Source organism: Actinoallomurus iriomotensis, assembly GCF_030269445.1.
Taxonomy (GTDB): Bacteria; Actinomycetota; Actinomycetes; order Streptosporangiales; family Streptosporangiaceae; genus Actinoallomurus; species Actinoallomurus iriomotensis.
Map to the genome: position 1 here is coordinate 285033 of NZ_BSTJ01000014.1, position 53032 is coordinate 338064.

The following is a 53032-nucleotide window of genomic DNA, read 5'->3' on the forward strand; positions in this document are numbered from 1 at the left end:
GACCGGGTGGCCGAATCGGCTGCGCTGGTCGTTCTTGGACGGGTGCCAGGACATCAACGTGTGCGCGGTCAGATCCGGAACGCTGGCCCAGACGAGCGGTTTCGAGATCGCGGGAAGCGGAGCCACCAGGACCGCGGGTGTGGTCACCATCCTCCGCTGTCTGTTGCACGCCGGCGCGATCGGCGGGCTCACCATTCGTGACGTGGTGCGCTGGGTCCACGAGGCCAACAGCGATGAGGCGCTGGACATCCTGCGCCGGGGCGAGAGCGAGGGCAGGGCGACTCCCGGGTGTGCGGCACAGCTGGAGTTCGCCGGCCAGGACAAGAATTTCTGGTCCGGTGCGATTCAGGTCATGAGCTGCTTCTCGATTCCACAGATTCTGGATGACCTCTCGCCGTCACCCGATGAGGCGTTCGACTACAAGGAGTTCCTCAAGGGCCGCAACACCTTGTACTTCGTCAGCAAACAGCAGAGCGACTACGGCGGGATCGCGCCGATCGTCACCACGATCGTCGAACAGTTCTTCCGCTCGGCCCGTGGCGCGGCGATGAGGCAGCCGACCGGTCGCCTCGAACCGCCGCTGACCTTCGAGCTCAACCAGGTGACCGACATCTGCCCGATGCCCGGCCTGCCGACGTACATGGGCGAGTCCGGTGGGTACGGCATCAGCGTCCACGCCTATCTGACGTCGTTGGCGGACGCGCGTAAGAAGTGGGGATCGGACGGAGCCGCGCGCCTGTGGGACAACGCCACGTTCCGCGTCATCTCGGGCGGCACCGGTACGGCCAAGGACCTCGCCGAACTCTCCGAACTCGTGGGCAAGCACGACGGGAGGCCGGCGCTGCAGCCTGAGGAGATCAGGACCATGCCGTTCGGCCGCGCCGCCGTCGTCGCGGGCACGGCCCGTCCTGTCGAGATGTGGCTCACTCCCTGGTGGAAGCGCAAGGACCAGGAGGAGATCGCCCGAGGCAAGCAGGCGGTCGAAGCGATGATCCAGGACTACAACGCGTCCTAGGGCCGCGTCGCTCTCGTCGTCGAGTGGATCCAGCGCTTGTTGGTGTCGTTGACGTCCGCCTCGACGGCGGTGAGCTCGACCTTGAACGGGATGCCGGGGCGGCCGCCCACTTTGACGAGGAACTTGCCGCGGCCCGGGGGTTCGTTGTCCTGGTTGAGAGTGGGATCCCAGGAGGGAGGTGTCGACCAGTCGACGATCATGCGCTGTTCGATGGAGGACATCCGTACCACTTCGTTCACCATGGGCATCTCCGCCTGCGGCAGCCCGCCGCAGATCACCATGCCCGCGCGTTCGGCGAAGCCCTTGGCCTTGAGCCGGTCGGCGTGGTCGGCCAGGGCCAGCAGGTCGGCCATGGTGTGTGTGATCATCACCTGTCCCAGGCCGCGCTGCCGGTTGAGGCGGGTGAGGGCGTCAACGCGGTCCACCAGGCCGCGTCCGGACCGCAGGACCCGCCAGAGCTCGTCCAGGACGACGAAGAAGTGCCGTTGAGGCGCCATGCCCTCGTCGGCCAGCGCGTGCATGGCCTCCACCGCGCCGAACCCGTCCGACCAGCACGCCAGCAGGACGGCGGCCTGGAGTTCGGCGTCGGCGTCGTCGATCCCGCTGATGTCGATGCAGACGCCACCGGGGTTGTCCAGCTGGAGCGGGGTGGTGGTCTGGTGCGCGAACGTCTCCCCCATCGGGCCGTCGAGCAGCCCGAGCAGCGATGCGTGCAGCGGATCGGAGGCCCGGCGGTAGCGATCCTCGTTCCCCCGGGACAGGGTGACCGCGCGGACGCGTTCCGGTCCTTCGTCGATCACCCTGATCAGGTCGGGCAGGACGGGTACTCCCTGGTGGCGTTCGTCCAGCACCCGCAGGGCGGCGTTGAGGATGGTGCGTTCGGTGTCCGCGATCGGGGTCCCGCGCACGATCGTGACCAGCGCGGAGACGATGTTCAGCCGCCGGCCGTGCGCCTCGGCGGTCAGCCTGGCCCGGGCCGGCTCGGGAAGCCGGGCCGCCACGGAAGCAGTCGCGCCGGGGTCGAGGACGTTCAGTGATCCCAGTCCTCGGCCGAGCCTGATGACCTGCCCGCCCATCGCCCGGATCAGGTCGGCGTAGTCGGGTTTGAGGTCGCCGAGCACCATCGGGAACACCCCGTACCCGGCCAGGCCCACCACCATCCGGCGGACCAGGGTCGACTTGCCCAGCCCGGGCTTGCCCAGCACCAGGGCGGACGGGTTGTGGATCAGGTTGGCGCGCTGGAACCACGAGATCGGATCGCAGCACAGGGCGGTACCGGTGATCAGTTGCCGGCCGAGCGGCACGCCCACCATCGGCGTCCCCGAGCCGGCGCCGAACGGCCACAGCCCGCACACCTGAACGGTGGTCCCGCGCCACTCCGGAGGCATCTCCACGAAGGAGGCGCGCCCGCCGCCCCGGCCGGTGAACCCCCGGTATCCGGGCTTGCGCTCGGTGTTCGCGGGCTTCCGCTTCTTCTTGTCCTTCTTCTTGCCCCCGACGTCGGCGTCGCGAACGGTCGTCTCTCCGTCCGCGGCGTCGAGGAGGTGCTCCAAGGAATCGCTCACAGAGACTCCCTCACGACGGCGGGCACCTGAAGATGATCGGGAAGAACGACGCCCACAGGCAGGGCCGCCGCGAACGCGGACGCCTGCGATCCGTACATCCGGCGCAGCCGCAGACGCGCGGGGGGCGCGAGGGTGTCGACGGCGGCGGCCGCGAGCGGAAGTTCGTCGGCCGAGCGTACGGTGGCGGTGACGAGGATGGTGAACCGGGCCAGTCCCGCGCCCCGGGCCTCCTCAAGGGCCGCCTGGTCGCTGCTGACGACGGCGACCTCGTCTCTGGCGGCGCCGTTGAGGCGGAAACGCGTGTCCTTGCGGTCCCGCTCCACGATGGTGGCGGCGGTGGCCGGATCGTAGGGCCGGTAGAGGAAGGTGACGCGCTTACGCGCGATGTCGTGGTGCGGTGACACCAGCCCCGTCATCACGCTGGACAGCACCTCACCGCGAGGCGCCTCCGACATGCCCCAGGTGATGGAATGGCCGCTGTCGTGGACGTAGTGATCCCAGAGTTCCTGCGTCGCGACCGGCCCGGCGTCCTCCCAGCGCGTTTCCTGGCCTTCCGCGCTCTCCAGATCCGACTGCGAGTCCGGGTCGTAGGCCATCCGTACGAGCCGGGTGAGGTGGTCGGCGGTCACCGGGCGAGCGGTTCCGGCGCCGGTCATCTCCAGCGTGGAGGTCAGCCCGGGGAGACGCATCCCGATCTCCCGCGCCATCTCGTCCTGGTCACGGCGCTTTCCTCCGGGACGTGCCGTGGCCGCGTAGGTGACCGCGATCCAGGTGGAGACCCGTGCGCTGCCCCTCGGGTAGTTCCAGACGATCTCTTCCAGGGCCGCCCTCGCCAGCTCCGGTGCGTTCGGGTCGATGTTGGCGCTGACCTCGTTCCGCAGGCGGGTCCCGAGGTCCGGGACCGTCTCGATGGTCACGCTCGCGCCGACCAGTCCCGGCTCGAAGCCCAGCGCGGCGAGCCAGTGCCCCCAGTAGGCGACCCAGGAGTCGATCTGCTCCTGATCGACCAGCGCCGCGCCGTCGGCGCTGCATTCGAACACCGCGGTGTAGTGCCCGGTGGACGGCACTACGACCATGGCGAACGGACGCCCGTAGGAATCACGCGCCTCCACCAGCCGAGACTGGGCGAGCAGCCCGGGAAGCCGGTGCGAGCCGGAGGCGACGATGCTCAGCGGCCCCGAGCGGTAGAGGTGCCAGCCGCGGGAGCGGCCCGACCACCAGGCCACCCGGGCCGTCATCTTCTGGAGGGCGGTCCGGCCGTGCTGATCCTGGATCACCAGCGGCAGCATGACCAACCCCAGCACCACGGTACTGATCAGCGCGGGCACGATGGACACCATCGCGATCAGCGTGACCGTGACCATTCCGCCCATGAGGATCATGGTGCCGATCAGCCCGAGGCGCCCGATCCCCGGCGAGACCGGCTTCCGCCAGTTTCCGTACGTGGGTTCACGGTAGTCCGTTGGCACTTGGCAACCTCAATTCCTATACGACGCTGCTGCCGGAAGGACCGCGCGGAGGGGCCGGCCGAGGGTTCACAGGCCTGGAGGTGGTGGCGCCGCTGGGCGTGCCGGCGCGGTTGGCGGAAGGCGACGGCGGAACCGGCGACGAGGGCGTGCTCGGGGGCGGTGGGGGGTCTGTAGATGGTGGCGCGCTGGGAGCCGCGTTCGAAGGAGCACCCGTAGGGGTCACTGGAGAAGGGGCTGACGGGGTGCCCGCAGGGGAACCTGGTGCACCACCTGGGGGATTCTGGCCGCCTTGCGGTCCCTTGGGGGTCGGGGAGCCCGTAGGCCCGTTGGGACCCGAAGGGCCGGTAGGGCCATTGGGACCTGGAGGGCTCGGCGGGCTCGGAGGGTTGCCGTTGGTCTGACTGGGGCCGGGACGGTTGCCCGGAGGTGGTGAGCCACCCCCGGGCCGGGCACCACCGCTGCCCGCGGCAAGCCCGGCGGGCCGGAGAATACTGGCGCCTCTGCCGACGTTGAGCGCGGTGCTCCCGAATACCAAGTGACCGATTCTGCGCATGGCGGATGCGGTGCCGTCACCGATGTTGTTGACCTGCGTGACCCGAGAATCGACGGCCCGCATCGTCGCGGGCAGCGCCACCACCGCGCCGATACAGAGGAACATACCCGTCAACTGGTCCACAAAATATGAGGACATCAGCATGCGCAGGGCTCCGGCGTAGATCGTCGCTGCCTCGGGCTTGAACAACTCGAACGCTATCAACCAGACCATGAGCCTTCGGTAGGCATTATCTCCGTACGCACTGAACCTGGTGGCCGCCGCCACCGGGAGTGCTCCGGCGATGAGCACCAAGCCCGCGTTCCTGAAGAACATCAGCCCGAACTGGATGAGGGACGCGATGATCGACGCGGTGCCGGTGAAGAGTATGAGGAGCCAGGCGCCGGTGCCTCCGAAGTCGATATTCGAGGTGCCGTCCGCCCAGTTGTTCCACCAGCTGTCCGGCTTGCTGTGCACCGCCTCGTTCAGGATCCACGTGGAGTATGCATCTCCCGCCAGAGAGAACAGGTTGATTCCAGCGGCAAGCGTGAACACGATGATGACCAGAACGAAAAGCTGGGAAAACGCCTCCCGAAAGGCCTCGCCCTTACGTTGGATCGCCACTCTGCCGGTCGCGACGATAAGTCCGACGATGGCCGAGGTCGCGGTCAGCCATCCAGTGCTGTCCCGCAGGAAGACGAGCACGCTGCCTTTCTGGTCGCTGAGCCCAGGGGTCGGCACGTCGATCCACCACGCCAAAAGGTAACGCAAGAAGGTGACCGAGGCCGCCGCGACCTGCTCTGTGAGCCAGCGGGCGAGAAGGGTGAAAAGTTTGATGGTTTGATCGAGGACCATAATCAGTCAGCTTCTTTACCGGGAAAGGCGAGCCGGCGATCGGCTGCTACAGAGCGGCGCGGACGATGGATGGTGCGACGGCCAGCATGACGCAGCAGAGGAACAGCAGGCCCGCCACCCGCAGATGGCCGCCCCCCTCGCCCGTTCGATAGGTGACCGCCATGCGCAGGCCGAGCCAGATGATCGAACCGACGACCAGGGCATAGACGAACCAGGACACCCAGCTGACGACCGTCAGTACCGGACTGGCGATCGTCGAGGGGGGCTGCTGTTCCGACGGACGGGGCATGTTCGTCGGTATCGGATCGGCGGGTGGCGGGGTGATGGGCGGGGAGGGGACGTGCTCGCCTTTCGGGTCCGGAGCCGACTTCTTGTCATCGTCCGGGCAAAGACCAGACAGAATCCCGGGCACGATGTCCTTGCACCAGCTAGTTTTCTTCTTTGTTGCCACAGTCGACACGGTTGAGGAACAGGAGTCGATGAACGGGTTCTTTTCACGGCATGGACTGTCGGTTTCCACGGCGGCGGCAAGCGTCATATCTCGAACGGGCGTCCGGGATTCTTCCGGGGAGTAACGCTGCGCGGAGAAAGTGACGCCGATCGCCCCTATTGCGGTGGCCAGGACGAAAAACCTGACCGATCGGCACGCGCGCCGCATCGTCCTCATTATTTGAGGCCGGCGATGGTGGAGACGAATGCCGTTGAGGATCCGATGAAGATGACCCCCAGGAAGACCCAGCCCATCCCTGTGAGGTGGCGCCCCCCTTCACTCCGGCGGTGATGAATCGCCATGTTGACGCCAAGTCCTATGAATGCTCCCACGCATGTCAGATATCCGACCCATTTCATCCACCTCAATCCCGTGAGGATCTTGGTGGATCCCGGCGGCGTTTCCGGCGAGCCGGGGTCGGGGATGTTCCCGTCGGCCAGGATGTGGTGCGCGGCCTCGGTGAAGGGCACATGCGTGGCGACTCGAGCGTGGTGTGGCGCGCTCAGCAAGATGTCACTCGCCCACGGAACCATCACATTAAACATGTGCATCCTCGGAAACTATGTGGTGTAGGTCGTTGGCCAGTCGTGAGTAGGCGGATGGCAGCCGGGCCTGGTCCGGAGGGTCGCCGATGCGCAACGCCTCCACCCACGGCAGTTCCCAGAGCCGAGGCACGCCTCCGGAGATCAGCCGCACCAGATCGCTGAGTGGTTTAGGGCGTTTTCCGGGGGCGTCGGCGACCACGACCAGCCCGAGCAGCCGCACGTTCGGCAGCACACCCGCGGCCCACTGCCGGGCGGCGGCCTGAGCCGCGCAGAGCCCGGCGGCATGGCTACGCGCGACGAGAAGCACCCGGGCCGACACCGGGGGCTCGGGCATCGGCCAGTATCGTCCAGCGCTCATGCTGCGGGGGATGAGGGCCGTCAACGTGGAGACGCCGGCTCCCCCATGGCACGACGAGAACCAGAGGTCCGGACCGGCGCCACGGTAACCGGCCAGCCCCAGCGGACTCGTGGGCGGTGGTGCCAGACGTGCCGGTACGACCGCCTGCGCCTGGAACGGTCCGCCGGCATACCCTCCGTGCTGAGGGGAGTGCGCCGCCACAGCCGGCGCGGCTTCCGCACCAGATGCCCGGTGCGGCCGGGCGACGTCCGCAGCTTGCATCACTACACCCTTCTCTGTAAGGGCAAAAGAGCAGGTCAGTGTTATGGTGTGGACCGTCCGAGAGTCGCTGCGATCGTCAACTACGCGGCGCGAAGAAAAGCGACCGGCGGGCTCTCGGCTACCTCGGCTTCAGGGGAAGCAACTTCTTCCAGCGGCTCGTCAACGGCATGATCGACCGGTCCCCCGCCGGCATGGCGAACGCGGGGTCATCGCTGATGGCGGCCAGGATTCCCCGGAGCGTCCTCTCAAGGTCCGGTCCCGGGCGCACGCTCGCCGGCTGGGGCGTGTTCACCGCCCGCATCCATCCCTCGTCCTCGGGGATCAGGCCGGCGAAACGCCAGCCGCCCAGTTGGTCCATGACCTCCTTCGGTCCGCACTCCACGTCGGGCCTCGCCCGGTTGAGGATCACGAAGACCTTCTCGGGAGGAACCCCGCCGCCCCCCTGCTGCTGCGGCGTGACGAGGGCCGACAGCCAGGCGCCGATGGCCTCCAGCGCCACCCTGTCGGGCTCGACCGGCACCAGGATGACGTCGGCCTCGGGGAGGACCAGGTCGAGGAACGTCCGGTGGTTCGTTTCGGCGACCGGCGTGTCGATGAAGACGAAGTCGAACGTCTGGCGCAGCACGGGGAGGATCCGGCGGTACAGCGAGTCGATCCTGGAGCGATCGACGCTGACGACGTCCTGCGGGGCGAGCAGCGCGTAGAGGCCGATCTCGGAGATGCTCGTGAGGCTCTGGCGCACCGTGTCCGCCGCAGGCGACCAGGGCGCCTGGAGCAGGTCCAGGACCGTCGGCGATTTGAGGTTGAGGAAACGCGCCACATCGGCCCGCTCCAGGTTGACGTCGACCAGCACGGCGGACCCCGCGCGGCCCGCGCTCTGAAGCAGCCTCGCCGCGTGCATCGCGAGGTTCACGGTCGTGCTCGTCTTGCCGGCCCCGCCCTTCGCCGAGGTGATCGCGATGACCGTGCCCTGTCTGCGAGGTGCCGCGGGAACCGGTGCGGGGATCGCCTGGGCGGGTGGCGCTCCGGGAACCGTCCATGGCTCCGGCGGCGGCTCGGGCTGGAGCTCCAGCTGAGGCTCCGGCTCGGCGCCACCGAGTGCCACCAGCAGCTCCGCCACGTTCAGCCGCTTCGCGACCAGGACCACCTTCGGGTCGAAGACGTCGCCGCGTTCGGTGAAGGACACGTGGACAAGGACGGTGTGCCCGTTGCGGACCAGGCCGTTGGCCAGTACGGCGACCTCCGCGCCAGGGACGTCCTCGGCGAACCCCGGCGCGAACACGAACGTGACCGGAGAACCCACCCTGCCGCTCCCGGAGAGCTCCCGGAGCTCCGAGGCGGAGGCGACATCGAACACGAACGGGAACCGTCCGGTGTTCCGGAGCCTGCTCGCGACACCCGGGTGTCCCGCTACGACGAGGGCCGGCGCAATAGCCATCACGAATTCCTCAGTGCTCTGGTTGTCGACCGGACGAGCCCGGCCGGTGCTCCTGTAACGGACAGTGCGGGCAAACGGCACTGCCGCCAGCACCGGCCGCCCGCTGCCGACACCGGCGCGACTCGCGACCCGTACGCTGTGGGCCGGCACCCTCCGCCACAGGATGAAATAGGTTCCCGCGAAGAATGTCACACGACTGATGGACTTGAAGGCGGTCGAAGGTCTAGGACTATTCGAGCCGGTCACGGCCCTTTTCAAGAAGACAAAGCAACTCGTCCACGAGCTCCCACAAGAGCCCAAACGAATCTTCAGGCGCTTAACGCACGGGCCGGAGCACGCACTCACCGAGTCCGAGCGGAGCCGCTTTTTCGACCTGGCCGAACGAGCTCGCGATGACGGAATAAGGTCACTACCGAAGAAGAAGGAACGACTCGCCGTGATCGGCGGTGTCAACGTCCGAACCGGCCGGACGGCGTTCGGGAGAAGCTCGAATCCGGTAGGGTGCGCCGAGGATGACGTAGTGCGCCAACTGGGCGGCGATCCGAATGAGGCCCTCTTCTCGAAGGCCACTCGCCGGCGCCTCGCGCGGCTGAATTCACAGATCGCGATATGCCGTCACTGCCAGGCCAAGTACCGTCCAAGTCAGTTCCCTCCCGGGACGAAGTTCAAAGGGGCCTTCGAAAGCGGAGGTTCCGGAGTTTTCGACATGTGAGCCCGAGCGCGAGGAGAGACTGGTGAACAACGAAGAAGAGTGGGACTGGTTCGAAGAAGTAGAAGACCGCGAGCCGATAGATCCGATGCTTTCCGCCGTTCTACGTGCCGTTCGGCAGGCCGGCGACGAATGGTCGTCACTCGGGATACCTCCCGAGGCCACCATTGCCCGGTTGGACGACAACGGATTGCGCGTCTTCATCGACGTCCTGGACAAGGACGACGATGTCCTGGCGACTCTGCGTGTCGACGTCAAGCGGGACGGGACGTCCGTCATGGCGTGGTCGGACGGAGAGCTGGCCGAGGTGGAGGAGCGGATGGAAGATACCGATCCGCTCGATATCGCCCGATTCTCTTCGCCCATTCCCGAAGAGCTCGCCTCGCACGTCGTCGCATGGCTGGACGGGCAGCTGAGGCGGGTCGTCGTGCGCTACGAGTGGAGCGTCCGAGGCAGGATTCGCGCCACCTGTGAAGCGTTCCAGGACACCGGGACGGTGCTCGCGAGCAGCGGCGCCAAGCCTCATGGCGGCCTCGACACGGCCGATCGAAAGACCCAGATCCGCCCGTAGGAACCTCACCGCGGCCAGTGCTCGCCCGCACGAATGATGTCCTATTAAGTCGGTAGGGATGGTTGACTACCCTGCGACACGCGTGTTCTCATCCTGATATGCGCGCCCGGCCCGCTCTCATTCGCCGGCGGCACGTCGACCTCGTCCGGGTCACCGCCGCCCGCTGTCGCGTCTGACGTCGACCCCACGCCCCCTTCTCTTCCGCCCCGCGGGCCGTACGCCCGTTCTAGGAGCGCAGTTCGCCATGCTCAAAAAGTCCCTCTTCGCCGGAGCCGCCGCGCTGGTCGCCGCGGCCGGCGCCGCCGGATGCGGAGCCTCCGCCGCCTCCCGCGGGTCCGCACTCAAGATCGGTTACTTCCAGGGCGCGGTCGCCGGACCCGAGGCCGTGGTCGCCGCCGACCCCGACCTCGCCTCTCATGTCAAGGCGCCGATCCAGCTGCGCCCCATCGACAGTGGCGTCGCCGGGATGGCCCAGCTCCGCGCCGGCGCGTTCCCGGTGGTGTCCGGCGTCGGCAACCCGCCGTTCGTCGGCGCGTTCACCTCCGGCACCGACGTCGAGGTCGTGTTCGTCGAGAGCATCGACGAGTCCGGGCTCGCCGTGAACGACAAGATCAAGTCACCCGCCGACCTGAAGAAGGTCGGCGTGCTCGTCGGCTCCACGCTCGACTTCCAGCTCCGCGGCTGGCTCACCGCGCAGAGGCTGACCGGCAGGGTGCAGGTCGCCAGCTTCGCAAGCGAGGCCGCCGAGGCCGCCGCCTGGAAGTCCGGGAAGATCGACGCGGTCTACATCAGCCAGGCCTACCTGATCGACCTGAAGAAGCACGACGCCCGTGTCCTGACGACCGCGGCCGACGTCGCCCGCCTCGGGTACGCGGCGGTCAACATGCTCGCCGTCGACAAGGCGTACGCGAAACGGGACCCGGCCGTCGTGCAGCAACTCGTCTGCCAGGTGTCCAGGGCGCAGACGCTGGTCAAGGGCCCACAGGCCGCCAAGTACGTCACCGCCGCCACCCGGTTCCTCGGTGTGAGGCCGGCCGACGCGATCGCGGCCACCAGCGACTACCCGTACGTGCCGCAGAGCGAGGAGACCGGCTGGCTCCAGGGCGCGGACGGCCACGCCGCCTCCGGCAGGCTCGCCAAGAACTTCCAGCTCACCGCGCAGTTCCTGGTCACCCAGGGCCGGGCGAAGACGGTGCCGCCGATCGATCAGATCGCCGCGCACATCGACCCCTCCTTCTGGGCGAAGGCGCAGTCGGGCGGGTGCACATGAGTGAGCGAAGCGAGCGAATCGACCAACACGGTCCGCCCGGTCTCCTCCCGACGAAGGAGGGCTCATGACCGAGAGAAGTGCCCAGGTCGTCGAGGAACCGGTCGCCGACAAGCCCGCGGCGGTGCGGCTCCGCGACGTCGGCAAGACCTTCCGCAAGCGGCGGCGCGAGACGACCGCGCTGGAGGGAGTGAGCCTGGACATCGCCGCCGGGGAGTTCCTGTGCCTGGTCGGCCCCTCCGGCTGCGGCAAGTCGACACTGCTGAGCATCCTGGCCGGCTTCACCGAGGCCGACACCGGCGAGGTACTCGTCGACGGCCGTCCGGTCACGGGCCCCGGCCCGGATCGCGGTGTGCTGTTCCAGACGCCGACGCTCTTCCCGTGGCTGACCACCCGGCAGAACGTCCTGTACGGCCCGCGCGCCCGCCGCGCCCTCACCCCGGACGTGCGCGAGGAGGCCGCCGAACTGCTGGAGACGGTCGGGCTGGCCGAGTTCGCCGACGCGTACCCGCACGAGCTGTCCGGCGGGATGCGGCACCGCGCGGCGTTCGCCCGGGTACTGATCAACCATCCACGCGTACTGCTCATGGACGAGCCGTTCGGCGCGCTCGACGCGATCACCCGAGCCGGCATGCAACGGTTCCTGCTCGAACTCTGGCAACGGCGGCGCACCACGATCGTCTTCGTCACCCACGACGTCGAGGAGGCGACGCTGCTCGGCGACCGGGTGTCGGTGCTGTCCGGCCGCCCGGGGCGTACCAAGGCGGTCGTCGACATCGACCTGCCCCGGCCGCGTACCTACGACGACACCGAGACGCTCGCGTTCGTCACGGCCAAGCGCCGGATCCGGGAGGTGTTGGAGCGGTGAGCCTCGACACGGCCCCGAGCCGTACGGTCACCGCCGTACGCAGGCGGGAGCGGCGGCAGCGGTCCTGGCGACGGCTGTTCGTCGGCACGGCGGCGCTCGCGGCGGCACTCGCGGTGTGGGAGGTCGCGGCCTACGCCGTGCACGACGCGGTCACCCTGCCCACCGTGCAGGAGACGGTCCGCCAGCTGGTGCACTACCTGGCGGCGCCGTACCCGCAGGTGCAGGGCAAGACGCTGGTGACGGACGCGCTGATCAGCACGGGCCGGATCCTGGCCGGCTTCGCGCTCGGCACGGTGACGGGCCTGGTCCTCGGCGCGGCGATGGCGGGCGTCCGCGTCATCCGCGAACTCGCCGACCCGATCGTCGGGGTCATGCGGCCGCTGCCGCCGATCGCGTTCATCCCGTTGCTGGTCGTGTGGTTCGGCATCGGCGAGGCGTCGAAGATCGCCCTCATCTTCTTCGGCGTACTGCCGGTCGTCACGATCGCGACGCTCGGCGCGCTCGACGCCGTACCCGACGAGTTCACCCACGCCAGCCGCAGCCTCGGCGCGTCCTCCTTCCACACGATGCTGCACGTACGGCTCCGCGCGGCCGTGCCGGGGGTCGTCACCGGCATGCGCATCGCGATGGGCGGGGCGTGGACCAGCATCGTCGCCGCCGAGATGATCGCCGCGACCGGCGGGGTGGGCTTCCTCATCCTGCAGGCCGGCAACTACCTCCAGACACCGCTGATCTTCAGCGGGATCGCCGTCATCGCCGTACTCGGCTTCACCTTCGACGGACTGCTGCGCCTGCTGTTGCGCGCGGTCGACCCCACGGCACGCCGTTAGAAGCACGGTCAGAGAAAGGGAACGCCCATGTCCAGTCTCGACGTCCACCGGATCGGCGGGCGGATCGGCGCGGAGGTCGTCGGCGCCGACCCGCGGGACCCGTCCGTCTTCGAGGCCGTCAACGCCGCGCTGCTGGAGCACAAGGCGCTGGTCTTCCGCGGCGCCGACCTCGACGACGAGGAACAGATCGACTTCGCGTCGCGGTTCGGCGCGCTCACCACCGCCCATCCGACCGTGCCGTCGGTGGAAGGGCAGCCGAACATCCTCCCCGTCGACGGCGAGGAGGGCATCCGCTCCAACCAGTGGCACACCGACGTGACGTTCGTACGGACGCCGCCGAAGGTGAGCACGCTGCGCGCCCTCGTCGTCCCCCCGTACGGCGGGAACACCCTGATCGCCAACTCCGCGGCGGCCTACCGGGACCTGCCCGCGGAGCTGCGGGAGTTCGCCGACCGGCTGTGGGCGGTGCACACCAACGACTACGACTACGCGCTGCCGCGCGTGAACCCCGAGAAGGCGGCGGAGTACCGCCAGGTGTTCGTCTCGACGCGCTACCGGACCGGCCACCCCGTCGTCCGCGTGCACCCGGAGACGGGCGAGCGCGGCCTGTTCATCGGCGGGTTCGCGCAGCGCGTCGTCGGGTTGAACGGCAGCGAGTCACGCGACATCCTGCGCATCCTCCAGGCGTACGTCACCCGCCCGGAGAACATCCTGCGCGTCGTGTGGAACCCCGGCGACCTGGTCGTCTTCGACAACCGCATCACCCAGCACTACGCACCGGACGACTACGGCGACCAGCCGCGCCGCCTGCACCGCGTCACCGTCGCCGGCAACACCCCGGTCGGCGTGGACGGCAAGGAGAGCTACGTCATCGAGGGCGACGAGGCACGCCACTACACCCCGGCGGCCGCCTAGGAGCCCGCGAGGCGGGGCCCGATCGTCTCGGCGAACGCGGCGACGTCCTTCTCGGGCAGGTCGTAGCCGGACGCGAACGTGTGGGCCGGGAAGAAGAAGACGTGGAGGTCATCGCCGCGTCCGATCTCCTCCCGGGCCCGCAGCAGCCGCTCGGCGCAGTACTCGGCCGGTCCGAAGAGGCCGAACGCGTCGCAGATCTCCGTCGCGAGCTCCGGCGGGATGTCGCCCGGCCGGTGGTCGTCGGCCAGGTCGATGCCCGCCTCCCGCAGCCAGCGCAGGTTCGCCTTGCTCGGGTAGGTGAGGAACGACTGCCCCTCGCGGAACTCGCGGCGCGGCCACTCGCGTACCTCCTCGAACGGGCCGACCGCCGTCGTCACGATGAAGATCTCCTTGATCGACGCCGGGTCGCGGCCGGCGCGGCGCGCGCCCGTCGCGACGTGCTCCCGGGCGACGCGGACCGCGTCCGGGTGCAGCCCGACGAACATCATCACGCCGTCGGCGACCTCACCCGCGAGTTCCAGCATGCGCGGCCCGGCGGCCAGCACGAACACCTCCGGCGGCGGCGTGACCGGGTGGGTGAGGACGGTCTCGCGGGCGCCCAGCGGCGTGCTCTCGCCGCGGAGCAGGGACCGTACGGTGCGCACGGTCTCGCGGAGATGCGCGCGCCGCGCCTGCGGTTCGCCGGCCCGCTCGACCGACAGGAAGCCGGGCGCGAGGGAGAGCAGGAACCGGCCCGGGGCGAGCTCGGCGACCGAGTTGCTCAGCGCGGCGAGCACGAGCGGGTGCCGGGTGACGGCGTTGGAGGTCGCCGGGTACAGCGTGAGGCGGCTCGTCCGCTCCGCGGCCAGGGCGAGGGCCACGTACACGTCCCGTCCGGTGTGGTGGTGGTCGTGCACGCCCACGCCGTTGAACCCGGCGTCCTCACAGCGTGCGATGAAGTCGGCGACCTCACGCAGGGGACGGCCGACGGGTACGCGAATGTCCACCTTCACGGTCATGAATCCTCCTTCGTCGGGGAGAGTGACCACCGGGCCGCGCTTCCGACTCCCTCGCTTCGCTCGGTCATGGACGGGGCCTTTCGTCTTTCATTGGTCGAGATAGCCGCGGATCACGCTGAAGCTCAGGTAGTCGTCGTTGACGTAGGCGACGGTGACCGCGAGCGGGCTTTCGTCGGCGTGCACGTGGAGGTGGCGCAGGAACAGCAGCGGGTGGTCCGCCTCGATCTCCAGCGCGGCACGGACGTGCGGCGGGGGCAGTAACGGCCGTACCCGCGCGACCGAGTAGCAGACCGGCCGGCCGACGTGCGTCTCGATGAAGCTGAACGTCGAGTCCATCGCCTCCGGGGTGGAGGACGGGTAGCGCAGCAGCCGGGCCGGCACGTGGTCGACGCTGTAGACGGCGGGCCGCCCGTCGGCGGTGAAGACGCGCTCGACCTCCCAGGCCGGCTCGCCGGCCGGCAGTTCCAGCGTGGTGGCGACGTCCTCGGACAGCTCGGTCGCGCGCCCGGAGACGCGCTGGCCCGCCTCGTACCCGGCGTCCGCCAGCAGATCGACGAACGCGCCGGCCTCGGCGAGGTTCGCGGTGACGCCGAGGACGTGCCGGTTGATGAAGGTGCCGGCGCCGTGGAGGCGGCGGATCCGGCCCTCCTTCTGGAGGGACTGCAGCGCCGAGCGTACGGTCGCGCGGCTCACGCCGAGCGAGGCGGCCAGCCGCTCCTCGGCGGGCAGCCGGAGGGTGCCCGCCGCGCCGAGCCGGGCGATGAGCTCCCGCAGTCGCGCCTTGACCTGCCGGTAGCTGTCGGCCGTGATGCGCTCGACCGGGAGGTTCATGCGTCCTTCCCGGCGTCGCGGCGGCCGATCGGACCGTCGTAGCGGCGCAGCCACTCGATCAGCTCGACGAGGCGGGAGACGATGTGGTCGTGGTAACGCTGCCCCTTCTCCTCGGCGACGCCCAGCGAGGAGCTGAAGGAGCCGGTCGGGGTGAAGGCGCGCTGCTCGTCGCCGGACCAGACGATCTCGACGCCGTCGGGCGCCTTGCCGAACAGGTCGTCGCCGACGAACCCGCCGAAGACCTCGTCGAAGTCCACGTGCGCGTCGGTCAGCCGGTCCATGCGGATCTTGCCGGGGTAGCGGTAGTGGACGTGCGACAGCTCCAGCTCGCCGGCGTGGTGCTCGTTGGTGTCCTTGATCTCCGGCGCGGCCGACCGGGCCAGGTGCAGCGGGTCGGCGATGACGAAGAGCACCTGGGGCAGCTCCTCGTCGTGGAGGACGCGGGCGGCGGTGTGCAGCGCGGCGAGGTTCGAGCCCTTGTGCCCGTTGAGCAGGATGATCCGGTCGAAGCCGTGCCGGGCGAGGCTGCGCGCGACGTCGCGGACCAGCAGCGTGAGCGTCTCGGGCCGTACCGAGATCGTGCCGGGGAAGCCGGCGTGATGGACCGAGTCGCCGAACCAGATCGGCGGCGTCACGACGACGCGCGCCCGCTGCGCCGCGTCCTCGGCCAGGGTGATCGCCACGTACGAGTCGACGCCGAGGACACCGGCGGGACCGTGCTCCTCGGTCGCGCCGATCGGCACGATCGCGATCCGGTCGCGCTCCAGATAGGAGGCGACCTCTTCCCACGTCAGGTCCTGTATCCAGACCGAGGGCAGATCCGTCGCCATGGCAGTCCTCCTCACCGCAGGGTTCGCCAGAAAAGGTCTGACGTCTAACGACAGCTACCCTATTGACTTAGTATGGTTTTTGCCAGTGACCCGTAATCTTCCGGCTGATGCGCACAGGGGGTACCCGCGTTGACGACCCGATCCACGCCGCCCGCCGACCCGGCCGAGGCACGCCGGCTGTTCCGCGAGGGGCTGGTCACTCCCACCGCGGGCTGGGCGCCCGGCTTCACGCAGGCGAACACGATCATCGTACCGAGCGAGTACGCCTACGAGGTGCTGCTGTTCTCCCAGCGCAACCCGCGGCCCTGCCCGGTGCTCGACGTCTCCGACGCCGGCAGCCCCCGCACCGTCCTGGCGCCCGACGCGGACCTGCGCACCGACTTCCCCGCCTACCGGATCTGGCGCGACGGCGAACTGGCCGAGGAGACCGCCGACATCCGCGACCACTGGCGCGACGACCTGGTGACCTTCCTCATCGGCTGCAGCTTCACCTTCGAGACGCCGCTGCTCGCGGCCGGCATCGAGGTCCGGCACATCACCGCGGGCACCAACGTGCCGATGTACCGGACCAGCGTCGAGTGCCGTCCGGCGGGCCGCATCCACGGGCCGCTGGTCGTCTCCATGCGGCCGATCCCGGCCGACCGGGTGGCCGAGGCGGTACGGATCTCGGGCCGGTTCCCGTCCGTGCACGGCGCGCCGGTGCACATCGGCGACCCGGCCGGCCTGGGCATCACCGACCTCGGCACGCCGGACTTCGGCGACCCGGTCGAGATCCGGCCGGGCGAGGTGCCGGTCTTCTGGGCGTGCGGGGTCACTCCACAGGCCGCCATCATGGCGTCCCGCCCGCCGTTCGCCATCACGCACGCGCCCGGCCACATGTTCATCACCGATGTCCCGGACGCCCGCTACGCCGTGTGAATTTCGGGTTGTTCATCCCAGCAGGTCGAGGAGACGACCGGCCTGGCGCTCCAGGGTGCCGGGCGGGTTCCGGTCGCGGGCGGGACCGCCGGGGCCGAGCATGAGCATCCAGGAGTAGGCGAACACTCGACGGAACTCGCGGACCCGGCGGGCGACGGCCCCCGGAAGGTCGAATTCTCCGAGCAGCGCGGTGGCGTCGAACGTGCCGGGGGTCCGGGCGGAGATGTGTTCGGCGACTTCGGCGAGTTCGAAGGCGCGGTCGCTGCGGCCGGAGTCCTCGAAGTCGACCAGCCGTACCCGCTCGCCGTCCCACAGGTAGTTCGCCAGGTTGCCGTCGGCGAGCCCGAGCACGGGTGTGTCGATGCCCAGGAGACGGCCGGTGTCGAGGCCGTCGAGCCACTTCGCCCCCGCCGCGTACGCTCCGGCGACCGTGGGATCCGCACCGAGGTCCGGTCGGCTCTCCCGCAGGGCCTGGGCCTTGGCCACGGCCGCCGCCGGGTTCCACGAGGCCGGCGGCAGACCGGCCACGACCGATCGCGGGACCGCCTCGTGCAGCGCTCCGATCGCGCGCGCCATCGCGGCCGTGTGCCGGCGCGTGGTGGTCATGCCGCGCAGCGGAGTTCCCGCCAGGCGCGACATCACCACGTACGGGGGCCGCGCGGCGAGGTCGGCGTCGATCGGCCGGGGCGCCAGGCCGGGCGAGTGTTCGGCCAGCAGCCGCAGCGCGCGCCACTCGCGTTCGGCCTCACCGCGACCGGCGGAGACGAAGCGCTTGGTCACCCGGTCGCCGCGCGTCTCGATCTGATGGGTGCTCGCTCGGCCGACCACGCGCCGAGGCTACCGAACCTGCCGCCGGCCGCTCCTACGAGTCGTCATCGTCGTCCAGGGCACGGGTGTCGCGCAGCTCGACGTACGGCTCCTCCGTCTTCGGCAGGCCCCCGGCGATCGCGCGGCCGCGTTCGAGCTCGGCGTTGAGTTCGGCGCCGAGCAGGATGGCGATGTTCGACATCCAGATCCAGACCAGGAAGATGATCAGACCGGCGAGGCTTCCGTACGTCTTGTTGTACGACCCGAAGTTCGCGACGTAGAACGCGAAACCGGCCGAGACGACCAGCCAGATGACGACGGCGAAGAGGCCGCCGGGGGTGACCCAGCGGAACCCCTGCTTGGCGTTCGGCCCCGCCCAGTACAGCAGGGCGAACAGCATCCCGGCGACGAGCAGCAGCGCCGGCCATTTCACGATGCCGAAGATCGTGATGGCCGCCGGCCCGGCGCCGACCATCGCGCCGACGCGCTGGGCGACCGGCCCGGACACCACCACCGCGACGGCGCACGCCGACAGCAGGACCAGCGTCGTGAGCGTGATGACGACGCGGAGCGGCAGCGTCTTGTAGATCGGACGTCCCTCTTCGACGTCGTAGATAGCGTTGGCGGCGCGCATGAACGCCGCGACGTACCCGGAGGCGGACCAGATCGCCGCCGCCAGGCTCACGACCGCGACGATCCCGGCGCCGCCGGGTCCCCGCTGCAACTCGGTGATGGCGTTCACGAGGATCTGCCGGACCTGCCCGGGCGCGAGCTGGCCGACGTTGGTGATCAGCGACTGCGACACCGATTTCCCGGCCAGGCCGACGATGGAGACGACCACGAGCATCGCCGGGAAGATGGACAGCACGCTGTAGTAGGTGAGGGCGGCGGCCCAGTCGGTGACGTTGTCTCGCCGGAACTCCCCCACCGACCGCCGGACCGCGGCCCACCACGAGCGGCCGGGCAGGTCGGTCGGGCTCCGTGGCGCGTCCGTGGCGTCCGTGCTCATGAGCCCTCCTTCGTCGGAAGGGCGATCCCGTCGCGCGTGTTTTTGATTCGCTCGCTTCGCTCGCTCATGGGCCCTCCTTCGTCGGAGGAGAGACCATGCGCGCGTATTCTTCGATTCGCTCGCCGCGCTCGCTCATTCGGCGTCGTCGTCGTTCTGGCTGTGCAGGAGGTAACCGCGGTTCAGCGCGGCCTTGACCGCTCCGCTGATCGCGCCCTGCAGGGTCGCGGCGATGAGCACCTCGGCCCAGCTTCGCTCCAGGTCACCCGCGTCGGGGGTGTCATCGTCGCGGGCGATCAGCCGCCAGGTCTGCTTGAAGATCACACCGGCGATCAGGCCGCCGGCGATGCCGAGCGCCGCCGAAGCCGACCGCGACATCGAGTTCCCCTTGCTCATGAGACCTCCTTCGTCGGAGGGGTGGCCAGGAATACGTGCTTGTCGGTTCGCTCGCTCCGCTCGCTCATGAGACCTCCTTCGCCGGAGCAGTGGCCAGGAATACGTGCTTGTCGGTTCGCTCGCTCCGCTCGCTCATGACCGCTTCCTCCTGCTCAGCGCCAGCAGGGCGGCCGCGGCGCAGAGGCCGGCCGCGCCGTACACCAGGGCGGGCCGTCTTCCCGCGGCGTCCGCCGCCTGGCGCGCGGGCTCGGGGATGTTCTCTTCGGCCCGGCCGAGCGAAGCGGTGACCTTCTCCCGTGCGCGCTCGCGCATCCGCGCGGCGCTGCCCCGTACGCGTTTGGGCACGTCCACCTTCGCGGCCAGCGCCTGCACGGTCTTGGCCAGCTCCTGGCGGTTCTGTTCGATCCCGGCGACGAGCTGCTCGCGTTCGCCGGCGCCGCCCGTCCGGGTGGTCTCGTGGCTCATCGTTGACGCCCTTCGAGGTTCGCGTTCGCTGATGCCGCCCACACGTACCCGGACAGCGCGCACTAATGCGGCGTCAACCGATGTTCGCCGGGCCGGGCGAACACGTCCTCAGATTTTTTTCGCGGTGATGTCGAATGGCGTCGACTCCGTTCGTAGCCAGGGTGAGAGGCCGGCAAGGAGCCGGTCGCGACACACCGGAGGCTCACGATGTCCGTCACCACCACCACTGTTCCCGTTTCCGCGAAGTCGCTGATCGCCGGGGGTCTGACCGCGGCGGCCCTCGCCGCCGTGGCGACCTCGGCCATCGCGGCGGCGGGTAAGGCCGCCGGGATCAGCCTGGCCGTCGGCGGCGCGCCGATCCCGGTGTCCGGGTTCGCCGTGCTGACCGCGATCTTCTCCGTGGTGGGCCTGGTGCTGGCCCTGGTCCTGGCCCGCATGGCCCGCCGTCCGCGCACGGTGTTCGTCCGCACCACGCTCGTGCTCACCGCGTTGTCGCTGGTGCCGGACGTGCTCGCGGACGCGTCCGCGGCCACGAAGGCGCTGCTGATGCTGACGCACCTGGCCGCCGCCGCGATCGTGATCCCGGCCATCGCCCGCCGCCTCGCCGCCTGATCTCTCGAACGAGACCTGAGATGACAAGGAGCGTGCCCACCGTGAACCAGGAGAGCGTGAACGCCACCCTGACCTTCGCCGTGCCCGCCGCGAGAGTGTTCGCGGTGCTGGCGGACCCGACGACCCATGCCGCGATCGATGGCACCGGCTGGGTCCAGGAACCCGCCGACCGGGCGCCGCTGACCGAGGTCGGGCAGATCTTCCGGATGGACATGTATCACTCCGACCACCCCGACGGCGACTACCAGGTGGTCAACAGGGTCGAGATGATCGACCCGCCGCGCACCATCGGCTGGGTGACGGGGACGGACAAGGGTGACGGTCAGCTGGAGTTCGGCGGCTGGATCTGGCGGTACGACCTGACGCCGACCGGTCCGTCCGAGACCGAGGTCACGCTCACGTACGACTGGTCGGCGGTGCCGCAGTACATCCGGGATCGCGGCATCCGGTTCCCGCCGTTCGGCCCCGAGCACCTCATCAACTCTCTGCACCACCTGGCCGAGCTCGCCGCACCGGCATCCCACGTCTGAACGCCCACCTGCGACATAAAGGAGAACTCCCATGACCACCGACATCACCAGCGCCCGCTCGCAGACGCCCGACGGCTGGGCCGCGGGCACCTGGACCATCGACCCCGCCCACACCGTGGTGAGCTTTTCGGCGCGCCACCTGATGAGCCGGGTACGCGGAACATTCGCCGAGGTCAGCGGGCAGATCGTCACCGACCCCGACCCCGCCCGCTCGACCGTCACGGCCGTGATCGGGACCGCCTCGGTCAACACCGGCAACCAGATGCGCGACGACCACGTGCGATCGGCCGATTTCTTCGACGTCGAGCGGTACCCGCAAATGAGGTTCGTCAGCCGCGCACTGCGCCAGGTGTCGGGCGCCTGGGTGCTGTCGGGTGAGCTGACGATTCGCGATGTCACGCGGGCGGTGGATCTCGAGGTCGAGTTCCTCGGCTCCGACCCGACCGGGCTCCAGGGCGAGCCGCGGATCGGCTTCTCGGCTCAGGCGACCATCAGCCGCCGCGACTTCGGCATCACCTTCGGTCTGGTCGCCGACGGCACCAAGATCGTCGTCGCAGACAAGATCGACATCGTCCTGGACGTCCAGGCGTTCCCGGCAGCCTGAGGGGCCGAACGATGACTACTTCGAATCGGGCCCGCTGGCTGGCGCTGGCGGTGGTGTGCGCGGGATCGCTGATGAACGTGCTGGACACCACGATCGTGGGTGTCGCCCTGCCCGCGATCCAGCATGATCTGGGGTTCAGCCAGGCGTCGCTGGCGTGGGTGGTGAACGCCTACCTGCTCACCTACGGCGGGTTCCTGGTGCTGGGCGGGCGGCTGGGCGACCTGTTCGGTCACCGGCGGCTGTTCGCCGCGGCCGTCGGCGTCTTCACCCTGGCCTCACTCGCCTGCGGCCTGGCACCCGGACAGGGATTCCTGCTGGCCGCGCGTGCGGTGCAGGGGCTGGCCGGAGCGATCGCCTCCGCCGTTGCCCTGTCGCTGGTCGTCTCCCTGTTCCCCGAACCACGCGAACGAGCCAAGGCGATGGGCCTGTTCGGGCTGATCAACGCCGGTGGCGGCAGCATCGGAGTGCTGGCCGGCGGTGTCCTCACCGGCCTGCTGTCCTGGCAATGGATCTTCTGGGTCAACGTCCCGATCGGCGCCGCGGTCCTCCTCGCCTCACTGCGCGTGTTGCCCACCGGCCCGGCCCGGCAACGCGGCCGGCTGGACGTGGTCGGCGCGGCCCTGGTGACCGCCGGGATGCTACTGGCCGTCTACGCCATCAACGGCGCCGGCCAGACCGGCTGGACCTCGAGTCGCACCATCGGCCTGCTGGCCGCCGTCGCGGTGCTGCTCGCGGCGTTCGTCGCAGTCGAGTCCCGCACCGCCGCCCCACTGGTGCCGCTGCGGCTGCTCCGGCAGCGCAACCTGACCGCCGCCGGCGTCATCGGCCTGCTGTGGACCGCCGCCATGTTCGCCAACTTCTTCCTCACCACGTTGTACCTGCAGCAGGTCCTCGGCTACAGCGCACTCCAGACCGGGCTGGCGTTCCTGCCCTCGAACCTGCTCATGGCCGGCGTGTCCGCCGGCGCCTCGGCCCGGCTGGTCGCCCGCTTCGGCACCAGGCCCCCGCTGGTGGCCGGGTTCCTGCTCGTCGCCGCCGGCCTGGCCCTGCTGGGCCACGCGCCCGTCGCGGGCCACTTCGCCGTGGACGTGCTGCCCGGCGGCATCCTGCTCGGCGCCGGCGCCGGAACGGCCATGTCCCCGCTCCTGCTGGCCGCCATCGGCGACCTGTCACCGGATGAGTCCGGTCTGGCATCCGGCATCGTCAACACCTCGATCATGCTCGGCGGCGCGCTCGGCCTCGCCGTCCTGGCCAACGTCGCCACCGGACGCACCGACCGGCTGACCGCCGCCGGGCACCCCCACCTGGACGCGCTCACCAGCGGCTACCATGCCGCCTATCTCACCGCCGCCGCCTGCGCCGCCCTCGCCGCCCTGCTCGCCGCCCGCTGGCTCCGCCCCGGCGCCACGCCCGGGAACCCCGCACCCACCCCGACCGCGCGACCCGCACTCGCCACCACAAGTCGAAGGAGTTCACCATGAAGCAGTACCTGCTCGCCGTCCAGCTCGACGAGAGCGCGCCGGCGCCGTCCGACCGGGAGTTCAAGGAGCAGATGGCCCGGACGGGCAAGGTCAACGACGAGATGCGGTCCGCCGGTGCCTGGGTGTTCGCCGGTGGCCTGGTGTCCTCGCACGCCACCACGGTCGTCCGCCCCGGCAACGGCACGACCACGATGACCGACGGCCCGTTCGCCGAAACGAAGGAACAGCTCGCCGGATTCTGGGTGATCCGCGTCGAGGACCTGGACCAGGCGCTGGCCTGGGCCGACAAGTGCGCACTCGCCTGCGAGGCCCCGATCGAGGTGCGCCCGTTCGACGAGTACTCGCAGGCCTGAGCACGAATGGATCTGGAGACCCTCTACCGGACGGAGTACGGCCGGTGCGTGGCCACTCTGACGCGCGTCCTCGGTGACATCGGGCTCGCCGAGGAGGCCGTCCAGGACGCGTTCGCGGTGGCCCTGCAGAAGTGGGACCAGCCGCCGCCCAATCCCGGCGCGTGGATCGTGACCACCGCCCGCAACCGGGCGATCGACCGCCTGCGCCGCGAGTCCACTCGCCAGGCCCGTCACGCTCAAGCGCTGCTGCTGCACCAACCCGACGAACCACAGGAGGTGGGACCGGTGCGCGACGACCAGCTCCGCATGATCTTCACCTGTTGCCACCCGGCCCTGTCCCCGCTCGCCCAGACCGCGCTCACACTGCGCCTGCTGGGCGGGCTGGAGGTGGGGGAGATCGCACGGGCCTACCTGGTGCCGGAGGCGACCATCTCCCAGCGGATCGTCCGCGCGAAGAAGAAGATCCGCGACGCCGCCATCCCCTACCGCGTGCCCGAGGGCGCCGAACTCCCCGATCGGCTCGCGCCCGTACTCACCGTGCTCTACCTGGTCTTCAACGAGGGATACGCGTCCACGTCGGGGGAGCTGCTGCGGACGGACCTGTGCCTGGAGGCCATTCGCCTGGCGAGGGCGCTCGCCGAGCTGATGCCCGACGAGCCGGAGGTGATCGGGCTGCTGGCGCTGCTCCTGCTCACCGAAGCCCGGCGCCCGGCGCGGGTGGGGCCCGCGGGCGAGCTGGTGGTGCTCGCCGAGCAGGACCGGTCGCTGTGGAACCGGGAGCTGATCGCCGAGGGGCATGAGCTGGTACGGCGGTGCCTGCGCCGTGGGCAACCGGGGGCGTACCAGTTGCAGGCCGCCATCAACGCCGTGCACACCGACGGGCCGGCGACCGACTGGACGCAGGTGCTGGCGCTGTACGACCAGCTGGTACAGCACGTCCCGACCCCGATCGTCGCGCTCAACCGCGCGGTCGCCGTCGCCGAAGTGCACGGACCCGCGCCGGCGCTGGCCATCATCGATGAACTGGACCTGCCGGGCTACCACCTGCTGCCCGCGGCCCGCGCGGACCTGCTCACCCGCCTCGGCCGCACCGCCGACGCCCTCGCCGCCTACGACGAGGCGATCAGCCTGGCGACCAACGACACCGAACGAGCCTTCCTGCAGACCCGGCGGGCACGCCTGGCCTAGACGTCCTCCTCGGCGTCGGCGTCGGCGCGGCGGCGGCGCGGGAGCTCGGCGGCGGTCTCGGCGGACGGGGCCGGCTCCAGCAGTGCCTCCGGCGACGAGTCCTCCCGCAGCTCACCGATCGGCAGCTCACCGATCGGGATCTCGTCGAGCCGTACCGCGCCGACCTGGGCGGACTCCTCCTGGGACCGGGCTCCGCCCGGCGGGTCGACGGCGATCAGGCCGTCCTTGAGCAGGATGGCCAGATCCGAGAGCACGGAGTAGAGCCCGCGGCCGAGGGTGAAGGCGATGTCGCGCGCGCTGGCCCGCCCGTCGGCGGTGGCGAGGATCGCGGCGCGGCCCGGCGCGAGCACCGGGTTCCGCCGGGTCTCCGCGGGGGCCGGCCGCGTGTGGATCGTCAGGCCGAACGGCCGCCAGCCGGCGACCACCTCCAGCCGGCGGTGGGTCTCCCGTACGATCCGCCCGGTGTCCAGGCCGGGTTCGGCGGGCAGCAGAGGCGGCAGGTCGCCGGGCCGCGCGGGCCGGGCGGTGCAGGAGCTGACGCCGCCCAGGGCGATCGCGAAGATCGCGTCGAAGACGGCGGTCTGCGTCAGCACCTCGACCGCCGCCGTGCCCAGCAGCCCGCGCTCGACCAGTTCCTCCGCCAGCCGGCCGTACGGGGCCGCGGCGGTGAACACCTCGCTCCAGTCGGCCTCGGAGATCCGGCCGGAGCGCAGGAGCAGCGACTCGATCCCCGGCGCGACCGGAGTGGAGGCCGCGAGGACCGCGCCGTCCCGCATGACCACCTCGCCGCCCTGGCCGCCGTCGAGCCGGAGGGTGCCGGAGAAGCGTTCTCGTCCTCTTCGTGTGAGAGCCGTGGTGAGAATGCCCGACCTGGGGAAGGACGCCGCGGCTCCGCTCGGCGGCTCGGTTCGCGAAACGGGTTCTGTCACGTCGGCCATCCATCGGAACGGGAGTTCAGGGACGTTATGGGGTATTTCGGCTAAGTCATCATGCCAGGTGTGCGACCGAAATCCGGCACATCCTCGCCGTAACTTCGGTCAACCGAATGGCACCTCTTCAGGAACCTCCGGTCAGGTCGCATGTCAAACGGCCCTCGTCGCGGCGAATGCCCGACATATCGCCATCCCGCCCGGTACCTTTCTCCTCAGATACATCACGCCTGCCGACCGGTGTCACAAAAGGTGTTTCGGTCACGGGGAAGCTCGGTCAGGCGGCTCACGGGGTGGGAGGCTCGATGAATATCGAAACCGCGCTCAAGGAAGCCATGGCGATCGACGGGGCCCTCGGCGCCGCACTGGTCGACTATGAGAGCGGCATGACGCTCGGCGTCAGCGGCGGCGGCCGCGAACTCGACCTGGAGGTGGCCGCCGCGGGCAACACCGAGGTCGTCCGCGCCAAGGCCCGTACGCTCGAGTCCCTGGGCATCACGGAGTCGATCGAGGACATCCTGATCACGCTCGACCAGCAGTACCACGTGATCAGGCTGCTCAACCGCGGCGGCAGCCAGCTGTTCTTCTACCTCGCCCTCGACCGCTCCCGCGCCAACCTGGCGCTCGCCCGGCACAGCCTGCGCCGCATCGAGAGCGAAGTCGACCTCTAGGCTCGGCGAAAGCAGGACAGGGGATGAACAAGGAAGCGGTGCTCGCCGAGCTGCACGCCCTGCGCGAGCAGGTCGTCGGGGTGCGAGACAGCGCGGTCGCGTCGGTCGACGGCATGCTCGTCGTGTCCGACACGGACAAGGTGCGCCCGGACGCGCTGGCCGCCCTCGCGGCGGCGGCCCTCGGGCTGGGCAAGAGCACCAGCAACGAGGTCGGCATGGGCGAACTCCGCGAGGTCGTCACCCGCTGCCAGAGCGGCCACATCGTCGTCTACGCGATCCAGGACCACAGCCTCCTCGTCGTCCTCGGCGACGAGGGGCTCGACATCGCCCGTCTCCACCTGCGGTCCCGCCCGGCCATCAGCCGGCTGGCCGAGATCCTCGGCTGAGGGTCAGGTCGACCGCTGGGCGCGGTGGCGTTCGTCGCCTCCGTCGAAGTCGGTATAGGTGTAGGGGTTCGGGACGCGCTCGGCGGCGGGCAGCTCCGGGGTGAGGCTGTCCTGCCATGCCTGCTCGCCCATGGTGGACCGGGCGTACTCCACGGTGCGGCCGACGGCCGCCCTGGCGCCGGCCAGGTCGGCGCCGACGAGACGGTGCTCGTGCTTGACCACGCGCCCGTTGACCAGCACGGTGTGCACGTCGCCGCGGCTCGCCTGGTAGACGACGGTGCCGTACGGGTGGAGCAGCGGGTACAGGGCCGGGGCGTCGTCGTTCTTGATCAGGACGAGGTCCGCCTTCTTGCCCGGCGTCACGCTGCCGATCACCGAGTCGAGCCCGAGCGCGCGGGCGCCGCCGATGGTGGCCCATCGCACGACCTCCTCGGCACGCAACGAGTTGTGCACGACGGTGTCGCCGCGGGCGTGCGCCTCCAGGTGCTCCCGCGAACGGTCGGCGGACAGCGTGGCCCGCATCGCGGAGAACAGGTCGGCACTCCACCACACGCTGGTGTCCATCGACAGCGAGACCGGGATACCGTGCCGCCGCAGCTGCCAGCTCGGCGGGTACCCCTGACCGGCGCTCTGCTCGCTCTCGGTCGACACCGACACGGACCCGCCGCTGGCGGCGATGCGCTGGTAGGAGTCCTGGCTGAGGGTGGCGGCGTGGACGTAGGTGGTGCCGGGCGTCATGAAGCCGCCCTCCCACATGAGCCGGATGCCGTCGTCGTTGGTCGCGCCCCAGACACCGGCGTGCGTGGTGACCCGCAGGCCCAGGTCCCGTGCGGCCTCGAACGCCCCCCGCTCCGGGAACTTCGGGTCGCCGGTGACGTCGAAGGCGAGCTGCAGGCCGAGCATGTCGTCCGGCGCGCCGAACCGCTCGACGAAGCCGCGGAACTCCGGGCTGTTCGTCCACTCCCACGGGGCGCCGAGCAGGTTCCCGTACGCGAGGACGAACCGGCCGGGCGCCGCCCGCAGCGCGTCGGCGGCGGCCTCGCCGTGCTCCACCGTCCGCAGCCCGTGCGACCAGTCCACCGTGGTCGTGACGCCCGCGTCCACCGCCTCGATCGCGGACAGCGTGTCGCCGGCGTGGATGTCCTCGGGGCGGAAGATCTTGCCCCAGTTGAGGTAGTAGAAGACGAAGTACTGCGTCAGGGTCCAGTCGGCGCCCAGCCCGCGCAGCGCGGTCTGCCACATGTGCCGGTGGGTGTCGACCATGCCGGGCATCAGGATGCCGCCGGAGGCGTCGATCTCGGCGGTGCCGCCGGGCACCGCGAGGTCGCGGCCGACCTCGGCGATCGTCTCGCCGGTGACGAGCACGTCGCCCTCGATGACGCCGGCGTCGTCCATGGTGAGGACGGTCGCGTCGCGAAAGACGATCGGGCGGCCGTCGAACTGGTCGGGGTTCATGAGTCCTCCTTCGTCGGCTGGAGTGACCTCTGGGGCGCGCCTTCGATTCCCTCGCTCCGCTCGGTCATGGCGTCACCTGCTCAGGTGGAGATGTCCGGGTACGGCAGGGCGAAGTGGGACAGCTTGGCGGCGTAGTCGAGCTGCATCCCCAGCGGCTCGGTGAAGTCGCGCTCGAACATGGCGATCCACAGCGTCAGGGTGAGGAAGTTGTGCGCGCCCATCGCGAACAGCGCGACGTGGTCGTGCGTCCTGAGTGCCTGGCGCTCCTCGTCCGTGAAGGACAGCCAGGTGGTGCGCTCGCCGCTCGGCAGGTTGAGGATCTCCCCCGCCTTCTCGGCCTCCCACCACGCGACGGTGCCCTCGGGATCCTCGCGGTACCGCTCGACGAGCTCGGGGTCCCGGTCGATCGTGTAAAGAAACTTGTTCACCAGGTACTTGCTCATGCTCCCACTCCGTTCGGATACCAGGTGAAGTAGGCCTCCATGGTGTGGAAGAGGTCCAGGTTGTCGGCGTAGTCGGCCTTGCGGCCGTCGGCGAGGCCCATCATCAGCATGAAGTCCATGAAGCCGTGGGTGGCGTTGCCCGGGGCGTGCAGGCTGTCGAGGGTGACTTCCGAAAGGCACCCCTCGAGGTCGCCGTTCGCGATCCACTCGACCGCCTTCGCGTCGAACTCCGGGTCGGGCCCGTGGGCGCCGAACTGGCGCGGGCCGCCCAGTTCGAGCGACAGGTGCCCGGTGCCGATCACCGCGACGCGCAGGTCGCTCGGCCACGCGTCGACCAGCTCGCGGATCGTCCGGCCGAGCCGCACGAACCGCTCCGGGCGCGGCAGGGGCGGGGCGAAGATGTTGGTGTAGATCGGCACGATCGGCAGGTCGTTCTGCGGCCGTACGGTGAAGATCGGGCACGTGATGGAGTGGTCGACGCGCAGTTCGTTGCTGAACGCCAGGTCGAAGTCCCGGTCGATGCCCTCGCGCAGGATGTACGCCGACAGCTCCTCATGCCCCTTGAGGAGCAACTTCGGCAGGCCGAACTCCCGCTCCTCGTTGTAGTAGTTCGCGTCGTAGAACGGGGCCTTGCCGACCAGGAACTGCGGCATGTTGTCCAGCCAGAGCTGGTGGAAGTGGTCCGAGCCGACCATGACCAGCACGTCGGGGCGGGCTCGCGTCAGCGTCTCGCGGTAGGCCTCGACCTTCCGGACCCACGCGGCGGCGAAGGGCGGCGCCTCCTCGGCGGGAAGCCGGCTGGTCCGGTAGTAGAACGGATGGTGCGTCGTGGCCAGAATCGCGACGAGATTCGCCATCGTGACGGTCCTTCCTCGTTAACAACCGCCTACCGGACACTCGTCCGATGAGCGGCGTTAGGGGAAAGATGGCGCGGGAGCCGAGTGGTGTCAAGGGGCCCGTGCGCCGGACGGCCGGCGGGTTCACGGCTCCTCGGCCGCTGTGCGACCATGCTCACGGTGTCACCGTCCGGTGACGCCGGTCGACCAGGGGGGAGATCATGGCCGGACGCGGCTCCGATCCCGACTTCGTCGAGGCGCTCGCCCGCGGGCTCGACATCCTGTCGTGCTTCGGCGAGCGGCGTCCGCGCATGACGCTGACGGAGGTCGCCGCCGCGACCGGACTGGCCCGCCCGACCGCGCGCCGGCTGCTGCTGACGCTGCGCGAGCTCGGCTACGTCCGGGCGGACGACGGCGCGTTCGCCCTGACGCCGCAGGTGCTGCGCCTGGGCATGTCGTACGTTGGCGCGCTCGGGCTGTGGGACATCGCCCGCCCGCACCTGGAGGGCCTGGTCGCCCAGACCGGCGAGTCGTCGTCGATGTCGCAGCTCGACGGGCCCGACATCGTCTACGTCGCCCGCGTCTCGGTGCCGAAGATCATCACCTTGCGGGTCGAGATCGGCACCCGCTTCCCGGCCGCCCGCACCTCCCAGGGCAAGGTGCTGCTCGCCGCCCTGCCCCCGGACACGCTCCACGAGACGCTGAGCCGCCCGAGCCGCGCGGGCCTGCCGCCGTTCCTGCCGCGTGACCCGGCCGAGCTGGAGGAGGAGCTGCTCACCGTACGCGCACGGGGCTGGGCGCTGGCGGATGAGGAACTCGCACCGGGCATCCGGTCGGTCGCGGCGCCGGTCCGCGACGGCACGGGCCAGGTCCGCGCCGCGATGAACGTGACCGTACACGCGGCCGAGACGAGCGTGGACGTCCTGGTCGGCGAGCACCTCCCCCTGCTGCTGCGAACGGCCGGCGACGTCTCCGCCGAGTGGGCCCTCTGGCAGTCCCGCCCGCACACCGAGGTGAGCGCCGACCCGGTCACACCCATACGTAGTTCTCGTCAGTGACGGCGGGCAGAGCCGCATCGGTCACCGCGGCGAGTGGGTCGGGAAGCGCGGCCAGTGCCGGCCCGATGGGTGGGAAGATCGGCAGCTCGGCGGTCGTGCGGTAGTCGATCCAGTCGATGAGGCCGACCTCATGCCCGCCGGGAACCTCGTCGTACTCCTCGGTGGCCAGTGCCTCGCGGACATCGGGGGTGATGTGGAGTCGGTAGATGAGGTGCAGCTTTCGCGGCGGCGGAGTAGCCCCGGGGCGGGAGACCATCTGGTCGATCACCCACAGCAACTCCGGCGCGTCGGCCTGGGAGTGGGCGAGGTCGAGTTCCTCGGCCAGCTCACGCCGCAACGCGGTCAGCAGGTCTTCGCCGTGCTCGACATTGCCGCCGGGCGGAGTGAAGTGGGTCGACCCTGGCCGGTCCCGCCGTATCAAGGCCACGTCGTTGCCACAGAAGACGAGCGCGCCGACGCGGATCTTGATACGGGAGAAATCCGGTGCCATGACCTCACGTGAGTTCGACGTCATGGTGGCCAGTATCCCGGCCATGTGATCGGTACTCCCTGATTGAGCGATTGGCCATGACAGTCGGAACGGGCTCCACTTGTTGACGGGTTCGGGGACCAGTTGGTGATCATCTAGACGGAAGATGTTGGTGAGTTTGGGCACCACTGCGCCTGCGTTCGAGCGTCCCCGGCTGGTAGGTCTCCCCGTCTCAGTTCAGGTGGCACTATCTCAGTCACGTTCGCGAGATCACGACACCTGAGTTTGGGATTGCACTCATCGAGGAGTACCGATGCGTAGCCGTGATGCGCAGCACGCCGCGCGCTTGGCCGCATATGGGGCCGTCTCAACGCGTCTGTCCCTGATGGGTGATCGTCAGCTCAAGCAGGCCGTGGTGGCGGCAACTCCGCTCGGGTCCGGCATCGGTGGCCGGTCAGGAGAACTGGACGTCGCTGGGGTTCGGGTCTTCGTAAAGCGTGTCCCGTTGACGGATGTCGAGTTGCGGCCGGAGAACACGAGGTCGACTGCGAACCTGTTTGGCCTGCCGACGTTCTACCACTATGGAGTGGGCTCGGCCGGTTTCGGAGCCTGGCGTGAGCTTGCCGTGCATGTCATGACCACCAACTGGGTCCTCACGCGCGAATACGAGGGCTTTCCGCTCATGTACCACTGGAGGGTTCTGCCCGACTCGCCTCCTGAGGGATTTGCTGAGCAGTTCGGAGGCGTTGACGGGGCGGTCGCGTACTGGGAAGGTTCGCCCGCCGTGCGCGAGCGGCTGGAGGCCGTCGGCCGGTCATCGTCCAGCCTGGTGCTCTTCCTGGAACACGTGCCGCAGACGCTGGCAGAGTGGCTGGAAGACGAGCGAGATGAGGCGACGAGCGGTCGAAGCGAGTCGCCCTACCCATGGGTGGATGACGCCCTGCTCCGGGGGACCACCTTCATGAGTTCTCGCGGGCTCGTCCACTTCGACGCCCACTTCCACAACATCTTGACCGACGGCCGCCTGCTCTACTTCGCAGACTTCGGACTCGCCCTCAGCTCCGGTTTCGAACTGTCGGCCGCCGAAGCCGAGTTCCTCGCGGACCATCACGCCTACGACCGCTGCTTCACCGCCGGCCATCTGCTCCGGCACCATCTGCCGAACGGCGTAGTTGGCAATACCGAACATGCGGCGTTCTTGCGCGAGTGGATCGCAGGCCGAAAGCCCGACCGGATCCCGCCCGAGATCACCATGGTCATTGACCGGCACTGCCAGATTGCCGTAGTCCTGGATGAGTTCCACCGCCGTCTGCTGACGGAGAGCAAGAAAACGGCGTATCCGACCGCCGAGCTCGAGCTGGCCCTGCGCATGTCAGTGACGGGCGCCCGCTAGCGTGCGCTCCTGTGGGACGAACCACGTTCGTCCTTTCGACGACTTGTGGCAGATCGCCGTCATGCTCCCACCGTCACCATCACGGTGGTGCCCAAACTCACCAACACAACCTCCCGGCCCCCAGCGGGTGCGGTCAGTCTGACACGTTCCAGGGCTGGCTGGGGTGATGGTTGGCGTTATCTCGGGAAGGTGACGAGTTCGGCGAGCGCTTGGTCGAGATCGTCGGCGATGCCTTGTTGAAGAAGTCGCTGGAACACGGGGTCTCCGGCGGCGGCCAGTTCTCGGATCCCGTCGGCGTGGGCCTTGACGCGTTCCCGCACCGCTTCGAGGAAGTCTGCTGCAGTGCCCGACCAGCCGTAGGTGTCAAGGAATCGCTGAAGCCGACGGGGACGGGCGTCAAAATCTGTGAACCCTTCGGCGGCGGCGACATGCCGGGCGTGCAGCGGCACCCAACTGAAGACAGTGAAGGCCAGGTCCCATTCGGGTCTGACGGGCCCGGCGAGGTCCCAGTCGAAGAATCCGGCCAGTCGGCCGTTGTGCCAGGCGGCGTTGTAGGGGGCTGCGTCGTTGTGACCGATGATCAGGCCTGGCGACCAGCGGTTTCCGCCTTTCCAGACAGCGTCAGGTGGCGGGAGGAAGTCGGCGACTGCGTGGTGGTAGGCGTGCATCCAGTGCGCCACTTGGTCGAGTGTGTCGTCGGCGTGGACCCACCCTGGCCAGGGTTTGTTACTTCCGACGGTTCGACCTTCGAGGAAGGTGAGGATCTCCCGGCCCTGCTCGTCGAAGCCGAGTGGGCGTGGGGCGGCGGTGAACTGCTTGGTCGCCAGATGAGTGAGCAGCGCGTGCACTGCGGCCGTCCATGGTCCGGCGGCGCGGCGGACGGTATCGCCGATCCGAATAGCACCGCCGATGTTCCCGCCATCGAGTCGTTCAGCCGAGTCCACGACGATCACTCCTCCGGCAGTCGATGACCGCATCGATCAGCCCTGTGGTGCAGGTCAGGCCATAGGTAGCGGCGAACAACTCCAACCGGCCACCTTGACCCAGCCCTCCGGACCGGACTCTCCATCCAGGTAGGTGAGGACCTCGCGACCCTCCTCGTCGGTCCCCAGCAGCCGTGGCGAGTAAGGGAACCGACCTGCTCCAGATGCCCGAGCAACGCATGGACGGCCGGTGTCCACGGGTGGGTGGGCCTGCGGACGGTGTCTCCCAGACGTACCACCCTGCGGTGCGGTGCGTCCTGCAGCACGTCCTCGTCTGCCATGAGTTCCGAGATTACCTTCGCCGCACTTGCGGTCTCCTCCCGGTCGGTCACAACGTGGAACAGCGGGGAACCAGTCATCATCGTCTCGGTCGCCTCGCTGTGGGCGGCCGCGCACAGAGGAGGGCCGTCGGCGCGTTGAAGGCATCAGATGTCCCGCGAGGGGTGGCCGCTGCCGTTGCCGCGGCCGACGCGCTCGGCCTGTGGGTCGATGACGCGGTCGTTCTTCACGACTCGAACCGGATCGCCGTACGCCTGCGGCCCTGTGACGTTCTCGCGCGGATCGCGTATGTCGCGCACCGGGCCGCCGCCGAGTTCGAAGTCGAGGTCGCTCGGCGGCTCGCCGGACCGGACGGTCCGGTGGCCGCGCTCGAGCCTCGTGTCGAGCCCCGCGTGTACGTGCGTGACGGCTTCGTGGTCACGCTGTGGAGGTACTACGAGCCTGTGCCTTCACCCGAGCTCACGCCTGCCGAGTACGCGCGGGCGCTCGTGCGGCTGCATGCCGGCATGCGGCAGGTCGACGTCTCCGCGCCGCACTTCACCGATCGCGTCGCGCAGGCGCGGTCGCTGGTCGGCGACCGCGCCCGCACCCCGGAGCTCGGTGAGGCGGAGCGCGGACTGCTCGGCGACGCGCTGACGCGCCTGAGCCGTGCGATCGGCGACCGCGGTGCCGATGAGCAGTTGCTGCATGGTGAGCCGCATCCCGGCAATGTGCTCAGGACGAGGAGCGGACAGCTGTTCATCGATCTGGAGACGTGCTGCCGCGGACCGGTCGAGTTCGACATCGCCCATGCGCCCGAGCAGGTCGGCGAGCACTATCCGGCGGCCGATCCGGACCTGCTTCGCCAGTGCCGGATCCTCACCCTGGCGATAGCCACAACGTGGCGCTGGGATCGAGACGACCAACTGCCGAACGGACGCCGGCTGGGCGAACAGTGGCTCGACCAGATCCGGGCGGCACTCGGTCACTAGTCGGAGTGGGGGTGGGGGCCGCGGGTCGTACGAGCCCGGTCTCGGAAGATCCACCCCCCACCGCTTGACGAACCATCAGAGCATCCCGTTGACAGATGGCGCTCGGCGCGACGAGAGTTACGGACAGCTGTCCGTATCGCGGTTGGAGCGCCTCATGTCACCAGCAACCTCCGGCCCGCTGTCGGGCATCGTGGTGGCCGACTTCTCCCGGGTGCTCGCGGGCCCGTACTGCACGATGCTGCTCGCCGACCTGGGCGCCGACGTGATCAAGGTGGAGGGCCCGGCCGGCGACGACACCCGGCACTGGGTGCCGCCCGTACGCGACGGTGTGGGCACCTACTTCCTGGCGGTCAACCGCAACAAGCGGTCCATCGTGCTCGACCTCGCCGACGCGGGAGACGCCGAGGTCGCGCACGCCCTGTCCGCGCGAGCGGACGTGTTCATCCACAACTTCAAGCCCGGCGGTCTGGCGAAGTTCGGGCTCGACTACGACGCCGTGGCCGCGCGCAACGCCGACGTCATCTACTGCGAGATCAGCGGCTTCGGCTCGGCGGAGGGCGCGTCGCTGCCCGGGTACGACCTGCTCGTCCAGGCCATGTCCGGGCTGATGAGCCTGACCGGAGACCCCGCCGGCCCGCCGTACCGCTCCGGCATCTCCGTCTTCGACATCATGACCGGCCTGCACTCGGCGATCGGCATCCTCGCCGCGCTGCACCACCGCGACCTCACCGGTGAGGGCCAGCGCGTCGAGACCAACCTGCTGTCCACCGCGCTCAGCACCATGGTCAACCAGGTGTCGGCGTACATCGCGGGCGGCGTGGTCCCCCACCGGATGGGCAACGCGCACCTGAGCCTGTTCCCGTACGAACCGCTCGCCACCGGCGACGGGGAGCTGATCGTGGCCGCCGGCAACGACGGGCAGTTCCGCCGCCTCTGCGCCGCGCTCGGCGCGCCCGAGCTGGCCGGCGACGAGCGCTTCACGACCGTGGGGCGCCGCAACGAGAACCGCGAGGAGCTGCGGCCCCTGCTCCTCGACCGCCTCGCCACCCGGTCGGCGCGGGAGTGGTTCGACGTGCTCACCGAGGCGGGTGTCCCCTGCGGGCCGATCAACGACGTGCGCGGCGGGGTCGAGCTGGCCGGCGAGCTGGGCCTGGAGCCGGTCGTCTCGCCCGAGGGCGTGCCGAGCGTACGCAACCCGGTGCGCCTGTCGGCCACGCCCACGCGCTACGACCTCGCGCCGCCCGCCCTGGACGCCCACGGCGACGAGGTACGCGCCTGGCTCGGCCTGCCCGCCCCACACCGTACGGAAGGACCCCACACGTGACGCGACCCGTACCCGAGTTCCCCACCTCGCTCGGCACATCCGACCCCACGACCATCACGCTGCTCGGGCAGGATCTCGCGCGGGACCTGATGGGCAAGGTGAGCTTCGGTGAGCTCGCGTACTGGCTGCTCACCCTCGAACGGCCGACCCCGCGGCAGTCGCGGCTGTTCGAGGCCGTGCTGCTCGGCCTCGCCGACCACGGGTTCACCCCGACCGCGATCGCCGCGCGGCTGACCTACCTCAGCGCGCCGGACGCGATCCAGGGCGCGCTCGCCGCGGGACTGCTCGGCGGCGGCTCGCGGTTCCTCGGCGTCACCGAGGACACCGGCCGCTTCCTCGCCGGCGTGCTCGCCGAAGCCGGCGAACACCCTTCCGACGAGGCGGGCTGGGACGCGCTGGCCGAACGCGCGATCGCCGCGCGCAAGGCCGCCGGCCTGCTGGTCCCCGGCCTGGGCCACCCGGTGCACAAAGAAGGTGACCCGCGCACGCCGGTCATCATCCGCATCGCCCACGAGGAGGACCTGTACGGGCCGCACCTGGCGCTGTTCGAGGCCGTCGGCCGCGTCCATCCGCGCATCCTCGGCCGTACGCTGCCGCTCAACGGTGCCGGGGTGAGCGGCGCGGCCCTCGCCGACCTCGGCCTGCCACTCGAACTGCTCCGCGGCACCGTGCTCCTCGCCCGATGCGCCGGCCTGCTCGGGCACATCGCCGAGGAACTGCGCCGCCCGGTGGCGAACGACGTCTACCTGACGGTCGACCGCAATGCGACGTACGTGGACCCCGATTAGGCTGCGCTCGTGCAGAACAGGACGTTCCGGATCGTGGACGGCGAACGGATCGAAGGAACCTGGCGGCATGTCTTCATCCACAACTGGACCTACCACCTGACCGATCTGCTGATCTACGCGGACGGGGCGATCTGGTGCTGGGAGTGGGTCGACCTCGACGGATTGCGCACCAAGCTGGCCCAGGGCTGGATCGCCACCGAGATTCCGCCGGGAGCGCGAGCGTCGGCGCACGACCTGGCCTCGTGGGTCTTCGACGAGCCGCGTGTCTGGATCGATCCGGACGACTTCGTCGTCCAGGTCGCCGACGAGATCGATCGGTTGAACGGTCGCCCGGACTCCACCGACCGCTGCCTGCGGGTTCTGGATCGGTACCTGGCCGGCCGTTCCGACGAGGACAGGCGAGCGCTCGCCACCGCGTACCTGGCCATTCCGGCGATGGACCGGCGCTATGCCCTGGGCGACATGGACGCCAAGGACTGGCCGCTGCGCGTCCTGTGCACCCCGGTGGGCGACGAGGCGGTCGGCGCGCCTGAATCCCCGGACCGGTTCGGCATCGTCACCGAGGACATGCGCCGGTGGGCCTTCGACTACTTCGCCGAGCAGGATCGCAGCCGCGCCGAGTACGCCGATCGGCGGGAGCCCGACGACCCGCCCGGGCCCTCGGCGGGCCCGGTGAACCTGGAGGCGGTCGTCTACCCGAAGGGCTGGCCGGATGATCCGGGCGTACTGGTCCTGCGGAACGAGTACCCGGCCGAGATCGAGTTCGGTGGCGTCCGCCATCCGACGGTCACGCACGCCTACTGGTCGCTGTCCACCGGTGATCCTGACGCGGCCGAGCGCATCCGCACCGCGGAGCGGCCGTACGAGGCCCGAAAGATCGCCGAGAAGGCCGTGCGTCGTCCGGAATGGTCCGACATGCGGCTCGGGGTCATGTCCGCGCTGCTGCGAGCCAAGTTCGCCCAGCACCACGATCTCGCCGGCATCCTGATCGCCACCGGTGACGCGCCCATCCACTATTCCGACCCGGGTTCGGTCTACTGGCACGCGCGCGGGGAGCGAGGCCGTAACTGGGTCGGGCGGCTGCTGGAACTGGTCCGCGGCGAGCTCGTCGCCGAGCGGGCCGGACTGGCGCTGCGCTGAGCCCCCGGTAGGTGGCGATGTGGGGCCGGCGCGGGATGATGGGTTGATGCCGGACGAGACGGATCTCACGACACAGCGGGTCCGAAACCCCTGGGGGCAGGGCGACCGGCTGCGTACGGAGATCCTCGACGCGGCCGTACGGCTGCTGTCGGAGCTGGGCGGCGCCGAGGCGCTGACGATCCGCGGCGTCGCGCGGGCGGCCGGCATCGCCCCGGCGAGCATCTACCAGCACTTCGCCGACAAGGCCGCGCTCGTCCGCGGGGTCGTCGAGTACGACTACGAGCGCCTCTCGGCCGTCATGCGGGAGGCCGACGAGAGCGCCGACACCGACGACGTGGTCGGCCGGGTCCGGGCCCAGATGCACGCCTACTGCCGGTTCGCGATCGCCAATCCAGGCCACTACCGGCTGATGCTGGGCAACCGCCGCGTCGCACGCGAGCCGGACGGCCGGCCGCGCGGCCCGCTGGTGCCGGTGGTGGAGTCGGTCGCCGCCGCGTTCGAACGCTGCGAGCGCGCGGGTGCGCGGCTGCGCCTGCCGAGCGACCGCGCGGCCGTGATGGTGTTCGTCGGAACCCACGGCCGCGTCGCGCTGTTCCACTCGGGCCGGGCCGACGAGGACGCCGACCGCATCCTGCAGTTCGTCGACGAGCTCATCTCCCTCGTCGTCGAGTAGGAACCCCGCCCTGCCGGACGGCCGTCAGACGTTCGAACCGCAGGTAGAGGCCTTGTAGGCCAGGACCTGGTAGCTGGTGTGCGCTCCGATGAAGTTGTTCACCGCCGCCGGCTTCGCGGCCGATGCCGGTGCGGCCACCGCGCCGGGCCGGGTTCGGAAACCTGCAGGACAAACCGCTCTTTAGCAGGCGAAACGTGATTTAGAACTCATTTCAGCACTCTCCTCAGGCACTGCCGTACGGCATATGCTGAGGCAATCGCCGAACAATCGTTCGGCAACTGTCCGTGTAGGAGGCCTCGATGCCGGACACCCGTGTGCCCGCCTACCCGATGAAGCGCGACTGCCCGTTCGACCCACCGCCCGAACTCGGCCGGATCCGCGCCGAGGACCCCGTCACCAGAGTGCGGCTCTGGGACGGCAGCCGCCCCTGGCTGATCACCGGTTACGACGACCAGCGCGCGGTCCTGCGGGACCGCCGGTTCAGCGCCGACGTGCGGAGACCCGGATACCCCCACGTCACCGCGGGCTCACGGGCGAGACGCCGCCGGTCGCGGACGTTCATCTCGATGGACGAGCCCGAACACGGCAGGTACCGCCGGATGCTGACCAGCACCTTCATGATCAAGCGTGTGGAGGCTCTGCGCCCGCGGATCCAGGGGATCGTGGACGAGCTCATCGACACGATGCTGGCCGGAACGCCGCCGGTGGACCTGGTCTCGGCCTTCGCGCTGCCCGTGCCCTCGCTGGTGATCTGCGAGCTGCTCGGCGTCCCGTACGCCGACCACGACTTCTTCCAGCGATGCAGCCGCGCCATGGTCAGCAGCCGATCCACGCCCGAAGAGGCGGTCACCGCCGGCGACGAGCTGAAGGAGTACCTGATCCGCCTGCTCGACCGCAAGGCCGACGAGCCCGCCGACGACCTGCTCAGCCGGCTGGTCGTCGAACAGGCCGAGACGATGACGCGCTCCGAGCTCGCCGACATGGGCATGCTGCTGCTCGTCGCCGGCCACGAGACCACCGCGAACATGATCGCGCTCGGCACGCTGACCCTGCTCCAGCACCCCGACCAGCTCGCCGAGCTGCGCGAGGGCGATCCCGTGCTGATCAAGAGCGCGGTCGAGGAACTGCTGCGCTACCTCAACATCGTGCACAGCGGCCGGCGCCGCGTGGCCACCGAGGACGTCGAGGTCGGCGGGCGGCTGATCCGGGCCGGTGAGGGCGTCATCGTGGCGACCGACGCGGGCAACCGCGACGAGAAGGCCTTCCCCGACCCGGACGTACTGGACCTCCACCGGGAGGCGCGCCACCACGTGGCCTTCGGGTACGGCGTCCACCAGTGCCTCGGCCAGCCGCTCGCGCGGGTCGAACTGCAGGTGGTCTACGGCACGCTCTACCGCCGCGTCCCGACGCTGCGGCTCGCGGTGCCGCTGGAGGAGATCCGGTTCAAACACGACATGCTCGTGTACGGCGTCCACGAGCTGCCCGTCTCCTGGTGAGGAGGGATTCGGCATGAAGGTCAGCGTCGATCAGGAAAAGTGCATCGGATCGGGCCAGTGCGTCATGCTCGCCGCCGCCGTGTTCGACCAGCGCGACGAGGACGGCATCGTCGTACTCCGCGACGCGAACCCGCCGTCGGACCTGGACGACGACGTGAGCGAGGCCGCCCAGGTCTGCCCCGGCCTGGCGATCAGCGTCGAGGACTGACCACCTCGTACGGCGTCTCAGGCGCTGGGCCGGAGCAGGATGCCGGCGGCCATCGTGCAGGTTCCGGCCAGCGCCGTGACGGCGGCCAGCAGGACGGCGGCCGGGATGCCGACGGCGCCCGCGACCGCGCCGAAGGCGAACGGGGTGATCGCCGCACCCGAGAACAGGCCGGCCTGCACCCACGCGCCCGCGCGGGCGCCTTGCCCGTCCAGCAGGCGCATCACGGAGGCGAGCAGCAGGCCCGTCCAGCCCCAGCCGCCGGCCACGGCCAGGACGGCGCCGACGATGAACGCCACGGGCGTGCCGAACGCGGTGAGCGCCAGGCCCAGGGCGCCGCTGAGCATCATCGCCGCGACCACGGCCGGGTTGTGCCGGGGCTCCCGGTCAGCGACGCCGCCCGCGGTCAACCGCACGGCGATGGCGAGGACGCCGGCGAGCGACTGCATCAGTCCCGCGGTGGCCGTCGACAGGCCGGAGTGCGTGCCGATCTGGATGAAGTAGGAGGCGGCCGAGTTGGAACCCACGGTGGCGAGTCCGGCCGCCAGCGTCCACAGCAGGAGCACCCGGCGATCCGCCGCCTGCGGAGCGGTCTCGTCGTCCTTGCCGGTGGCGGATTCCTCCTCCTGACGAGCCGGGCCGGTCCGGCCGAGCGGAGCGACGCAGAGCGCGAGGACGGGGAAGGCGGCCGCCGTCACGAGCGCGGTCCGCCAGCCGTAGGGCCCGGCGACCAGTCCGGCGAGCAGGCCGGGCAGCAGCGGGGCCGCGCCGAGCGCCGCCCCCACCAGGCCGGTGGCGAATGACAGCCGGTGTCCCGGCACACGCGCGGCGACGTATCGCCCGGCCGCCGGCTGGGGCAGCGTGTTGGCCGCGCCGCCGATCAGCAGCGCGCCGATGAGCCCGGCCGGGCCGTTCGCCACGGCCGCCAGCAGCAGTGCGGCGGCGGCCAGCAGATCGATCACCAAGAGCACCGCCGGGAGCGGCAGGCGCGCCGCGACGCGGCGGGCGACGCCGGATCCGAGCGCGGTGACCGCGAAGAATCCACTCAGCGCCAGCCCGACGGCGGTCCCGGAGATCTCCGTACCGCGCTCGATCGGGGCGGCGAGCGCGGCCACGCCGAACACGGGTGTCATGGCGGCGACGGCCGCGGCGACGACCGCTCCCATGCCGCGCCACGGCCCGCGATCCGCAGGCCGCGGCCGGCGGACGATGGGGGTGGGAGCCAGGGTGCTCATGCTTCTCCTTTCCACTGCGCTTCCACCCTCGACCGGCTCGGTACTCCGATGCCAATAACTGCGCTTATGCCGTAATGGCATTATCAACAGGTGGATATCTCACTGCAGGCTCTGCGCTGCTTCGTCGCCGTGGCCGAGGAACTGCATTTCACCCGGGCCGCCGAACGTCTGCTCATGGCCCAGCCCGCGGTGTCAAAGTCGATCAGGCGGCTGGAGGGCACCCTGGGGGCGCCACTGTTCGTCCGGAGCAGCCACGGCGTCGAACTGACCGACGCCGGACGTTCCCTGCTGCCCGTGGCGACGCGGATGCTGACCGACTTCGACGGTTGGACGCGGGACCTGCGCGCCGTGACGGCCGAGGCGACCCGGGTACTCCAGGTGGGATACCACTCCAGCATCGAGCCGGCCCTGACGAACCGGATCGAGGCGGGATTCCGGCGATCGCGTCCCGGCTGGAGTGTGCGGATGCGGGTCGTCGACTGGGCCGACCCGGCGCGGGGCGTGCTGGACGGTGAGATCAGGGCGGCCCTCTTACGGTTGCCCGTGCCCGGCCGGGAGCGGCTCGACGTGGAGGTGCTGAGGCGGGAACCGCGGTGCGTGGCGCTGCCCGACGGGCACCGGCTGCTCGACCGCGACACCGTGCGCCTGGCCGATCTGAAGGACGAGGCGTTCGTCGCACTGCCCGCCGCCTCCGGGCCCCTGCGCGAGTTCTGGCTGGCGGCCGACCGGTTCGGCGGCCGGCAGCGCATCGCCGCCGAGGTCGGCAACTCCGAAGACTTCTTCCAGAACGTCCAGTCGAGCCGGGCCGTGGGAATGATCGCCGAGTCGAGCGCGCGCGTCTACCGGCGCCCCGGAGTCCACTACCGGCTGGTCGAGGACGCCGAGCCGAGCGAACTGGCCGTCGTGTGGGAACGCGACAGCACCGATCCGGTCGTGCGCGACTTCGTGCGCGCGTGTTCGGAGGCGGCGGAATCGGCCTGACCAGCCTCTAGGCGGGTGTCTCGTCGTTGTCGGCGGTCGGGTGCTTCACCTTCATCGCCCAGGCGATGAAGCGGGTGATCTGCGGCAGGGAGGGCTCGTCCTGCGGGCGGTCGGGGCGGCGGCCGTCGCTGGTGACCGGGGTCAGCCGGGCGACGCGGTTGAAGTCGCCGCGCAGCCGCAGCCAGCGACGGCTGCGCGGCTCCGCGTGCTCGGCCAGCCGCTCCTCCAGGGCGTTCTCCAGCGCGTAGCCGACCGCCTGGTTGACGCGCGTGTGCTCGCTGACGCCATGCCGGAACTGGCCCTCGGGGTCGCGCGGCTCGGGTACCCGGCGGCGCGCCGACTCCGGGCGCAGCACCGCGTCGTACAGCGCCTCCGCGTCGGCCATGTCGGCCCGGTGGTAGAAGAAGTCGGCGCGTGCCTCGCGCATGCGGCGGCGTACGGCGTCGTCGAAGAAGTGGCCGGTCACCACGATCACGGTGAGCCGCTGGGCGTGCCGGCGGATGTGCTCGACGACGGCCACGCCGGGGAACTGGTCGGTGGTACGGCGGTGGTCGGCGGCGTCCACGATCGCCACGTCGGCCTCGCTCCACACGTCGTCGACGGTCAGCGCCTCATCGTGGTCGTACGCCCCGGCCAGCGTGATGCGGTCCGAGGCGGACAGCAGGGCGGCCATCCCGTGGCGGTTGACGGCGTCGTCGTCGACGACGACCACGCGGACGCACGCATCGACAGGCCGCGGCATGCCCGTCCTCCCCACGCATGGAATCTCCGTCCCCATGATTACGGATTTCCGCCGGATAAACCATTGCATTACAGAAAGGAATGACCACTCATTCGGCCGCGGCCGTGGCCAGCATGGTCCCCGCCTCTTCCAGGCGGCGTTCGATCTCCTCGCCCATTTGACGCGGTACAGCGTTTCCGAGAGCGCGATAGCGATCCTTCAGCTGATCGACCGCTTCGGTGGTCAACTCGACCACCAGCAGTCGGCCCCGGCGGAACCCGGCACGGACCGCCTCGTCGTGAATTCGGAGGCGCTGCGCGTGCATGTCCGCGACGTCCTGGTCGAGGATGTCGCGGACGCCCATGATGGTGAGCAGCGGCGGGGCGAACCAGCACAGCCCGTTCACCGCGCCCGCGGCCGGGAACGGCGGCATCGCCAGCGCACCGGCGCCGACGGCCGCGGCGACGCCCAGCGCGACGAGCGGCAGCCGGCTCCGGCGCAGGTCACGGGCGTGCACGTAGACGAGCGGCACCACCCAGTGCAGGAAGAACTCGAAGGGCAGCCGGCCGCTGCCCACCCGCATCGCGAGCGAGGTCACCACGCTCTGCAGCGCGCCCAGCAGCAGCGCCGCCGGGATCACCCGTCGCGCCAGGTCGCGCCGGTCGCGACCGGCGTTGCGGTGCGCCCACCAGGCCGCGGCCATGTTCGCCAGCGCCAGCGGTCCGGTGAGCCAGAGCGGTACCGCCTCCCAGGCCGGCACCGACTGGCAGAGCACGATCATCGCGCCGCCGATGAACGCGATCGGCGCGGCGGTGACGGGCCAGGTGCCCGGCCGCGGGTCGGCCGGGACGACGACCGTACGCCCGTCCACGAGGACCTCCTGCCGCTGGCCGGGCGGCCCCAGGTGCGGGGCGTCGACCGTCACCGTGCCGCGCGGTCCCATCGCGTCCAGATCCGCCTCCAGGCGACGGGCCTGGGCCGGGGACAGCAGGAGGGTGCCCGCCCCGGGGGTGATCCGCAGTTCGACGTCCGTGGACAGGTCGGGGCTGCGCGAGTTGTAGGCGCTCTGCCAGCGCAGCAGCGCGACGCCGAGGTAGGTCGACTGGCGCCCGCAGGCCTCGGCCAGGGCCGCCTTCCATCCCGAGAACGGCCCCGGAACCGGCGCGGGCTCGTACCGCGCGATGAGCGGCGCCGTCCGTACGAGGAGGTCGACCACGGAGTCGGCGCCCATCGCGACGCTGTTCTGCCCGGCGAGCTCGGCCTGGCTGACCGCGGCCTCGATGTGGTGCCGCATGAGCCGCGCCTCTTCCCGCCAGCGCGCCAGCAGGTAGCTCCGGATGAGCCGTCCGCCGAGGGCCGCGAAACCCGGCCACAGGAGCGTCAGCAGCGTGAAGTGCCCGCCGGCGGCCTGGGCCGCGGTGGCCGCGCCGCCGACGAGAACCGGGAGGATCAGGCCGCGGGCGCCGTACCAGAGCCCCGCCTCGGTGATCGCCGGGCTGGCCGCGATGACGACCACGTCGCCGGATCCGGGCAGCGCGAGCGACCACAGCGTCACGTCGAGCGTGTCGAGCGCCACGCGAGGCACGATCCGCCGGCCGGGGCCGCTGAGCAACGGCGCGAGCACGCAGTCGAGCACGCCGCAGCCCAGAGCCGCGAGCGCGAGCGGCCAGCCGTGACCGGTCTGGAGCGCGACCATCGCCTCGAACAGGCGGGTGACGAGCTTGAAGCTCAGCAGCATGCGGAGCGGGAACGCCTTGGCTACCCGGGGCATCAACCGGCTCAGCGCCAAGTCATCCCGCGCCGCGTCCGCGCCGGCCGCTCCGCCCGTGGTCACCGACCGCCTCCTGCCGTCATCCGCGTTCAACTATGGCCCAGCACCGCGTCCCGCCGTGCGGGTCAGCGGGGCATCGCGCAGACCGGCCCGGACTGCGCGAGCGCCGTCCCTCCGTCGGCCCGGCGCAGGAGCACGCCGACCAGGAAGCAGTACTGCCGGCCGGCCGTGAGCGGCACCGCGACGTACGTCTCCGGCAGCCGGCCGTCGGCCCGAGACAGCGCGACGACGGGCGTGTCATCGGCGGGCTGACGGCGGATGATGATGCCGGCCCCGTCACGCCGGGCGTCCGGTGGCAGAGTCCAGGTGAGCACGGCCTGCTGCGGCGCGGGCACGGCCTTGAGCTTGGCAGGCTGGTAGCGGGTGAGTTCGAGCTTGCTGAGCACGGGCGCCTGCCGGGTGGCGGTGGGCGCCGGGTGCGAGGGGAATGCGGAAGCCGAGAGTGTCGGGCCGGGCCGCCGCGCCGCGGCCTGCGGCGACCGGCTCTTCCCCCACACTCCGGCAACGCCCGTGACGGCGACGATGACCAACGCGGCGGCCACCACGACCAGCATCCGCCGCCGCCCGCTGGAGCCGTTCGCCCCGACTTCCAGATCGGCCACCATCCCGACGAGCGGCCCGCCGGAGTCGGCGGGAGTGGGCGCCGCAGTCTCCTCACCGGGGCGGGTCTGCTCGGTGAGGAGTGGGGCGGCGTGGTCCGGTGGTGCGAGCGTCGCCGTCGCCTCCCTGCGGGCCGAATCGACCGGATCGGTGGTCTTGGCGGCGTGCAGGGCGGTGGCGAGTTCCGTCGCCGAGGCGTACCGGGTGGCCGGGTTCGCCGCCAGGCCGCGGCGGACAACGGCGAGCAGGGCCTCCGGGACGTCTGGACGGGTGCCGGCCGTGGGCGACGGCTCGAGCTTGCGCTGGATGAGCGTCGCGTGGCCGGCCCAGGCCGCCGGGAGGTGCGGGGGCTCGCCGTTGAGCGCCGTGGCCAGTACCGACGTGAGGGCGTACACATCCGCCGCGGCTCCCGGCTCTGCACCCTCCAGCACCTCGGGTGCGAGGTGGACGCAGGTGACCGGCGCCCAGGACAGCGGCGGCGCGGCCGGGGACCACAGCCCGAAGCCGGTGAGCGCGGGGGCGGTCTCGTCGGCGAGCCAGACGTACTCCGGCCGGATGTCGCCGTGCACGATCCCCATGGCGTGCGCCGTGCTCAGTGCCTCTGCGAGCCTCACCGTGAGCGCCACGGCGGCGGCCGGTGACAGCGGCCCTCCGGAAAGCCGGTCGCCCAGCGACCCGCCCGGCGCCGCGGTGACGACATACGGATGGCCGGCGCGCGTGCGGCCCGCGTCGTACACCGTCGCGATGCCCAAGCCCTGCGGCAGGTGCGTCAGCGTCCGGCGGAACCCCTCGAAGTCCCCCACCTGGGGCGCTACGAACAGCAGGACCGGGCGTCCGACACCCTCCTGCACAGCGTGAAAGGCGACCACCGGGTCGGCGGCCGGTACACGCGTCAGGCCGATGTAGCCGTCGGGGACCTGGATCTCGGCCGTTCTCGACCGCCTGAGCTTCATTTCGTTCCCTTCGGCGCAGTGCGGCGCGCCCACGGCGGGCGCACGAGCTCGCGGAGTCGCTGGGCGCGGGTGATCCGCCCGTCGACCAGCGTCCGCATTCGCGTGGCGATCAGCCATGCGGCGGCCGCGTCGGCCTCGCCGGCCGGGCGGCCGGAGAACACCGAGGCCGACAGGTGGCGGGCGAGGCTCTCCATGTGCGTGCCGGCGGCGTCGCCGAGTCGGCCTCGCGTGTGTTCGGTGACCTCTTCGGCGGTCGACGTGGTCAGGTCGCCGGTTCCGGGCAGCCGGGCGAGCGCGTCGACGGTCTCCTGCCACGCGCCGACCACCTGCTCGTACGGCGTGCCGGACCGGCGTCGCTGCCGGGTCAGCGCGCGCGTGACCGGTCCCGGCAGGAGGTAGCCGGCGAGCAGCAGGAGCGGCAGGGCGGCGACGGGCCACCACCGGTACACCGCCCCGCCGGACGGCGGCGGCGAGGGCCGCGCGGCGGCGGATGGATGAGGCGTCGCGCCGGTCCCCCGGGCGGCGACGGCCTGGTCCAGCGCGGCACGCTCGGGTGGCTCGCCCACGGACCGGCCGATGGTGCCGCCGCCGTCGCCGGCGCGCGGCACAGGATAGAACGGCACCCAGCCGAGCCCGCGCAGGGCCACCTCGGGCCAGACCACCACGTCGGCCGTTGTCACCTCGTACCGTCCGCCGCCGACCGGGTGGCCCGGCGTGAAGCCGACCGCGATCCGCGTCGGGAAGCCGAGGTGCCGGGCCATCAACGCGAACACCGTGGCGAACTGGTCGGCCGTGCCCCGATGACTCTTGTCGTAGAAGAAGTGCAGGTGCCCGACGGTGCGGCCGGGCGCGGCGCGCACGTCGTACCGGTCCTGGGTTCGCAGCCGGTCCTGGAGCGTGAGCAGCCGCTGGTACGGGCTCGCGGCGTCCTGCGTCAGCCGGTCCGCGTCGGCCACGATCGACGGGGGCACGTTCGCGGGCACGTCAAGGGTGTCGGCGTACGACGGGCCGTACGCCGGGGTCGCGTCGGCCGCCTCCCGCGCGGTCAGGCCGGGCACGGCCGCGGTCACGCGGTAGCGCAGCCCGGTGGCGGCGTGCCCGCCGGCCGTGGTCAGCACGCCCGTCGTCCGGTCGACCCGGACGAGCGTGCCGCTCACCTCCGTGGGCCGGTCGGGCGAGGGCAGCCAGGCGAGCGGCAGGTCGTCGACGGCCACGCTCTCCCGTACGGACCGGCCGGGCCGTCCGCCGGCGGGCAGGCGCGAGCCGACCGGGACGTACGACGCGCCGGAGGACCAGTCGAGGCCGTCGTAGTGGTCGAACACGGCGAGCCGCTGGTTCACCGGCGCGGCGGTGGTCAGCGTCAGCAGGCGACGGGGCGGTTCGGCCGCCCACAGCGAGGCGTACGCGAGGGGGTTCAGCTGGCGTTCGAGCCGTTCGGGCGGGTGGACGAGCGCGCGTGGGTCGAAGACCGGCCGCTTCCCCTCGTACGGGAGCCAGGCGGCGGTGGTGAGGGCGCCGAGGACGACGGCCGCGCACGTGACGGCCGCGACGAGGATCCGCCGGAGGCCGAGGCCGCTCCGGACCGCCAGCAGGACGACGGCGAGCCCGGCGAACAGTGCGGCGACCGGCAGCCCGCGTCCCGGCTGGGAGACGCCGAACCCGATGCCGGTCAGCAGCACGAGCCCTGGCGGCAGGAGCGCGAGCAGCGGGGTGACGCGCGGGTCGGCGGCGCGCGCCGCCCAGTACGCCGCCCACCAGACCAGGGTGAACACCCAGAACAGCACGGCCGGCGTCGCGGGCAGCGGCAGCGCCTGGGTGAGCGCCATTCGGAACCCGTCCACCAGACCTCCGCGCACCACCTCCGGCAGGCCGGCGCCTCCGGTGCCGAGCGCCAGTGACAGCGGCAGCCCGGCCGCGAGCCAGCCCGCCACCGCGACCGGCAGCGATCCGCGCCGGACGGCGACGGTGGCCGTGGCGAGCACGGCGGCGAACGGCACGACGAGCAGCACCCGCGCCGTGCACAGCGGCACGAACGCCAGGCCCGCCACCCCGGCGAGCGCCGCCGTGAGGACGCGCGACGGTACGGTCACGGCCGGCCCCCCGCCAGGTCGTTCCAGCGGGCGCAGGCCTCCGCCGCCCGGCCCGCGGCGATGACCCGGACGGCGCCGTCCGCCATCGCCGCGGGGGTGGCCGCACCCTCGGCGGACAGCACGATCAGCGCCGTACCGTCGAACCGCGGGGCGACCTGCCGCAGCGCCGCGAGGTCGGCGTCGCTCGTCCGTCCGGTCACCGCGATGAGCGCGGCCCCCGTACGCCGGTGCGGCAGGGCGTGCGCGAGCCCGCTCACCCCCGGCCCGGTGCCGAGCGACAGCCCGGCCAGGAAGTCCAGCGCCTCCCCCGCGTCGCCCTTCGCCTCGACCGCCGACTCGCCGGCCACGCAGCGGGCCGGGAAGCCCAGGCGTACGGCCGCGGCCAGCGCCGACGCGGCCACCTCGACGGCCTCCTCGAAGCAGGCGTCGCCGTCGTAGCCCGCGTAGGCGGTGTCGAGGAGGACCGTGGTGGCGGGCAGGCTCGTGTCGAGGTTCTCCCGCACCATGAGCGTCCCGGTGCGGGCGGTGGACCGCCAGTGGATCCGCCGCAGGTCATCGCCTGCGACGTACTCGCGGAGCCGGTGGAAGACCGTGCCGCCGGCCACGACCGTGTCGGCCGGGCCCTCCGGGTTGCGCGCCCGGCCCGACGGGACGATGGTCATCGGATGCGTCGCGGGGTGGACGTACAGCCCTCGTACCTCGCCGGCCGCGCCTCCCGCCGAGGCGAGGCCGAGGCAGTCGCGCCGCTCCCAGCGCAGCGGCCCGGCCTCGAACACGCCCCGGCGGGTGGTGTCGAGCCGGTACGTCAGTGTGGTCTCGCCGCCGGGGCGCAGGAACGGCACCTCGACCGGCACCCGGTGCGACCCGAGCCGGTCGTGCACGACCGTACGGGGCATCGGCAGCCGGCCGGTGTTGCCCACGGTCAGCACGCACACCGCGGGGTCCCCGCGCGGCACGCGCGTCGGCTGCACGTCGCGGGACAACTCCAGCGAGGGCCGCCACGCCACCGCGGCCACCGCCAGGACGACCGCCAGCAGCGCGGCGCAGCCGAGCACGTCGAGTTCGGGGTAGCCCAGGCGGTAGCCCCCGGCGAGGCAGCACAGGCCGGCGACGAGGAGGGCGACTCCGGTACGGGTGGGCACGGTCTACCTCCCGTCCGGCACCGGCGTCGAGGCGAGCACCGCGCGGACCACGTCCTCGCCGGACCTGCCGCCGACCTGGGCCTCGGCCGTCAGCAGCACGCGGTGGGCCAGCACCTGCACGGCCAGCGCCTTCACGTCGTGCGGCGTGACGAAGTCGCGCCCGCTCGCGGCGGCGTGCGCGCGGGCCACGCGCAGCAGCGCGATCCCGGCCCGCGGGCTGGCGCCGAGCCGTACGCCGGGCACCGTCCGCGTCGCGGCGGTGAGCCGTACGAGGTAGTCATAGACCGGGTCGCCGACGTGCACCCGCTGCGCAGCGGCGATCATCTCGCCGACCGCGGCGGCGTCGGTGACCGTGTGGACCGGCCGGGCGCGGTGGCCGTTCGCCTGGGTCCTCAGCACCTCCATCTCGGCGGTGTGGTCGGGGTAGCCGACAGTGAGCCGCATGGTGAACCGGTCGATCTGGGCCTCCGGCAGCGCGTACGTGCCGTCCATCTCGACCGGGTTCTGGGTGGCGACGACCATGAAGGGCCGGCGGACCGGGTACGCGACGCCGTCCACCGTCACCTGCCGCTCCTCCATGACCTCCAGGAGCGCCGACTGGGTCTTCGGGGACGCGCGGTTGATCTCGTCGGCGAGGACGATCGAGGAGAAGACCGGGCCCGGCCGGAACTGGAACTCCTGGGTCCGCTGGTTGAAGATCGACACTCCGGTGACGTCGGAGGGCAGCAGGTCGGGGGTGAACTGGATCCGCCCCCAGTTCACGCCGAGGGCCACCGCGAGGGCGCGCGCGATCGACGTCTTGCCGACGCCGGGGACGTCCTCGACCAGCAGGTGCCCCTCGGCGAGCAGGCAGATGAGGGCCGTGTTGACGACCTCGCGTTTGCCCTTGATGTCCTGGGCGACGCTGTCGCCGATGGCGGTGAAACGGTGCGCGAACTCGGCGACCGGCAGCGGTGGCGGCGGCGCCTGAGTCGTCAGAGTCATCGGATCCCTCTCCTGTGGGGCGTCATGGTTCAAGAACTCGGTGGTCACGGGCACGGCCAGACGCTCTGGTAGGCGTTCGCCCCGCCGAGCCACAGCGTGCTGACGTAGCCGCGCTTGCCGCCGGACTCGATGAGGACCCACTGCGTCGACCGGACCCCGTCGTCGTCGCCGATCGACTGCCCGTCCTTGTGGCAGTAGCCGACGACCGTGGAGCCCTGCGGGGCCTCGCCGGTCGCCGCGCTGTCGTGCGTGGGGTCCTGGCGCATGGTCGCCCGGCAGTTCGGCAGGTCGGTGCACGGGTTGACCGGGTCGGTGGTGGTCTTGGACACGTCGACGGTGAACGACTTGCCGTCGCCGCCGGACCGCGCCTTGGCGGTGGCCGCCGGCGAGTCGCCGCCGTCGGTGTGCGCGGTCACCGAGAAGGTGTAGGTGCGCAGGAAGACGAGCCGGGTCGCGTCGACGGTCAGTACGGTGCTGGTGGTCTGCACCGAGCCGGAGGAGTCCCCGCCGTCCGTGTAGGAGACGGTGTAGGAGATGTTCTTCGGCGCGCCGGACGGCGGGGTCCAGGAGACCCGGATCGAGCCTCCGGGCTGCGGTGCCGCGTCGACGCCGGTCGGCGCGCCCGGCGGCTCGGGCGCCGGCGTGGTGGGCTGCGTGGTGGGCGTCGTCGGGGGTGTCGGCGTCGGGGTGGTCGGCGGCGTCGGCGTGGACGTGCCGTCCGTGGGCGTGTCGCTCGGGGTGGTCGGGATGCCCGGTGACGTGCTCTTTCCGTACGGCCGGGAGGGCACACCGGGACCGGGCGTACGGCGGGTGACGGGTCCGGAGGGGCCGCTGCCCGGGACGCTGGGCCGGATCGCCGGAACGCTCGGCGTCGAGCCGGGCAGCACCGGACCGGCCGGGCTCGGGGACTTCTTGGCGCCCGGTTGCGCGGGCGTGAACTTCCGCACCGGCCGCGGCGTCCCGTCGGCGCCGACCATGACCGCGTGGGAGCTCTCGGTGTCGTTGAAGTAGACGGCGTCGTTCTGGGGCAGCGTGTCGATGGGTCCCGCCTTGCCGCTGACCGGGAACGACGGCTCCCACGTGTTTCGGGAGGTCGAGTAGACCAGCACCGAACCCGTGGTCTGGTCCGGCACGTAGACGCGGTCGCCGTTCATCGCGGGCGCGCCCAGGTCGTGCCCGCCGCCGGTGTCCAGTCGTACGGCCCGCACCTTGTGGGCGTCGGTGTCGACGACGAAGAGACGGCCGCCGGCCTTGTCGACCAGCGGCAGCCGGCCCTTGTCCTGAGCGGAGGGGGCGAGCAGCGCCGCGCCGGAGCCGGCCCCGGGAAGCGCCGCCGACCAGGCGACACCCGTGGCGGTCAGCACGCTGACCCGGCCCTTGGTGCCGTCCACGACGACCGGCCGCCCGCCGACGATGGACACGGCCATGCTGGAGCCGCGCCCCTGGACGTCTACGGGGGTGCCGAGCCCGTTGGAGGTGACCGGCACGGCCATGCCGTCGTCGGAGCGCGGCACCCACAGCGTGCCCTGGCCGTCGACGCCCGCGGTGCCGAGGTGGCCGGGGACGCGGATCACCGGCCCGACGTTCTCCAGCGTCGCCAGGTCGATGCGCTGCGCGGTGCCCGCCCCGTAGTCCACGAGGTACGCGGCCTTGGCCCCGGCGACGAGCCGCACCCCGGGCACCGTCGCCCGTGCCGGCCCCGCCGTCAGCCGCCCGGAGTCGATCTTGGTGAGCACGCCGGTGCTCGGGTCGTAGACGAGGATCGTGTCGCCGTCCTGGCTGATCTGCAGCCGGTGCCCAGCCGTACCGGGCAGCACGATCTCCGCCGACGGCCGCCCGCTCGTCGCGTCGACGAGCGTCACCGAGCCCCGGGGCGTGGTGCCCAGCCAGGCGGTGCCGGCGTGCGTCGAGAAGCCGGCCGAGGCGATCCCCTTGCCGGCCACGAACGCGACCCCTGCGAGAAGCAGCGTCGCCGCGAGCCCACCCGCGATCGTCCGGCCGGGCGTCCGCCGTGCCAGCAAGGCACGGACAGTACGCCGCGCGAGGTTCTGCAGGCTGCCGAGCACGCGTTCCTCCTCGAAGAACCCGGGGCGCCGCGCGCCCCGGGACTCATTCTGAGGAGACGAAGTGCGCGTTATGGTGACCCGCTTTGCGCACCTAGGTGTACTGACCACGGAGGTTGGTACGGCGACACGGGTGGATGATCTTGAAATAGGTGAGGGCCTTCTGGCTCGGTGTGGATTGCGACATCTACATCGACCAGAAAGGCCCCCATGCCGCACCGTAACG

At 70.9% G+C, this 53032-nt stretch carries 54 protein-coding genes (1 of these 54 running past the window's edge); 26 read left to right on the forward strand and 28 right to left on the reverse strand.

Annotation, left to right across the window (positions count from 1 at the left end; translation table 11 throughout):
• Positions 1–1015, forward strand: partial view of a type IV secretory system conjugative DNA transfer family protein gene (locus tag QSK37_RS43365; RefSeq protein ID WP_285633379.1) — the 3' portion only. Its footprint begins 722 nt before the window's first position; 1015 of the gene's 1737 nt are visible here — the last part of the coding sequence; the start codon falls outside the window, past its left edge; the stop codon is at positions 1013–1015.
• Here QSK37_RS43365 and QSK37_RS43370 read toward each other — a convergent pair.
• From QSK37_RS43370 to QSK37_RS43400, 7 genes are all read right to left on the reverse strand, one after another.
• Positions 1012–2580, reverse strand: coding sequence for a P-loop NTPase family protein (locus QSK37_RS43370; RefSeq protein WP_285633382.1), 1569 nt, complete (start codon positions 2578–2580; stop codon positions 1012–1014). The two genes, QSK37_RS43365 and QSK37_RS43370, sit on opposite strands and share 4 nt — an antisense overlap.
• Positions 2577–4049 (reverse strand): SCO6880 family protein, encoded by a 1473-nt coding sequence (locus QSK37_RS43375; protein WP_285633385.1) that lies wholly within the window; start codon positions 4047–4049, stop codon positions 2577–2579. The genes QSK37_RS43370 and QSK37_RS43375 overlap by 4 nt, the downstream gene beginning before the upstream one ends.
• 16 nt (positions 4050–4065) lie before the next feature.
• Positions 4066–5436 (reverse strand): hypothetical protein, encoded by a 1371-nt coding sequence (locus QSK37_RS43380; RefSeq protein WP_285633387.1) that lies wholly within the window; start codon positions 5434–5436, stop codon positions 4066–4068.
• A gap of 46 nt (positions 5437–5482) precedes the next feature.
• The gene (locus QSK37_RS43385; protein ID WP_285633389.1) at positions 5483–6094 is read right to left on the reverse strand and encodes a hypothetical protein; all 612 of its coding nucleotides are present in this window, start codon (positions 6092–6094) and stop codon (positions 5483–5485) included.
• A gap of 8 nt (positions 6095–6102) precedes the next feature.
• Entirely contained in the window at positions 6103–6471 is a 369-nt protein-coding gene (locus QSK37_RS43390; protein WP_285633391.1) for a hypothetical protein, read from the reverse strand.
• Positions 6464–7090 (reverse strand): DUF6668 family protein, encoded by a 627-nt coding sequence (locus tag QSK37_RS51545; RefSeq protein WP_349498037.1) that lies wholly within the window; start codon positions 7088–7090, stop codon positions 6464–6466. The genes QSK37_RS43390 and QSK37_RS51545 overlap by 8 nt, the downstream gene beginning before the upstream one ends.
• A 118-nt stretch (positions 7091–7208) precedes the next feature.
• On the reverse strand, positions 7209–8393 hold the full coding sequence (locus QSK37_RS43400) for a CpaE/TadZ family protein (RefSeq protein WP_285633396.1): 1185 nt from the start codon (positions 8391–8393) through the stop codon (positions 7209–7211).
• Positions 8394–8727: 334 nt separating this feature from the next.
• On the opposite strand from QSK37_RS43400, the gene QSK37_RS43405 reads away from it, so the two are divergent.
• From QSK37_RS43405 to QSK37_RS43430, 6 genes are all read left to right on the forward strand, one after another.
• A complete protein-coding gene (locus tag QSK37_RS43405; protein ID WP_285633399.1) occupies positions 8728–9240 on the forward strand; it encodes a hypothetical protein in 513 nt (170 codons plus the stop codon).
• A 22-nt stretch (positions 9241–9262) separates the two neighbouring features.
• Positions 9263–9808 carry a hypothetical protein gene (locus QSK37_RS43410; RefSeq protein ID WP_285633402.1) on the forward strand — a complete coding sequence of 182 codons (546 nt, stop codon included), beginning with the start codon at positions 9263–9265 and terminating at the stop codon, positions 9806–9808.
• A gap of 244 nt (positions 9809–10052) precedes the next feature.
• Positions 10053–11078 (forward strand): ABC transporter substrate-binding protein, encoded by a 1026-nt coding sequence (locus QSK37_RS43415; protein ID WP_285633405.1) that lies wholly within the window; start codon positions 10053–10055, stop codon positions 11076–11078.
• A 64-nt stretch (positions 11079–11142) separates the two neighbouring features.
• Positions 11143–11943 (forward strand): ABC transporter ATP-binding protein, encoded by an 801-nt coding sequence (locus tag QSK37_RS43420; RefSeq protein ID WP_285633407.1) that lies wholly within the window; start codon positions 11143–11145, stop codon positions 11941–11943.
• Entirely contained in the window at positions 11940–12773 is an 834-nt protein-coding gene (locus QSK37_RS43425; RefSeq protein WP_285633410.1) for an ABC transporter permease, read from the forward strand. Before QSK37_RS43420 ends, QSK37_RS43425 begins: the two co-directional genes overlap by 4 nt.
• Before the next feature lie 27 nt (positions 12774–12800).
• Entirely contained in the window at positions 12801–13688 is an 888-nt protein-coding gene (locus QSK37_RS43430; RefSeq protein WP_285633413.1) for a TauD/TfdA dioxygenase family protein, read from the forward strand.
• On the opposite strand, the gene QSK37_RS43435 is transcribed toward QSK37_RS43430, so the two are convergent.
• The 3 genes from QSK37_RS43435 to QSK37_RS43445 all read right to left on the reverse strand — a co-directional run bounded on the left by QSK37_RS43435 (position 13685) and on the right by QSK37_RS43445 (position 16347).
• Entirely contained in the window at positions 13685–14686 is a 1002-nt protein-coding gene (locus QSK37_RS43435; RefSeq protein WP_285633416.1) for an LLM class flavin-dependent oxidoreductase, read from the reverse strand. The genes QSK37_RS43430 and QSK37_RS43435 overlap by 4 nt on opposite strands.
• Positions 14687–14773: 87 nt before the next feature.
• Positions 14774–15517: a GntR family transcriptional regulator gene (locus QSK37_RS43440; RefSeq protein ID WP_285633419.1), complete on the reverse strand. Its 744-nt coding sequence runs from the start codon at positions 15515–15517 to the stop codon at positions 14774–14776.
• Entirely contained in the window at positions 15514–16347 is an 834-nt protein-coding gene (locus tag QSK37_RS43445; RefSeq protein WP_285633421.1) for a creatininase family protein, read from the reverse strand. The genes QSK37_RS43440 and QSK37_RS43445 overlap by 4 nt, the downstream gene beginning before the upstream one ends.
• Positions 16348–16476: 129 nt before the next feature.
• Between QSK37_RS43445 and QSK37_RS43450 the strand changes: the two genes are divergently transcribed.
• Complete coding sequence (locus QSK37_RS43450) at positions 16477–17265, forward strand: putative hydro-lyase (RefSeq protein WP_285574993.1); 789 nt, start codon at positions 16477–16479, stop codon at positions 17263–17265.
• A gap of 12 nt (positions 17266–17277) precedes the next feature.
• On the opposite strand, the gene QSK37_RS43455 is transcribed toward QSK37_RS43450, so the two are convergent.
• The 4 genes from QSK37_RS43455 to QSK37_RS43470 form a co-directional block, all read right to left on the reverse strand.
• Positions 17278–18093: an aminoglycoside phosphotransferase family protein gene (locus QSK37_RS43455; protein ID WP_285574989.1), complete on the reverse strand. Its 816-nt coding sequence runs from the start codon at positions 18091–18093 to the stop codon at positions 17278–17280.
• 34 nt (positions 18094–18127) lie between these two features.
• On the reverse strand, positions 18128–19081 hold the full coding sequence (locus QSK37_RS43460; RefSeq protein ID WP_285633424.1) for a YihY/virulence factor BrkB family protein: 954 nt from the start codon (positions 19079–19081) through the stop codon (positions 18128–18130).
• Between the two features lie 132 nt (positions 19082–19213).
• Positions 19214–19474, reverse strand: coding sequence for a DUF4235 domain-containing protein (locus tag QSK37_RS43465; RefSeq protein ID WP_285574986.1), 261 nt, complete (start codon positions 19472–19474; stop codon positions 19214–19216).
• 132 nt (positions 19475–19606) lie between these two features.
• Complete coding sequence (locus tag QSK37_RS43470; RefSeq protein ID WP_285633427.1) at positions 19607–19939, reverse strand: DUF3618 domain-containing protein; 333 nt, start codon at positions 19937–19939, stop codon at positions 19607–19609.
• Positions 19940–20146: 207 nt separating this feature from the next.
• On the opposite strand from QSK37_RS43470, the gene QSK37_RS43475 reads away from it, so the two are divergent.
• Genes QSK37_RS43475 through QSK37_RS43500 form a run of 6 tightly spaced genes read left to right on the forward strand, consistent with a single transcriptional unit; the run spans position 20147 to position 24707 of the window.
• Positions 20147–20551 carry a DUF6069 family protein gene (locus tag QSK37_RS43475; protein WP_285633430.1) on the forward strand — a complete coding sequence of 135 codons (405 nt, stop codon included), beginning with the start codon at positions 20147–20149 and terminating at the stop codon, positions 20549–20551.
• 41 nt (positions 20552–20592) lie between these two features.
• A complete protein-coding gene (locus QSK37_RS43480) occupies positions 20593–21081 on the forward strand; it encodes an SRPBCC family protein (RefSeq protein ID WP_285633433.1) in 489 nt (162 codons plus the stop codon).
• A 31-nt stretch (positions 21082–21112) separates the two neighbouring features.
• A complete protein-coding gene (locus QSK37_RS43485; protein WP_285633436.1) occupies positions 21113–21685 on the forward strand; it encodes a YceI family protein in 573 nt (190 codons plus the stop codon).
• 11 nt (positions 21686–21696) lie between these two features.
• Positions 21697–23166, forward strand: a complete 1470-nt coding sequence (locus QSK37_RS43490; protein ID WP_285633438.1) for a DHA2 family efflux MFS transporter permease subunit — start codon at positions 21697–21699, stop codon at positions 23164–23166.
• Entirely contained in the window at positions 23163–23519 is a 357-nt protein-coding gene (locus QSK37_RS43495; protein WP_285633440.1) for a YciI family protein, read from the forward strand. Before QSK37_RS43490 ends, QSK37_RS43495 begins: the two co-directional genes overlap by 4 nt.
• A 6-nt stretch (positions 23520–23525) precedes the next feature.
• Positions 23526–24707, forward strand: coding sequence for an RNA polymerase sigma factor (locus QSK37_RS43500; RefSeq protein ID WP_285633442.1), 1182 nt, complete (start codon positions 23526–23528; stop codon positions 24705–24707).
• On the opposite strand, the gene QSK37_RS43505 is transcribed toward QSK37_RS43500, so the two are convergent.
• Positions 24704–25636 (reverse strand): hypothetical protein, encoded by a 933-nt coding sequence (locus QSK37_RS43505; protein ID WP_285633444.1) that lies wholly within the window; start codon positions 25634–25636, stop codon positions 24704–24706. The genes QSK37_RS43500 and QSK37_RS43505 overlap by 4 nt on opposite strands.
• Positions 25637–25941: 305 nt before the next feature.
• Here QSK37_RS43505 and QSK37_RS43510 point away from each other — a divergent pair, with 305 nt between their 5' ends.
• Together QSK37_RS43510 and QSK37_RS43515 are read left to right on the forward strand one after the other, a co-directional pair.
• Entirely contained in the window at positions 25942–26307 is a 366-nt protein-coding gene (locus QSK37_RS43510) for a hypothetical protein (RefSeq protein WP_285574969.1), read from the forward strand.
• A gap of 23 nt (positions 26308–26330) precedes the next feature.
• Positions 26331–26693, forward strand: a complete 363-nt coding sequence (locus tag QSK37_RS43515) for a roadblock/LC7 domain-containing protein (RefSeq protein ID WP_285633447.1) — start codon at positions 26331–26333, stop codon at positions 26691–26693.
• Between the two features lie 3 nt (positions 26694–26696).
• On the opposite strand, the gene QSK37_RS43520 is transcribed toward QSK37_RS43515, so the two are convergent.
• From QSK37_RS43520 to QSK37_RS43530, 3 genes are all read right to left on the reverse strand, one after another.
• The gene (locus tag QSK37_RS43520) at positions 26697–28148 is read right to left on the reverse strand and encodes an amidohydrolase family protein (RefSeq protein WP_285633449.1); all 1452 of its coding nucleotides are present in this window, start codon (positions 28146–28148) and stop codon (positions 26697–26699) included.
• Positions 28149–28228: 80 nt separating this feature from the next.
• On the reverse strand, positions 28229–28591 hold the full coding sequence (locus tag QSK37_RS43525) for a hypothetical protein (protein WP_285574960.1): 363 nt from the start codon (positions 28589–28591) through the stop codon (positions 28229–28231).
• Entirely contained in the window at positions 28588–29448 is an 861-nt protein-coding gene (locus QSK37_RS43530; protein WP_285633452.1) for a DODA-type extradiol aromatic ring-opening family dioxygenase, read from the reverse strand. The genes QSK37_RS43525 and QSK37_RS43530 overlap by 4 nt, the downstream gene beginning before the upstream one ends.
• Positions 29449–29648: 200 nt before the next feature.
• On the opposite strand from QSK37_RS43530, the gene QSK37_RS43535 reads away from it, so the two are divergent.
• Entirely contained in the window at positions 29649–30485 is an 837-nt protein-coding gene (locus tag QSK37_RS43535) for an IclR family transcriptional regulator domain-containing protein (protein ID WP_285633455.1), read from the forward strand.
• Here QSK37_RS43535 and QSK37_RS43540 read toward each other — a convergent pair.
• Positions 30457–30999, reverse strand: a complete 543-nt coding sequence (locus QSK37_RS43540) for an NUDIX hydrolase (protein ID WP_285633457.1) — start codon at positions 30997–30999, stop codon at positions 30457–30459. The two genes, QSK37_RS43535 and QSK37_RS43540, sit on opposite strands and share 29 nt — an antisense overlap.
• Before the next feature lie 268 nt (positions 31000–31267).
• On the opposite strand from QSK37_RS43540, the gene QSK37_RS43545 reads away from it, so the two are divergent.
• Positions 31268–32347 (forward strand): protein kinase family protein, encoded by a 1080-nt coding sequence (locus QSK37_RS43545; protein WP_285633460.1) that lies wholly within the window; start codon positions 31268–31270, stop codon positions 32345–32347.
• A gap of 176 nt (positions 32348–32523) precedes the next feature.
• On the opposite strand, the gene QSK37_RS43550 is transcribed toward QSK37_RS43545, so the two are convergent.
• Positions 32524–33291: a protein kinase family protein gene (locus QSK37_RS43550; RefSeq protein WP_285633463.1), complete on the reverse strand. Its 768-nt coding sequence runs from the start codon at positions 33289–33291 to the stop codon at positions 32524–32526.
• A gap of 482 nt (positions 33292–33773) precedes the next feature.
• Here QSK37_RS43550 and QSK37_RS43555 point away from each other — a divergent pair, with 482 nt between their 5' ends.
• The 7 genes from QSK37_RS43555 (at position 33774) to QSK37_RS43585 (ending at position 40209) form a co-directional block, all read left to right on the forward strand.
• Positions 33774–34580 (forward strand): phosphotransferase, encoded by an 807-nt coding sequence (locus tag QSK37_RS43555; RefSeq protein WP_285633466.1) that lies wholly within the window; start codon positions 33774–33776, stop codon positions 34578–34580.
• Positions 34581–34734: 154 nt separating this feature from the next.
• Entirely contained in the window at positions 34735–35904 is a 1170-nt protein-coding gene (locus QSK37_RS43560; RefSeq protein WP_285633469.1) for a CaiB/BaiF CoA transferase family protein, read from the forward strand.
• The gene (locus QSK37_RS43565; protein ID WP_285633472.1) at positions 35901–36692 is read left to right on the forward strand and encodes a citryl-CoA lyase; all 792 of its coding nucleotides are present in this window, start codon (positions 35901–35903) and stop codon (positions 36690–36692) included. Before QSK37_RS43560 ends, QSK37_RS43565 begins: the two co-directional genes overlap by 4 nt.
• A gap of 9 nt (positions 36693–36701) precedes the next feature.
• The gene (locus QSK37_RS43570; protein WP_285633474.1) at positions 36702–37832 is read left to right on the forward strand and encodes an NADAR family protein; all 1131 of its coding nucleotides are present in this window, start codon (positions 36702–36704) and stop codon (positions 37830–37832) included.
• A 46-nt stretch (positions 37833–37878) separates the two neighbouring features.
• On the forward strand, positions 37879–38505 hold the full coding sequence (locus QSK37_RS43575; RefSeq protein ID WP_285633477.1) for a TetR/AcrR family transcriptional regulator: 627 nt from the start codon (positions 37879–37881) through the stop codon (positions 38503–38505).
• 299 nt (positions 38506–38804) lie between these two features.
• Entirely contained in the window at positions 38805–40001 is a 1197-nt protein-coding gene (locus QSK37_RS43580; RefSeq protein ID WP_285633480.1) for a cytochrome P450, read from the forward strand.
• 13 nt (positions 40002–40014) lie between these two features.
• A complete protein-coding gene (locus QSK37_RS43585) occupies positions 40015–40209 on the forward strand; it encodes a ferredoxin (RefSeq protein ID WP_285633483.1) in 195 nt (64 codons plus the stop codon).
• A 17-nt stretch (positions 40210–40226) separates the two neighbouring features.
• Here the strand turns inward: QSK37_RS43585 and QSK37_RS43590 are convergent, their stop codons facing one another.
• Positions 40227–41441: an MFS transporter gene (locus QSK37_RS43590; RefSeq protein WP_285633486.1), complete on the reverse strand. Its 1215-nt coding sequence runs from the start codon at positions 41439–41441 to the stop codon at positions 40227–40229.
• Positions 41442–41531: 90 nt separating this feature from the next.
• Here QSK37_RS43590 and QSK37_RS43595 point away from each other — a divergent pair, with 90 nt between their 5' ends.
• Complete coding sequence (locus QSK37_RS43595) at positions 41532–42422, forward strand: LysR family transcriptional regulator (protein WP_285633489.1); 891 nt, start codon at positions 41532–41534, stop codon at positions 42420–42422.
• A gap of 7 nt (positions 42423–42429) precedes the next feature.
• On the opposite strand, the gene QSK37_RS43600 is transcribed toward QSK37_RS43595, so the two are convergent.
• From QSK37_RS43600 to QSK37_RS43630, 7 genes are all read right to left on the reverse strand, one after another.
• Positions 42430–43164: a hypothetical protein gene (locus QSK37_RS43600; RefSeq protein WP_285633492.1), complete on the reverse strand. Its 735-nt coding sequence runs from the start codon at positions 43162–43164 to the stop codon at positions 42430–42432.
• An 88-nt stretch (positions 43165–43252) separates the two neighbouring features.
• The gene (locus QSK37_RS43605; RefSeq protein WP_285633495.1) at positions 43253–44977 is read right to left on the reverse strand and encodes a hypothetical protein; all 1725 of its coding nucleotides are present in this window, start codon (positions 44975–44977) and stop codon (positions 43253–43255) included.
• A gap of 62 nt (positions 44978–45039) precedes the next feature.
• On the reverse strand, positions 45040–46527 hold the full coding sequence (locus QSK37_RS43610; RefSeq protein WP_285633498.1) for a serine/threonine-protein kinase: 1488 nt from the start codon (positions 46525–46527) through the stop codon (positions 45040–45042).
• Entirely contained in the window at positions 46524–48617 is a 2094-nt protein-coding gene (locus QSK37_RS43615; RefSeq protein WP_285633501.1) for a transglutaminase TgpA family protein, read from the reverse strand. The genes QSK37_RS43610 and QSK37_RS43615 overlap by 4 nt, the downstream gene beginning before the upstream one ends.
• On the reverse strand, positions 48614–49759 hold the full coding sequence (locus tag QSK37_RS43620) for a DUF58 domain-containing protein (RefSeq protein WP_285633504.1): 1146 nt from the start codon (positions 49757–49759) through the stop codon (positions 48614–48616). Before QSK37_RS43620 ends, QSK37_RS43615 begins: the two co-directional genes overlap by 4 nt.
• A 3-nt stretch (positions 49760–49762) precedes the next feature.
• Entirely contained in the window at positions 49763–50743 is a 981-nt protein-coding gene (locus QSK37_RS43625; protein WP_285633507.1) for an AAA family ATPase, read from the reverse strand.
• A gap of 44 nt (positions 50744–50787) precedes the next feature.
• Positions 50788–52809, reverse strand: coding sequence for a fibronectin type III domain-containing protein (locus tag QSK37_RS43630; protein WP_285633509.1), 2022 nt, complete (start codon positions 52807–52809; stop codon positions 50788–50790).
• Positions 52810–53032 lie beyond the last annotated feature (223 nt).

Coding starts and splice junctions, on each gene's coding strand:
- QSK37_RS43380 (WP_285633387.1), bottom strand. CDS start 5,436: ATGGTCCTCGATCAAACCATCAAACTTTTCACCCTTCTCGCCCGCTGG.
- QSK37_RS43385 (WP_285633389.1), bottom strand. CDS start 6,094: ATGCGGCGCGCGTGCCGATCGGTCAGGTTTTTCGTCCTGGCCACCGCA.
- QSK37_RS43390 (WP_285633391.1), bottom strand. CDS start 6,471: ATGTTTAATGTGATGGTTCCGTGGGCGAGTGACATCTTGCTGAGCGCG.
- QSK37_RS51545 (WP_349498037.1), bottom strand. CDS start 7,090: ATGCAAGCTGCGGACGTCGCCCGGCCGCACCGGGCATCTGGTGCGGAA.
- QSK37_RS43405 (WP_285633399.1), top strand. CDS start 8,728: ATGGACTTGAAGGCGGTCGAAGGTCTAGGACTATTCGAGCCGGTCACG.
- QSK37_RS43415 (WP_285633405.1), top strand. CDS start 10,053: ATGCTCAAAAAGTCCCTCTTCGCCGGAGCCGCCGCGCTGGTCGCCGCG.
- QSK37_RS43420 (WP_285633407.1), top strand. CDS start 11,143: ATGACCGAGAGAAGTGCCCAGGTCGTCGAGGAACCGGTCGCCGACAAG.
- QSK37_RS43430 (WP_285633413.1), top strand. CDS start 12,801: ATGTCCAGTCTCGACGTCCACCGGATCGGCGGGCGGATCGGCGCGGAG.
- QSK37_RS43435 (WP_285633416.1), bottom strand. CDS start 14,686: ATGACCGTGAAGGTGGACATTCGCGTACCCGTCGGCCGTCCCCTGCGT.
- QSK37_RS43440 (WP_285633419.1), bottom strand. CDS start 15,517: ATGAACCTCCCGGTCGAGCGCATCACGGCCGACAGCTACCGGCAGGTC.
- QSK37_RS43445 (WP_285633421.1), bottom strand. CDS start 16,347: ATGGCGACGGATCTGCCCTCGGTCTGGATACAGGACCTGACGTGGGAA.
- QSK37_RS43460 (WP_285633424.1), bottom strand. CDS start 19,081: ATGAGCACGGACGCCACGGACGCGCCACGGAGCCCGACCGACCTGCCC.
- QSK37_RS43465 (WP_285574986.1), bottom strand. CDS start 19,474: ATGAGCAAGGGGAACTCGATGTCGCGGTCGGCTTCGGCGGCGCTCGGC.
- QSK37_RS43470 (WP_285633427.1), bottom strand. CDS start 19,939: ATGAGCCACGAGACCACCCGGACGGGCGGCGCCGGCGAACGCGAGCAG.
- QSK37_RS43475 (WP_285633430.1), top strand. CDS start 20,147: ATGTCCGTCACCACCACCACTGTTCCCGTTTCCGCGAAGTCGCTGATC.
- QSK37_RS43485 (WP_285633436.1), top strand. CDS start 21,113: ATGACCACCGACATCACCAGCGCCCGCTCGCAGACGCCCGACGGCTGG.
- QSK37_RS43490 (WP_285633438.1), top strand. CDS start 21,697: ATGACTACTTCGAATCGGGCCCGCTGGCTGGCGCTGGCGGTGGTGTGC.
- QSK37_RS43495 (WP_285633440.1), top strand. CDS start 23,163: ATGAAGCAGTACCTGCTCGCCGTCCAGCTCGACGAGAGCGCGCCGGCG.
- QSK37_RS43500 (WP_285633442.1), top strand. CDS start 23,526: ATGGATCTGGAGACCCTCTACCGGACGGAGTACGGCCGGTGCGTGGCC.
- QSK37_RS43510 (WP_285574969.1), top strand. CDS start 25,942: ATGAATATCGAAACCGCGCTCAAGGAAGCCATGGCGATCGACGGGGCC.
- QSK37_RS43515 (WP_285633447.1), top strand. CDS start 26,331: ATGAACAAGGAAGCGGTGCTCGCCGAGCTGCACGCCCTGCGCGAGCAG.
- QSK37_RS43520 (WP_285633449.1), bottom strand. CDS start 28,148: ATGAACCCCGACCAGTTCGACGGCCGCCCGATCGTCTTTCGCGACGCG.
- QSK37_RS43525 (WP_285574960.1), bottom strand. CDS start 28,591: ATGAGCAAGTACCTGGTGAACAAGTTTCTTTACACGATCGACCGGGAC.
- QSK37_RS43530 (WP_285633452.1), bottom strand. CDS start 29,448: ATGGCGAATCTCGTCGCGATTCTGGCCACGACGCACCATCCGTTCTAC.
- QSK37_RS43535 (WP_285633455.1), top strand. CDS start 29,649: ATGGCCGGACGCGGCTCCGATCCCGACTTCGTCGAGGCGCTCGCCCGC.
- QSK37_RS43540 (WP_285633457.1), bottom strand. CDS start 30,999: ATGACGTCGAACTCACGTGAGGTCATGGCACCGGATTTCTCCCGTATC.
- QSK37_RS43545 (WP_285633460.1), top strand. CDS start 31,268: ATGCGTAGCCGTGATGCGCAGCACGCCGCGCGCTTGGCCGCATATGGG.
- QSK37_RS43560 (WP_285633469.1), top strand. CDS start 34,735: ATGTCACCAGCAACCTCCGGCCCGCTGTCGGGCATCGTGGTGGCCGAC.
- QSK37_RS43575 (WP_285633477.1), top strand. CDS start 37,879: ATGCCGGACGAGACGGATCTCACGACACAGCGGGTCCGAAACCCCTGG.
- QSK37_RS43580 (WP_285633480.1), top strand. CDS start 38,805: ATGCCGGACACCCGTGTGCCCGCCTACCCGATGAAGCGCGACTGCCCG.
- QSK37_RS43585 (WP_285633483.1), top strand. CDS start 40,015: ATGAAGGTCAGCGTCGATCAGGAAAAGTGCATCGGATCGGGCCAGTGC.
- QSK37_RS43590 (WP_285633486.1), bottom strand. CDS start 41,441: ATGAGCACCCTGGCTCCCACCCCCATCGTCCGCCGGCCGCGGCCTGCG.
- QSK37_RS43600 (WP_285633492.1), bottom strand. CDS start 43,164: ATGCCGCGGCCTGTCGATGCGTGCGTCCGCGTGGTCGTCGTCGACGAC.
- QSK37_RS43610 (WP_285633498.1), bottom strand. CDS start 46,527: ATGAAGCTCAGGCGGTCGAGAACGGCCGAGATCCAGGTCCCCGACGGC.
- QSK37_RS43625 (WP_285633507.1), bottom strand. CDS start 50,743: ATGACTCTGACGACTCAGGCGCCGCCGCCACCGCTGCCGGTCGCCGAG.